General features: G+C 65.5%; 33 protein-coding genes and 2 tRNA genes. 25 read left to right on the plus strand and 10 right to left on the minus strand.

Annotated features, from left to right (window positions below; translation table 11 throughout):
• Nucleotides 1–361: 361 nt before the first annotated feature.
• Nucleotides 362–1879, minus strand: a complete 1518-nt coding sequence (locus E8F11_RS29590) for an AhpA/YtjB family protein (protein ID WP_280292483.1) — start codon at nucleotides 1877–1879, stop codon at nucleotides 362–364.
• A 136-nt stretch (nucleotides 1880–2015) separates the two neighbouring features.
• Here E8F11_RS29590 and serB point away from each other — a divergent pair, with 136 nt between their 5' ends.
• Nucleotides 2016–3230: a phosphoserine phosphatase SerB gene (gene serB, locus E8F11_RS29595; protein WP_280292484.1), complete on the plus strand. Its 1215-nt coding sequence runs from the start codon at nucleotides 2016–2018 to the stop codon at nucleotides 3228–3230.
• Nucleotides 3231–3327: 97 nt separating this feature from the next.
• Here serB and E8F11_RS29600 read toward each other — a convergent pair whose 3' ends face one another.
• From E8F11_RS29600 to E8F11_RS29620, 5 genes are all read right to left on the minus strand, one after another.
• Nucleotides 3328–5397, minus strand: a complete 2070-nt coding sequence (locus E8F11_RS29600; protein ID WP_280292485.1) for an EAL domain-containing protein — start codon at nucleotides 5395–5397, stop codon at nucleotides 3328–3330.
• Nucleotides 5398–5456: 59 nt separating this feature from the next.
• The gene (locus E8F11_RS29605; RefSeq protein ID WP_280292486.1) at nucleotides 5457–7283 is read right to left on the minus strand and encodes a molecular chaperone; all 1827 of its coding nucleotides are present in this window, start codon (nucleotides 7281–7283) and stop codon (nucleotides 5457–5459) included.
• 188 nt (nucleotides 7284–7471) lie between these two features.
• Nucleotides 7472–8335, minus strand: a complete 864-nt coding sequence (gene asd / locus E8F11_RS29610) for an archaetidylserine decarboxylase (RefSeq protein ID WP_280292487.1) — start codon at nucleotides 8333–8335, stop codon at nucleotides 7472–7474.
• 167 nt (nucleotides 8336–8502) lie between these two features.
• Entirely contained in the window at nucleotides 8503–9318 is an 816-nt protein-coding gene (gene rhdA / locus E8F11_RS29615; protein WP_280292488.1) for a thiosulfate sulfurtransferase, read from the minus strand.
• Nucleotides 9319–9516: 198 nt separating this feature from the next.
• The gene (locus E8F11_RS29620) at nucleotides 9517–11022 is read right to left on the minus strand and encodes an HDOD domain-containing protein (protein WP_280292489.1); all 1506 of its coding nucleotides are present in this window, start codon (nucleotides 11020–11022) and stop codon (nucleotides 9517–9519) included.
• Nucleotides 11023–11157: 135 nt separating this feature from the next.
• Here E8F11_RS29620 and motA point away from each other — a divergent pair, with 135 nt between their 5' ends.
• Nucleotides 11158–12009 carry a flagellar motor stator protein MotA gene (gene motA, locus E8F11_RS29625; protein WP_280292490.1) on the plus strand — a complete coding sequence of 284 codons (852 nt, stop codon included), beginning with the start codon at nucleotides 11158–11160 and terminating at the stop codon, nucleotides 12007–12009.
• A 10-nt stretch (nucleotides 12010–12019) separates the two neighbouring features.
• Nucleotides 12020–13063, plus strand: coding sequence for a flagellar motor protein MotB (gene motB / locus E8F11_RS29630; protein ID WP_280292491.1), 1044 nt, complete (start codon nucleotides 12020–12022; stop codon nucleotides 13061–13063).
• Between the two features lie 57 nt (nucleotides 13064–13120).
• On the opposite strand, the gene rsgA is transcribed toward motB, so the two are convergent.
• Nucleotides 13121–14152: a small ribosomal subunit biogenesis GTPase RsgA gene (rsgA, locus tag E8F11_RS29635; protein WP_280292492.1), complete on the minus strand. Its 1032-nt coding sequence runs from the start codon at nucleotides 14150–14152 to the stop codon at nucleotides 13121–13123.
• Nucleotides 14153–14247: 95 nt separating this feature from the next.
• Between rsgA and orn the strand changes: the two genes are divergently transcribed.
• Complete coding sequence (gene orn, locus E8F11_RS29640) at nucleotides 14248–14790, plus strand: oligoribonuclease (RefSeq protein WP_280292493.1); 543 nt, start codon at nucleotides 14248–14250, stop codon at nucleotides 14788–14790.
• A 34-nt stretch (nucleotides 14791–14824) separates the two neighbouring features.
• Here the strand turns inward: orn and queG are convergent, their stop codons facing one another.
• Nucleotides 14825–15895, minus strand: a complete 1071-nt coding sequence (gene queG, locus E8F11_RS29645; RefSeq protein WP_280292494.1) for a tRNA epoxyqueuosine(34) reductase QueG — start codon at nucleotides 15893–15895, stop codon at nucleotides 14825–14827.
• A gap of 68 nt (nucleotides 15896–15963) precedes the next feature.
• Here queG and E8F11_RS29650 point away from each other — a divergent pair, with 68 nt between their 5' ends.
• The 13 genes from E8F11_RS29650 (at nucleotide 15964) to E8F11_RS29710 (ending at nucleotide 31024) form a co-directional block, all read left to right on the plus strand.
• Nucleotides 15964–17463, plus strand: coding sequence for an NAD(P)H-hydrate dehydratase (locus E8F11_RS29650; protein WP_280292495.1), 1500 nt, complete (start codon nucleotides 15964–15966; stop codon nucleotides 17461–17463).
• Nucleotides 17451–17918 carry a tRNA (adenosine(37)-N6)-threonylcarbamoyltransferase complex ATPase subunit type 1 TsaE gene (gene tsaE / locus E8F11_RS29655; protein ID WP_280292496.1) on the plus strand — a complete coding sequence of 156 codons (468 nt, stop codon included), beginning with the start codon at nucleotides 17451–17453 and terminating at the stop codon, nucleotides 17916–17918. The genes E8F11_RS29650 and tsaE overlap by 13 nt, the downstream gene beginning before the upstream one ends.
• A 7-nt stretch (nucleotides 17919–17925) precedes the next feature.
• Nucleotides 17926–19362: an N-acetylmuramoyl-L-alanine amidase gene (locus tag E8F11_RS29660; protein WP_280292497.1), complete on the plus strand. Its 1437-nt coding sequence runs from the start codon at nucleotides 17926–17928 to the stop codon at nucleotides 19360–19362.
• On the plus strand, nucleotides 19359–21245 hold the full coding sequence (mutL, locus tag E8F11_RS29665) for a DNA mismatch repair endonuclease MutL (RefSeq protein WP_280292498.1): 1887 nt from the start codon (nucleotides 19359–19361) through the stop codon (nucleotides 21243–21245). Before E8F11_RS29660 ends, mutL begins: the two co-directional genes overlap by 4 nt.
• Before the next feature lie 2 nt (nucleotides 21246–21247).
• Complete coding sequence (miaA, locus tag E8F11_RS29670; RefSeq protein ID WP_280292499.1) at nucleotides 21248–22222, plus strand: tRNA (adenosine(37)-N6)-dimethylallyltransferase MiaA; 975 nt, start codon at nucleotides 21248–21250, stop codon at nucleotides 22220–22222.
• 101 nt (nucleotides 22223–22323) lie between these two features.
• A complete protein-coding gene (hfq, locus tag E8F11_RS29675) occupies nucleotides 22324–22578 on the plus strand; it encodes an RNA chaperone Hfq (protein WP_003453015.1) in 255 nt (84 codons plus the stop codon).
• A 12-nt stretch (nucleotides 22579–22590) separates the two neighbouring features.
• Nucleotides 22591–23892 (plus strand): ribosome rescue GTPase HflX, encoded by a 1302-nt coding sequence (hflX, locus tag E8F11_RS29680; protein ID WP_280292500.1) that lies wholly within the window; start codon nucleotides 22591–22593, stop codon nucleotides 23890–23892.
• Nucleotides 23893–23988: 96 nt separating this feature from the next.
• Nucleotides 23989–25155 (plus strand): FtsH protease activity modulator HflK, encoded by a 1167-nt coding sequence (hflK, locus tag E8F11_RS29685; protein ID WP_280292501.1) that lies wholly within the window; start codon nucleotides 23989–23991, stop codon nucleotides 25153–25155.
• Nucleotides 25155–26024 carry a protease modulator HflC gene (gene hflC, locus E8F11_RS29690; protein WP_280292502.1) on the plus strand — a complete coding sequence of 290 codons (870 nt, stop codon included), beginning with the start codon at nucleotides 25155–25157 and terminating at the stop codon, nucleotides 26022–26024. Before hflK ends, hflC begins: the two co-directional genes overlap by 1 nt.
• A gap of 106 nt (nucleotides 26025–26130) precedes the next feature.
• On the plus strand, nucleotides 26131–26316 hold the full coding sequence (locus E8F11_RS29695; RefSeq protein ID WP_003453007.1) for a DUF2065 family protein: 186 nt from the start codon (nucleotides 26131–26133) through the stop codon (nucleotides 26314–26316).
• Nucleotides 26317–26350: 34 nt separating this feature from the next.
• Nucleotides 26351–27535: an ATP phosphoribosyltransferase regulatory subunit gene (locus E8F11_RS29700; protein WP_280292503.1), complete on the plus strand. Its 1185-nt coding sequence runs from the start codon at nucleotides 26351–26353 to the stop codon at nucleotides 27533–27535.
• A gap of 103 nt (nucleotides 27536–27638) precedes the next feature.
• On the plus strand, nucleotides 27639–28934 hold the full coding sequence (locus E8F11_RS29705; RefSeq protein ID WP_280292504.1) for an adenylosuccinate synthase: 1296 nt from the start codon (nucleotides 27639–27641) through the stop codon (nucleotides 28932–28934).
• Between the two features lie 155 nt (nucleotides 28935–29089).
• Nucleotides 29090–31024: a methyl-accepting chemotaxis protein gene (locus tag E8F11_RS29710; protein ID WP_280292505.1), complete on the plus strand. Its 1935-nt coding sequence runs from the start codon at nucleotides 29090–29092 to the stop codon at nucleotides 31022–31024.
• A gap of 122 nt (nucleotides 31025–31146) precedes the next feature.
• On the opposite strand, the gene E8F11_RS29715 is transcribed toward E8F11_RS29710, so the two are convergent.
• A tRNA-Leu gene (locus E8F11_RS29715) sits at nucleotides 31147–31233 on the minus strand.
• 110 nt (nucleotides 31234–31343) lie between these two features.
• Nucleotides 31344–31430: transfer RNA gene (locus E8F11_RS29720), tRNA-Leu, on the minus strand.
• Nucleotides 31431–31635: 205 nt separating this feature from the next.
• On the opposite strand from E8F11_RS29720, the gene rnr reads away from it, so the two are divergent.
• The 8 genes from rnr (at nucleotide 31636) to alr (ending at nucleotide 40096) form a co-directional block, all read left to right on the plus strand.
• A complete protein-coding gene (gene rnr / locus E8F11_RS29725; RefSeq protein ID WP_280292506.1) occupies nucleotides 31636–34356 on the plus strand; it encodes a ribonuclease R in 2721 nt (906 codons plus the stop codon).
• Nucleotides 34353–35099: a 23S rRNA (guanosine(2251)-2'-O)-methyltransferase RlmB gene (rlmB, locus tag E8F11_RS29730; RefSeq protein WP_280292507.1), complete on the plus strand. Its 747-nt coding sequence runs from the start codon at nucleotides 34353–34355 to the stop codon at nucleotides 35097–35099. The genes rnr and rlmB overlap by 4 nt, the downstream gene beginning before the upstream one ends.
• A 235-nt stretch (nucleotides 35100–35334) precedes the next feature.
• A complete protein-coding gene (rpsF, locus tag E8F11_RS29735; RefSeq protein WP_280292508.1) occupies nucleotides 35335–35742 on the plus strand; it encodes a 30S ribosomal protein S6 in 408 nt (135 codons plus the stop codon).
• A 28-nt stretch (nucleotides 35743–35770) separates the two neighbouring features.
• The gene (rpsR, locus tag E8F11_RS29740) at nucleotides 35771–36001 is read left to right on the plus strand and encodes a 30S ribosomal protein S18 (protein WP_016495030.1); all 231 of its coding nucleotides are present in this window, start codon (nucleotides 35771–35773) and stop codon (nucleotides 35999–36001) included.
• A 35-nt stretch (nucleotides 36002–36036) separates the two neighbouring features.
• A complete protein-coding gene (locus E8F11_RS29745; RefSeq protein WP_280292509.1) occupies nucleotides 36037–36930 on the plus strand; it encodes a hypothetical protein in 894 nt (297 codons plus the stop codon).
• 21 nt (nucleotides 36931–36951) lie between these two features.
• A complete protein-coding gene (gene rplI, locus E8F11_RS29750; protein ID WP_280292510.1) occupies nucleotides 36952–37398 on the plus strand; it encodes a 50S ribosomal protein L9 in 447 nt (148 codons plus the stop codon).
• Nucleotides 37399–37553: 155 nt separating this feature from the next.
• Nucleotides 37554–38948, plus strand: coding sequence for a replicative DNA helicase (gene dnaB / locus E8F11_RS29755; RefSeq protein WP_280292511.1), 1395 nt, complete (start codon nucleotides 37554–37556; stop codon nucleotides 38946–38948).
• Between the two features lie 71 nt (nucleotides 38949–39019).
• Nucleotides 39020–40096, plus strand: coding sequence for an alanine racemase (gene alr / locus E8F11_RS29760; RefSeq protein WP_280292512.1), 1077 nt, complete (start codon nucleotides 39020–39022; stop codon nucleotides 40094–40096).
• The last annotated feature ends 369 nt before the right edge of the window (nucleotides 40097–40465 follow it).

Raw genomic sequence — 40465 nt, forward strand, 5'->3', positions numbered from 1 at the left:
CACGCCTCTCGCGGCATCCATGCCGCTCGTCCCCCTCTGCAACGCTTCCGCTCGGCCTCCTGACGGGGCAGAGTCGCTGCCCCACCTCTTCTGCTCAGTTTCAGGCCGCTGTTGGCTTCAGGACTGTTCGTTCCTCGCCGGCGCGAGTCACCCCTCTCCTCTTCAGGGAGAGGGGCCGGGGGTGAGGGCTATATTAGGCAGGCGCGGAGGTCTGAAAGAGCCGTACTAGACGCCTCTATTCGGTGCTGCAACAGCTAACGCAGACATAGCCAATTCATTTGCCAAGCAGGTCGGCCCTTGAGGTCTGCAGGGAGCACAAAAAAGCCCGCATCTGCGGGCTTTTTCGTTATCCGTACGCCGATCAGTGCGCTTTTGCCTCGTGCATGCGCGCCAGCTGGCGCTCCAGCAGGGAGGGGTAGGGGTCCAGCAGGCGTTCGACGCAGCAGGCGCCTTCGGGGCTGGTGATCGCGCGGATGCGGGCGCGCTGGCGCACCAGTTCGTCCTCGGCGATGCTGCGCTCCACCAGCAGCAAGTTGCGGCTGTGCTGGCTCAGCGCAAGGGCACTCTGGGTGGTGTCGTTGAGCAGCAGGTCGCCCTGGCCGAGCCCCGAGAGGTCGTCGCCCAGGGTCAGGCCCAGCTGCAGCTGCAGGGTGATGCCGCTGTCGGCGACCTCGATCTGCAGGGCATGGCCCAGGGCGCGCATCAGCTCGCCGCAGCAGATGGCGTGGGTCAGATAGTCCTCGCCGCTGGCCTGGCCGTGGAAGAGCATCAGGCTGCTGCCGTCGTTGAGGGTCAGCAGCTGGCCGTGGTAGAGGCGGGCAGCCTGGTCCAGACAGTCGCGGTACCGCTGCAGCAGGTCCATCAGGCGGGCTCTTGGCAGGCGGCGGAGCTGGTCCTGGGCGCCCAGCTGGATGGCCAGCACGGCGCTGTTCTGCGGCTCTGCCGGGGCCGCTGGCGCAGGCGCCGGGTCCGGTTCGGTCATTTCTTCGCGCAGATCGGCGAAGGGGTCTTCCTCGTCCGGGGTGAACAGCTTGCTTGAGGCGTCGTCGTCGCCGTCGAAGCTGTCGTCACTCAGGTCGCGCACTTCGAAGCCTTGCTGGTCGTCCTGCTCGTCGTCTTCGAGGTAGTCCTCGTCGGGCTCGTCGAACTCCACTTCCGGCTCGGGCTCCGGCTCGGGTTCAGGCTTTTCCGGTACCAGGCGCGCCTGTAGCTGACGCGCCAGATCGCCGATCTCGTCCTGGCGGCCGGCACCGGGAGCCGGGTCGTCCGGATCGCGCAGCCAGACGCGCAGCTGCAGCAGCGGCGTGGAGATGTGCCGGCCGAGGCGCAGGCTCAGGGACAGGGTCAGGGCCAGCAGGATCAGGCTGAGCAGCCCCATGCTCTGCAGGCTGATGGTCATCGGCTGCTGGAACTGCTCCATGTCCAGGCTCAGGCGCAGGTGCCCGGCAATCACCTCCTGGAAGGTGATGGGGGTGGAGTAGAGGCCCTCGGCTTCGCCCAGCAGGCCCTGCTTGGGCCGTGCACCGGCTTCGGCGAGGATGCGGTTGTCGACGCTGTAGATGGCGGCGTGGGCCACCAGGGGGTTCTTCACCAGGTTGCTGAGCAGCACGTTGAGGCTGAGGATGTCGTTGGACACCAGCAACTCGGTGGCCGAGGCAGCGGTCTGCGCGGTCAGGCTCTGGCCCAGCGCGTCGGCCTGCTGGTGCATGGCCTGCTTGAACTGCATGCCCATGACCCAGGCATAGATGACCAGCGCAAGGGCCACCAGCAGCAGGCTGTGGCTGGCGATGCGCAAGGCGATCGGCACCCGCCGCTGGCGCAGCGCGTGGAAGATCAGCAGGAAGAAATTATCGGGTTTGACAGGCGTGGGCCGGTTCACAGAGCGCGGCTCTTCTCGAACGAAATTGTCGCGCAGTATAGCGAGCGCCCCTGGCAGGGCAAAGCGCCGGGCATGCTCCCGGCGGTTCGAAAGTGGGTAGAATGTGCGCCTTTTCATGCGCAGAGGGAGGTGTGCCTTGCGCGAGATTGTCCTGATCAACATCACTGGCGAAGACCGCCCCGGCCTGACCGCGGCCATTACCGGCGTGCTCGCCCAGGGCGGCGTGAACATCCTGGACATCGGCCAGGCGGTGATTCACGACACCCTGTCGTTCGGCATCCTGGTGGAAATCCCGGATAACGCCATGGCCTCGTCCGTACTCAAGGACGTGCTGTTCACGGCCTACAAGCTGGACCAGCAGGTGCGCTTCACCCCGGTGGCCGAGGCCGACTACCAGCAGTGGGTCGGTGGCCAGGGCAAGAGCCGCTACATCGTCACCCTGCTGACCCGCAAGGTGACCGCCGAACAGCTGCAGCGGGTGAGCTCCATTACCGCCAAGTACGGCCTGAACATCGACCACATCGACCGTCTGTCGGGGCGCATGCCGCTGGACATGCCAGTCGACCAGGGCAAGGGCTGCATCGAGTTCTCCGTGCGCGGCGAGCCGGCCGACCCGGTGGCCCTGCGCGCCGAGTTCCTCAGCGTGGCACAGGAGTTGAACGTCGATATCGCCTTCCAGCGTGATTCGGTGTTCCGCCGCAACCGCCGCCTGGCGGTGTTCGACATGGACTCGACGCTGATCGAGGCCGAAGTCATCGACGAACTGGCCAAGGCCGCCGGCGTCGGCGAGCAGGTGGCGGAAATCACCGAGCGCGCCATGCGCGGCGAGCTCGACTTCCGCGCCAGCTTCAAGGAGCGCCTGGCACTGCTCCAGGGGCTCTCCGAGGATGTGCTGGAAGAGATCGGCGCTTCGCTGCGGCTCACCGAAGGGGCGGAAACCCTGTTCGCCGAGCTCAAGCGTCTGGGCTACAAGACCGCCATCCTCTCTGGCGGCTTCAGCTATTTCGCCAAGCAACTGCAGGCCAAGCTGGGCATCGACTACGTGTTCGCCAACGAGTTGCAGATTGTCGACGGCAAGCTGACCGGCGTGGCCGTGGAGCCGATAGTCGACGCCCAGCGCAAGGCCGACCTGCTGCGCGAGCTGGCCGAGAAGGAAGGACTGCGCCTGGAGCAGACCATTGCTGTCGGTGACGGCGCCAACGACCTGCCGATGCTTGGCCTGGCCGGCCTGGGCGTGGCCTTCCGCGCCAAGCCGCTGGTCAAGCAGTCGGCCAAGCAGGCCATCTCCACCCTGGGCTTGGACGGCATTCTTTACCTGCTGGGTTTCCGCGATCGCGACGGACAGGACTGATCGCCGTGCCGGACACGAAAAAGCCGCCTTCGGGCGGCTTTTTCGTGGTTGGACTCCCAGGGCGGACCTGCGGCCCGCTTGGCGAATGAATTCGCCCCTACTCGTCGCCGGAGGAGAAGTCGTAATCCATGGCCTGGCTGGGGCCTTGCAGGTAGTAGCCCTGGATGTAGTTGACGCCGGCCTGCCAGAGGGTCGCCAGCACGCTGGCAGTCTCGACGAAGGGCACTATGGTCAGCTTGGCCTGGGCATGCAGGCTGGCCAGCAAGGTCTTGAGGACTTCCTGGTTCTCCGCCCGGCTCAGGTCCTGGGTGAAGGAGCCATCGACTTTCACGAAGTCGATGGCCAGGTGCTTGAGGGTATTGAAGGGGTTCAGGGCGCAGCCGAACTGGCTCATGGCCACCTGGCAATGCAGCTCCGCCAGTCCCTGGGTCAGCACCTTGGCCTGCTTCAGGTAGGCGATGGCGTCCGGTTCGCTGAACTGGAAGATCAGCGCGTCGGACGGCAGCCGTGCCGCCTTCAGGGCGACGCTGAGCCAGGGCAGCAGAGTCTGGTCCTGCAGGCTGGCGCCGGAGAGGTGGACGAACAACCGGGTGTTGTGACCCTTGGTGCGGTGTTCGGCAAGCAGCTTGATGGAGTTGAGTATCACCCAGCGGTCGATCCTCTCGGCCAGGCCGGCTTCCTTGGCGGCGTCGAGGAAGTCGACGGGCGGCACTTCCTCGCCCTGGGGGCTGAGCAGGCGCAGCAGCACTTCATAGTGCTCGAAGCTGTCGCCGCGCAGGCTGATGATCGGCTGGAACAGCAGGCGGAAGCTGTTGTTCTCCAGTGCCTGCCGGACCATGGCCAACAGATTGCCGCGGTTGGCCGCGGCGGCCAGTTCCTCGGCCGGGTCGTAGAGCTTCAGGCCGTTCTCGTCCCCCAGCTCGTCGGCGCACCGGTGGGCGCGGTCCACCACGTCCTGGGCCTTGGGCGTGGTTTCGCTGAGGCCGGCGACGCCGATGCACAGGCTGACCTGCACGGTCCGGCTGCTGACGTCGAACAGGTGGATATCGATCTTTTTCAGCAGGCTGCGCAAGCCTTCCGCGGCCTGTTCTGGTGTGAGTCCCTGCTGCAGTACGCCAAACACGTCGTCGCCGTAGCGGGCCAATTGGGCGTCCCCGGCGAAGTGGGCGCGCAGCAGGTTGGCCAGGTCGGTGAGCAACAGGTCGACGCCGGCGATTCCGATTTCGGCCAGCAGGCTGGAATAACGGGCAACCCGGATGTAGGCGAGGCTGGCCGGCTGGCCGGCCTTGACCGCACGCTCGGTGGCGACGTCGAGCAACTCGTTGAAGTGGGCGCGATTGAACAGGCCGGTGACCAGGTCCTGGCTGCTGATCTCGCGCAGCTTCTCTTCCAGCTCTGCGCTATCGGACTCGGCGCGGATCACCACCTGGATGCAGGGCTCGCCATCGTAGGTGGCGGGGGAGAAGCCCATGCGCGCCTGGAAGGACTGGCCGTCCACCTTGCAGCCATTGCAGGTGAGTTCGCCGCTGCCTTCGCCGTCGCGGTAGTTCTTCAGGAAGTCCTTGAAGCCGGCCTGGTCGGCGCCGGTGATCAGGTCGATCATCGGCATGCCTTCGAGTTCGTCGCCATCGTCGTAGCCGAACATCTCCACATAGGCGCGGTTGGCATAGATATGCATGCCGTCGTGAACGTAGGCGATGGCGTCCACGGAGCTGTCCAGCAGCAGTTGGCAGCGCTTCTCCGCCTCGCGCAGGCCGACTTCGGCGGCGCGCCGCGCGCGGCGTTGCTCGAGGTTGGCCAGTTCGCGGTTGGCCACCAGCACCAGGCGCTCGTCCTCGCCCTGGGGCAGAGCGTCCTGCGCGCCCAGGGCCAGGGCTTCGGTGATCAGGTCTGAATCGTTGTCCGGCACCAGCTGGATGAAGGGAATGTCCTTGGATTGGCGGCGGATGCTGTTGAGGGCTTCGCTCGGGTTCAGGAGTTCGCTACTGGGCGCGGCGATCAGCAGGTCCCAGCCCTGCTGCAGGGCTTCGCTGAGGTCATCGGCGGAAAGGATGCGGTGCACGCGGGTGGCGTGTCCGGCATTGCGGAACAGGCTGACCAGGCGCTCGGCTTCGTTCTGCGAGTCTTCCAGGATCAGCAGACGGATCGTTTTCTTTTCGATGGCCATGGCCTGTGCTTAGCGCCGAGTGAGCGCGAATAGGCGACGAATGGTGATAAGTCGGGAATCTACAGCGACTTCCATAGCGAGTCAAAATCTTCCTCGCCACCTTGGGGATGGCTTCCCGGAGCTGTGACAGGTTTCCCCTGGGGCGATGCCGGCTGCTCGAAAACGCGGTACTCGAACTGATTGAAACTGCCGGTGCTGGTCAGGCGCCGGGTCAGTACGGCGCGGTGCTCGTCGCCGTGCAGGTTGATCTGCACCTTGTTGCCCTCCTGGAAGGGCAGGCGCGTTGTGATCAGAGTGGCGGGACGGGAAATGGCGCCGATCGCCGGCAGCAGCAAGGCGCGCAGATAGTGGCTGTTTTGCTCGCCTTTGCGCAGCAGGAGCGCGCCGCAGGCCTGTGCCTGGGGGGCCACCAGCTCGATGCCAATCTGCGTGCCGCCGCCGCGTACCTGGCGGATCCAGCGGACCACGGCGATGCTCCAGCCCTGGCCCGGGGCGTCCTGCACGCCCAGCAGTTCGCCGGCCTGCAGTTGGCTGGGGACCTCCCTGGGCCAGCTCAGGCAATAACCGCCGGGGCTGTGATTGACCACTGAGACGCTGAAGGTCGGGTAGCTTTCCGGCGCGGCGCTGGCCTGGCGCGGCGGCGCACTGCTTTCGGCGACGGGCCTGGTGTATTCGATCTCCTCCATGGGCATGCCCGGCTGCCAGCCCTGGTTGGGCTGGGCGTCGAAGGCATTGGCCCAGATGTCTTTCACAGGCTTGTTGCCAGACGTGTCGAACACCGCCTGGCCGACTTCCTGGGGCAGCTTGAGCACATCGCCGAAGGGGCGGCTGCCGGCCAGGAAGAAGTGCAGAGCACTCATGCCGATGCACAGGGTCAGGCGGCCCTGGCCGGGGTTGCGCTGGAAGGTGCGCTCGGAGATGTCGCCCCAGGCCGAACTCAGGTGCTGCAGCAGGTCCAGGGTCAGGCCTTCGGGCATCAGCAGGCGTGACTGCTTGCGCTCCTCGTCCGGCAGCAGCAGGTATTCCTTGATGGCGTCCACCAGCGGCAGCGAGTCGAGGCCCAGCAGGGTGCGCGGGTCGACCTCATGGAACAGCGCCTTGTAGCGCGGCGGGCCGTCCAGTTGGGGCGCCACGGCGAACAGGCTGGAAGGCAGCTCGGCCGATTGCAGGCGCACCAGGGCGCTCCAGGGCTCCAGGGCCTCCGCCAGTCGGGCGATGCCATTCTGGCGCATCTGGTTGCAACGGGCGCAGCCCAGCAACAGTGCTACCAGGTAGCTCTGCTCGGCGCTGAGGGCTTGGGTATGGCGTGCCAGTGGGTCGCGCACGGTGATGCGCTGGAGCTGGCGGCTCTGCGCCAGTTGGTAGATCTGGTGCAGCTCCAGCCAGAGGCCCTCGGGCACCGGGCAGTAGAGCTGGCTGGAACGTATCAGCGGGCCGTTCAGGCTGTGCATCGCCCGTTGCAGGGCGACAGTGAGGAGCTGGGTGCGCTCGCGATCGCGGCTCGAGTGAGGCGACTCCTGCACGATGATCAGCTTGTAGCCAATGGCCAGATGGTTCTGCAGGGCCTGGCAGAGGTTGGCGACCTTGCGCGGGCGCTCGTCCAGGACAATGGACTGGCCGAGGAAATGCCGTTCCAGGTGCTGGCACACGAAATGGACTTCCGGGCGCATCAGCTCCAGCAATTGCAGGCGGTTTTCGCTGGGGGTCACCAGCTGGTTCAACTCCATCAGGGCCTGATAGAGCTGGCGTGCGGTTTCGCCGAGGTTGGCCTTTGGCAGGTGAGAGATCCAGCGTTTCAATTCGCGAGGCGTGGCACTGCAGAAGGACAGGCTCTGTTTGCTCGGCGTGGGAACGCGCAACAGCAGGTGAGGGCTCTGGTGGTCCATCTGGATCCGGTACTCCGACGTCTCGTTTATTGGTTTGGATAGGATTTCAGCACTCTATCAGCATCGGTGTGCAGTGGCAGCCTATCCATGGCTGGGGTGTAGTCGCGGTGGCACTTCGCGGCCTGCGCGTGCCTCCTTCCTGATCCAACCCTGGCCGAACCCTGCGGTTCGGCCGGATCGATCCCGGGTCAGGCGTTCCGGGGCAGCGCGAACAGTTCGCCCATGCGTACCTGGCTGCCGGCCCAGGCGCTCTCGGCCCAGCGCACCTGGCCCGGGCCGAACAGGACGATGGCGGTGGAGCCCAGTTTGAAGCGGCCGATTTCGTCACCTTTTTCCAGGCGGATGGGCGCGCGCGCCGCTTCGTCGTAGCTGAAGGTTTTCAGCTCGCGCTTCGGTGGTGTGACCAGGCCGGCCCAGACGGTCTCGATGGAGGCGACGATCATCGCGCCCACCAGCACCACGGCCATGGGGCCGCGCTCGGTATCGAACAGGCAGACCACCCGCTCGTTACGGGCGAAGAGCTCGGGCACGTTCTCCGCGGTGCTCTGGTTCACCGAGAAGAGTTTGCCGGGGACATAGACCATCTCCCGCAGGGTGCCACCCAGCGGCGCATGCACCCGGTGGTAGTCCTTGGGGGACAGGTAGACGGTGGCGAACTCGCCGCCCATGAAGGGCGCGGCGCGCTCGGCGTCGCCACCCAGTAGTTCCAGCACGCTGAAGCTGTGGCCCTTGGCCTGGAAGCAGCGGCCGTGCTCGATCGGGCCGAGCTGGCTGATCGCGCCGTCGGCCGGGCAGAGGATGGCGCCGGGGGTATCGTCCAGCGGCCGCGCGCCGGGCTTGAGCGCGCGGGTGAAGAAGGCGTTGAAATGTTCGTAGGCGCTGAGGTCCTCCACCAGCGCTTCACTCATGTTCACCTGGTAGCGCTTGGCGAACCACGCGGTGAAGGCGTTCTTGAACCAGCGCACGCGGCACTCGGCGATGCAGCCGGCCAGGCGCGACAGCAGGTTATGCGGCAGCAGGTACTGGCCGATGATGAAAAGGCGTTCTTTCATTGGGTTTCCTTGGCGAATGGGGCCTCAGAGTCTGTTCACGATCTCGCGAGCTAGAGAAGAACAAGGCGAAAATGGCGGAGGAAGCGGAGTTTACGTGTTGTAAATGAGCATTCCGAAGCCATTTTCAACGCAGTTATTCCGACGCGCAGCTGATCGTGGGCAGACTCTCAGAGTTCTACAGGGGTATCCGGATGATTACCCCACTCGGACCAGGAGCCGGCATAGCCTTTCACCCGCGGATAGCCGAGGGCCTTGGCCACCAGGTAGGTGAAGCCCGAGCGGTGGTGGGTATGGCAGTGGGTGACGATTTCCTTGTCCGGGGTGATGCCCAGGGATTGCAGCACCTCGGCCATGTCGGTGCGGATGCGCAGGGCGCGGGCCGGGTCCATGCCGGCGGTCCATTCGAAGTGGACCGCGCCCGGGATGTGCCCGCCCTTGGCGGCCAGGACCTTGGTGCCGTTGTATTCACCGGGGCCGCGGGCGTCCCAGATGGCCAGGTCGCTGGCGCCCAGGCGGCCCTGCAGGTACTCGCGGCTGGCGGTGGGCTCGTCGTGCAGGGTCAGGGCGACCGGGCCGCCCACGGGGGCCGGAACGGCTTCGGTAACTTCCCGGCTTTCAGCCAGCCAGGCGTGCAGGCCGCCATTCAGGTAGTGGTAGCGGTGGTGGCCGATTACATCCAGCAGCCAGATGAAACGGCCTGCCCAGCCGCCGCCTTCGTCGTCATAGACCACGTAGGTAGCATCGCTACGGTGGCCGAGTTCGCCGAACAGCGCCTCGAGGTCGGCCTTGGCCGGCACCAGGCCGGGGGCCGGCGGCTGGCCGAGCTGGGTGCGTTTCGGGTCGACGAAGCGGGCGCCCGGGATATGGCCTGCGGCGTAGCGGGCGGCGCTGGTGAGATCGACCAGGATCAGCTCGTCGGCGTCGAGCAGGGGCACCAGATCGGCCGGTTCGATCACCAGCGGCAGATTGGAGAAGGCGGACATGGAAGCCTCCAGAATTAGACAAAGTGGCGGATTGTAGCGGAAAGCCTAATAGCCTATTCACAATCTGTTGCGCGTCGGAATAACTGCGTTGAAATGGCTTCGGAAAGCGGCCCGCGGCTAACGCGCTTCGGCGCGCGCCTTCGGCTGTTATTCCGCTTCGCCGTGTTCTTCTCTAGCTCGCGAGATTCTGAATGGACTCTACCGGCCGCGGCTGACGAAGTTGGCGAGGGCGCGCTCCACGCACTGCGCGGTTTTGGCGAAGGCGCGCAGGCTGAGGTCGGCGAAGGGGGCGCCGTCCTGGTCGGCCACCACCAGCATCGCCACCCGGCCGTTCACGGCGATCGAGCGCAGCAGCAGGTGGTGTCCCGGGAACAGGCTCTTCAGTTGGCCCGGCAACAGGGCAGAGAATTGCGCCATGTTTTCCGGCCCGAGGCGCAGTTGACCGGGCTGGGTGAGCAGGCGCCGCAACACCTGGCTCTGGCTGGGGTCCAGCTGCAGGCCGCTGGCTTCCCTGGACAGGCCGGCCTGCTGCTGGGCGAGCAAGCGGCTGTGGTTGCGGTCGGCCAGCAGCACCAGGACCCGGCGCATGCCGCCGCTCTCCAGGGCATCACGGGCGCACACGCTGAGTTGCACCACATTGGTGAAGGGGCTGGGGTCGCGGAGCAGCTCGGCGCAGTGGCCGCGCCAGGCTTCCAGGGCGCCGGCGCTGGGAGGCAGTGCGACGGCCGGTTCGGGGCGCAGGCGGTGCTGGCTCCAGGGCCAGAGCAGGGCCTCGGCCGGGTGCCAGAGGTCGCCCCGGGCATGCAGGCGGGCGCTTTGCGCGGCCTGCTGGTGGACCAGTTGCTGCAGTTCGTCCAGCGGCAGCTTCATGAACAGTCCGGCAATACGCTGCCAGCGCAGGCTGTGGTCATCGCCCCAGCCCGCGTGGGCGGAGACCGCCAGCCCGTTGGCCAGAAGCACCGTGTTGCTCGGCTGGGTCAGCCAGCGGCTCAAGGCCGGATCGGCGTCCAGTTGTTGTTGCTGGTGCAGCGGGTGTTCCTTCTCACGGGCAATGTGCAGGGCCTTGACCAGCAGGCGGCGGTCGTCGCTGAGCAGGCGGTAGCCCTGGACTATCCAGTTGGGCAGCTTCCAGTGTTCGGCCAGCGCCTGACAGAGCTGTAGCAGTGGCACGCCGAGCAGCTCGCGCTCGACCTTGGCGGCCGGCTCGCCTTCGCCCAGTACGCGCTTCTCCCAGGTGGCGAAGAGTTCCGGGTGGCTGGCCAGCAGCGGCCAGAGTGGCGAGAGGAAGAGCAGGCTGCACCAGTGGATTTCCTGCCAGAGGCGCGCCAGGCGTGCGGCGAACAGGCCATTGGCCTGCTGCGCAGCATGCTGGCCGATCAGCTGCAACTGGCGCAGGGCCTGGGGAATCTCCTCCTCGGGCACAGCCGGCAATCGATTGAGCAGGGTTTCGGCGCGTTTCAGGCCCAGGCGGCTGAGGGCGATCTCCAGGCTCTCCGCCGGGCTGCTCAGCAGGTTACCGGCGGCATTGGCCTCGCGCAGCAGGCTGAGGGCGAGGGCGGGGCTGTCCTGGGTGAGTTCGGCGATGTCGCGCAGGGAGCGGCGACTGTCGCCAAGAGCGCGGCGGACCTTCTCATGGCTGGCGGCCGGAACGGGCAGGCGCACGCCGTCGAGGTACTTGATCCAGCTGTCGAGGCTGCGTCGCATGGGCTTTGCGGTTGACATAGGGGGGCGCCAATCTGGCTTTTCGCCGGAACAGGCTATAGTCTGGCGCATATTTTCCGATAATTAGAAGGGCTGTTTTTCATAACCCTTTCTACTGACCCTTCAAGCTTCCTTCCTATGGCAAAAATCCTCGGCATCATCGTCGTATTCGCCAGTGTGCTCGGCGGATACGTCCTTTCCCATGGCAAGATCGCCGCGCTGATCCAGCCGTTCGAGATCATGATCATCGGCGGCGCCGCGCTGGGTGCCTTCCTGCAGGCCAACCCGGGCAGCACCACCATGACGGTGTTCAAGAAGTCGCTGAAGATGTTCAGTTCGCGCTTCACCCATGGTTTCTATCTGGAAGTGCTGCGGCTGCTCTACGAAATCCTCAACAAGAGTCGCCGCGAAGGGATGATGGCCATCGAGGCCGATATCGAGGACGCCGCCGCCAGCCCGATCTTCAGCAAGTACCCGGGCATCCTCAAGGATGAGCGGATGACCGCCTATATCTGCGACTATTTGCGCATCATGTCCTCCGGCAACATGGCGCCCCATGAACTGGAGGGCCTGTTCGACATGGAGCTGGCCAGCCTGAAGGAAGAGCTGGAACATCCTTCCCACGCGGTGAACCGCATCGCCGACGGCTTGCCGGGCTTCGGTATCGTCGCGGCGGTACTGGGCATCGTGGTCACCATGGCCATGCTCGGTGAAGCCGAACAGGCGGCCCTCGGCCAGCACGTGGGTGCGGCGCTGGTGGGGACGTTCCTCGGTATTCTCGCGGCCTATGGCTTCTTCGGCCCGCTGTCGGTTTCCCTGGAGCACGATGCCCGCGAGGAACTGAACGTGTTCGAGGCCATCAAGGCCTGCCTGGTGGCTTCGGCATCCGGGATGCCGCCGTCGCTGGCGGTGGAGTTCGGGCGCAAGACGCTGTTCCCGGCGCATCGCCCCAGCTTCAGCGAGCTGGAACAGGCCGTGCGCGGCAGCTGAAGGCTGAGTCATGGAGAACAACCAGCCAATCATCGTCAAGCGCGTCAAGCGCTACGCCGCCGGCCACCACGGCGGCGCCTGGAAGATCGCCTTCGCCGACTTCGCCACGGCGATGATGGCTTTCTTCCTGGTGCTCTGGCTGATGTCCTCGGCCACCCCCGAGCAGAAAAAGGCCATTTCCGGCTACTTCAAGGACCCTATAGGTTTCAGCGAAAGCGCCAGCCCCTACGTCATCGATCTCGGCGGTACGCCGACGCCGGCGCCCGACCGTACCCTCAATCCGGACCTGAAAGACGCTCCCGCCGCCCAGGAGTCGGCGGTGGACGCGGATGACCGGCAGAAGGTGGACGCCAGCCAGGTCGAGACCCTGGCCGAGCAGATCGAGCGCGAGCGCCTCGAACTGCTGCTGCAGGAGCTGCAGAACAAGGTGGAAGAAAACCCCGAGCTGCGTAAGTTCAAGGACCAGATCCTCTTCGAGATTACCCAGGACGGCTTGCGCATCCAGATAATGGACGCCGCCAACCGGCCGATGTTCGACATCGGCAGCGCGAGCTTGCAGCCTTATTTCGAAGACATCCTGCTGATCCTTGCCGAAACCATCAAGACGGTGCCGAACAAGATCAGCATCAGCGGCCATACCGACGCCAAGCCCTATGCCGGTGACGGCGACTTCGGCAACTGGGAGCTGTCCGCCGGTCGCGCCAACGCCGCGCGGCGCACCTTGATCGCCGGCGGTTATCCGGAGCAGCAGGTGGCGCGAGTGGTGGGTTATGCCTCTTCGGCGCTGTTCGACCGCAAGGACCCCTTCAATCCGGTCAACCGCCGCATCGACATCATCGTGCTGACCAAGAAGGCCCAGCGCGCCATCGAGGGCGAACAGGGCGACAGCGACAAGCCTGCCGTGCCGGAGCAGTCCCAGCCGCCCGCCGAAGGGGCGGCTCCGCCGGCGCCCACGGAAGAACGGGCTGCCCCCGTCCAGCCGCGCGAGCTGCGCGAGAAGCTGAATATCTTCGAGGATGGCGTGCTGAACATGGACGAGCCCAAGGGGCAGTGATCCGCACGCAAACGAAAAGGCCACGCAATGCGTGGCCTTTTTGCTCTGGCGCGGTCCTCAGTACTCGTCCTGGGGCAGGCTGGCGAGGATATGCCGGTAACTGGCCATGCGTTGCGGATGCACGCGGCCGTCTTCGAGGGCCTTGAGCAACGCGCAGCCTGGTTCGCGGTCGTGCTTGCAGTCGCGGAAGCGGCAGGTGCCGAGCAAGTCGCTGAATTCGATGAAGCCGGCTTCCACGTCGTTACGGCTGACATGGCCCAGGCCGAACTCGCGGATACCGGGGGAGTCGATCAGCTCGCCGCCGCCGGGGAAGTGGAACAGGCGCGCGGTGGTGGTGGTGTGAGTACCCTTGCCGGTGAGTTCGGAGAGGGCGCCGACGCGGGTGTCCACGCCCGGCAGCAGGCTGTTCACCAAGGACGACTTGCCCACCCCGGACTGGCCGACGAACACGCTGATGTGGCCATCGAGCCGGGCCATCAGGTCTTCCATGCCGCCGCCCTGGCGCGCCGAGACTTCCAGCAGCGGATAGCCCAGGTGGCGGTAGACGCCGAGGAGGTCGTCGAGCATGGCGCTGTTCTGCTCGTCCACCAGGTCGGCCTTGTTCAGCAGCAGCAGTGGGTGGATGCCAGCGTGCTCGGCGGCTATCAGGTAGCGGTCGATCAGGTTGGCGTGGGGATGGGGCAGGGGCGCGAAGACGATGACGATCTGGTCGACGTTGGCCGCCACCGGCTTGAGCACCCCGCGCATGTCCGGGCGGCACAGCTCGGAGCTGCGCGGCAGCTGGGCGACGATCACGCCGCTACCCTGGTTGCCGGAGCGCCAGACCACGCGGTCGCCCGTGACCAGGGTGGGCAGGTTGGCGCGCAGGTGGCAGCGCAGCGTCTGGCCAGCCTGCTCGCCTTCCAGGGCCTCGACCTCGACCTGGACCCCGAAGTGGGCGATTACCAGGCCGGTCTGCTCGGGGCCGAGGTCGCCGCCTTCGAGTTCGTCGAGCGCGCGGGATTCGCGCTTGGCCGCACGGGCGGCGCGCTCTTCCTGGATCTTGTCGATGCGCCAGCTTTGCCGGCGGGTGAGTTGGCGTTTGGCCATGGTCGGTCCGCTTGGAAAAAACCGCGCGAGTTTAGCACGCAGCCCGGAGCAGCAGGCTCTAAGCTAGAATGCGCGCCCCGCCCTGGAGACCGAATATGCAGAATGCCCTGAACCTGATCTGGATCGATCTGGAAATGACCGGACTGAACCCGGACACGGACGTCATCATCGAGATGGCGACCATAGTCACCGACAGCGAGCTCAACGTGCTCGCCGAAGGTCCGACCATCGCGATCCACCAGAGCGACGAGATCCTCGCCGGCATGGACGAGTGGAATACCCGTCAGCACGGCCAGAGCGGTCTGACCCAGCGAGTGCGCGAGAGCGTCATCAGCATGGCCGAAGCCGAGGCGCAGACCCTGACCTTCCTCGAGCAGTGGGTGCCCAAGGGCAAGTCGCCGATCTGCGGCAACAGCATCTGCCAGGACCGCCGCTTCCTCTATCGCCACATGCCGCAGCTGGAAGCCTACTTCCACTACCGCAACCTGGACGTCTCCACCCTTAAGGAGCTGGCGGCACGCTGGGCGCCCAAGGTGCGTGACGGGGTCAAGAAGAGCAGCAGCCACCTGGCCATGGACGACATTCGCGACTCGATCGCCGAGCTGCGGCACTATCGCGAGCACTTCATCAAGGTCTGAGAGGGCGCTCGCGATATCGTGAGCAGGCTCTGATTCAGGCTGCGCTCGCCCCGTGGCGGGCAAGCGCCCACTCCACATGCTCGCGCACCAGTGCCGAGGGGTATTCGCGGCGCAGGCGCAGCGCCTCAAGAACCGGGATACTCGAGGGCGCGTTGCCCAGACCCACCGCCAGGTTGCGCAGCCAGCGCTCGTAACCGGCGCGGCGCAGCGGCGAGCCTTCGGTGCGGCTGAGGAACTCTTCCTCGCTCCAGCGGAACAGCTCCGCCAGCTCGGCGTTGTCCAGGCCGTGGCGTGGCTGGAAGTCGCCCTCACCGGTGGAGCGGGCGAAGCGGTTCCAGGGGCAGACCATCTGGCAGTCATCGCAACCGAACACGCGGTTGCCGATCAGCGGGCGCAGGTCTTCGGGGATGCTGCCCTTGAACTCGATGGTCAGGTAGGAAATGCAGCGCCGCGCGTCCAACTGATAGGGGCCGACGAAGGCGGCGGTAGGGCAGATGTCCAGGCAGGCCGTGCAGCGCCCGCAGTGCTCGCTGCCGTGGGGCGGGTCCACTGGCAGTGGTGCGTCGACGAAGAGTTCGCCGAGGAAGAAGTAGCTGCCGGCCTTGCGGTTGAGCGCCAGGGTGTTCTTGCCGATCCATCCCAGGCCCGCCTGCTCGGCTATGGCTTTTTCCAGCACCGGCGCGCTGTCGACGAAGGCGCGGTAGTTGAACGGGCCTATGGCCTGCTCGATGCGCTCGGCCAAGTGCTGCAGGCGCTTGCGGATCAGCTTGTGGTAGTCGCGACCCAGGGCGTAGCGCGAGACGTAGGCCTTCTCCGGCTCGCCCAGGACCTTGGTCATGCGGGTGTCGCCGGGCAGGTAGTCCATGCGCAGGGAAATCACCCGCAAGGTACCGGGGACCAGCTCATCCGGGTGCGAACGTTTACTGCCGTGGGCGGCCATGTAGTCCATCTCGCCCTGGTAGCCGGCGTCCAGCCAGCGTTGCAGATGGCCTTCGTGCTCGCCGAGCTCGACCCCGGTGATACCCACCTGCTGGAAGCCCAGTTCGCGGCCCCAGTCCTTGATGGATTGGGCGAGCGATGCGAGATCTTGCGTGGAGAGGGACATGATGGAGCAGGAAACCGGGGCCGAGGTGGATATAATTCTGCCAGACCTTGCTGCCGTAACCGAATCCGATGCTGCCTTCTCGCGACGACCTGCCCCTTTCGCTCCATTCCGCCGACCAGGTGCGTGACCTTGACGCCCGCCTGATTGCCGCCGGCACTCCGGGATTCGAGCTGATGCAGCGCGCCGCCCATGCCGCCTGGCGCGCCTTGCGCCGCCGCTGGCCGGAGGCCGGCTGTGTCAGCGTGCTGGCCGGGCGTGGCAACAATGCCGGGGACGGCTACCTGGTGGCCGCGCTGGCCCAGCGCGCCGGCTGGCGGGTGAAGATCCTGGCCGTCGGTGCGGCTGACGCGCTGACGGGCGACGCGGCACTGGCGCGGGACGAGGCGATTGCCGCCGGTATTGTCATCCAGCCCTGGAGCGAGTGCGCGGCCCTCGAAGGCGTGGTGGTGGATGCCCTGCTGGGCACCGGGCTGTCCGGCGCCGTGCGTGAGCCCTATGCCCAGGCCATTCGCCTGCTCAATGCCAGTGGCTTGCCGGTGCTGGCCGTCGACATCCCGTCCGGGCTCTGTGCCGACACGGGCCGCGTACTGGGCGTGGCGGTGCGCGCGGACCTGACGATGACCTTCATCGGCCTGAAGCTGGGCCTGTTCACCGCCGATGCGCCGAACCAGGTGGGTGAGCTGATGTTCGACGATCTCCAGGCCGATCCCGGCCTGGTGGCGGCGACGCCGCGGTTGGCCGAACGCATGGCCGTCGGCAGCTTGCAGCGTCTGGCGCCGCGCCCGCGTACCGCGCACAAGGGCATGTTCGGGCACCTGCTGGTGGTGGGAGGCGACCGTGGCCTGGGCGGTGCGTCGCTGCTGTCGGCGGAAAGCGCGCTGCGCGGCGGCGCCGGCCTGGTGTCCCTGGCGACCCGTCCGGAGCATGTGGCGGCTTCGCTGGCGCGCCTTCCGGAGGTGATGTGCGCCGGGGTGAGTTCCGCCAACCAGCTGCTGGGACTGGCGGAAAAGGCCGATGTTCTAGTGGTGGGGCCCGGGCTCGGCCAGGCCGCCTGGGGCCGCAGCCTGCTCAGCGCCGTGGCTGGCCTGGCGGTGCCGCAGGTCTGGGATGCCGATGCCCTGAACCTGCTGGCCTTTGAGCAGGTCCGGCTTCCCGCTGGCTGTGTGATCACCCCGCATCCGGGCGAAGCCGCACGCCTACTGGGTATCCCGACCGCCGAGGTGCAGGCCGACAGACCGCGGGCCGCCTTGGGCCTGGCGCGCAAATTCAATGCCGTGGTCCTGCTCAAGGGCGCCGGCAGCCTGGTGGCGGCAGCGGACGGCCGCCTTGCCCTCTGTGATCGTGGCCATCCCGTTATGGCGGGGGCCGGGCTCGGCGATGTACTCGCCGGGCTGATAGGCGCCCTGATGGCCCAGGGGATGGACGACTTCGCCGCCACCAGCCTGGCCGTCTGGCTGCATGCGGGCGCCGGCGAAAGCCTGGCCCGGCAGGGCCGTGGGCTGGCAGCCAGTGACCTGATTCCGACCATTCGTCAGTTGCTCGAGGAGTTCTCGCCTTGCCTGAAGTGATCCTGCATGCCGAAGGCGAGGAGGCCATGCTGGCCCTCGGCGCCCGCCTTGCCACCCTGACCGGAGGTCGCGGCATTCTCTACCTGCATGGCGATCTGGGGGCGGGCAAGACCACGCTGTCTCGCGGCATCCTGCGTGGTCTGGGCCATACCGGGTCGGTGAAGAGCCCCACCTTCACCCTGGTCGAACCCTACGAAATTGGTGACAAACGCGCCTTCCATTTCGATCTGTACCGCCTCGCCGACCCGGAGGAATTGGAGTTTCTGGGCATCCGCGACTACTTCGAAGGCGACGCCCTGTGCCTGATCGAGTGGCCCCAGCGGGGCGCAGGCATTTTGCCAAAGGCCGACCTGGACATTAACATTACGCCGCAAGCGGGCGGCCGTTCGCTGCGGTTGTCGCCACACACCGAGCGCGGCGAGGCATGGTGTGCCGCCCTGGCCTTGGGAGCATGAAAAAAAGATGGGGTGGGGTATGCGCTCGCGCGCACTGTTTGCCGGGATTGGGGTTCTGCTTGCGGCGTTCGCCGCTGATGTCCTGGCTGCCGCGGAGGTTCGCGGGGTGCGGCTCTGGCGCGCGCCGGACAATACGCGCCTGGTCTTCGACCTGTCCGGTCCGGTCCAGCACTCCGTGTTCACGCTGACGGCACCCAACCGCATCGTCATCGATATCAACGGCGCCCAGCTCTCGACCAAGCTGGAGCAGCTGTCCCTCAGCAATACGCCAATCACCAGCGTGCGCTCCGCCCAGCGCACACCCACCGACCTGCGCGTGGTGATCGACGTTTCCGCCGCCGTGACGCCCAAGAGCTTCGCCCTGGCGCCCAACCAGCAATATGGCAACCGGCTGGTGGTGGACCTGTTCGACCAGGAAGCGGCCGCCAATGAGGCCAGCGCGCCCAAGGTAGCGACCGCGCCCACCACGCCCCAGGCCCCCGTGACCCCGACCCAGCCCGCGCCCAGCAAGCTGCCGCCGGTGCCGGGTGGCAAGCGCGACATCGTGGTCGCCATCGACGCCGGCCATGGTGGCGAGGACCCGGGTGCCCTCGGGCCGAAGGGCCAGCACGAGAAGAACGTGACCCTGGCGATCGCCAAGGAACTGCAGCGCCAGATCAGCCGGGAGAAGGGCTTCCGCGGTGAGCTGGTGCGTACTGGCGACTACTTCATCCCGCTGCGCAAGCGCACCGAGATCGCCCGCAAGAAGGGCGCCGACCTCTTCGTCTCCATCCATGCCGATGCCGCGCCCAGCCGCAGCGCCTTCGGTGCTTCGGTGTTCGCCCTGTCCGACCGTGGCGCCACCTCGGAAACCGCGCGCTGGTTGGCCGACAACGAGAACCGCTCCGACCTGATCGGCGGTGTCGGCAGCGTCAGCCTGGACGACAAGGACCGCATGCTCGCCGGCGTGCTGCTGGACCTGTCGATGACCGCGACCCTGTCCTCCAGCCTGAACGTCGGGCAGAAGGTACTGAGCAACGTCAGCCGCGTCACCCCGCTGCACAAGCGTCGGGTGGAGCAGGCCGGCTTCATGGTGTTGAAGTCGCCGGACATCCCATCGATCCTGGTGGAAACCGGCTTCATCTCCAACCACAACGAATCCCAGAAACTGGCCTCGCCGAGTCACCAGCAGGCGCTGGCGCGTTCGATCCAGACCGGTATCAAGCAGTTCTTCCAGCAGAATCCGCCGCCCGGTACTTACATCGCCTGGCTGCGTGACCAGGGCAAGATTGCCATCGGCCCGCGCGAGCATGTGGTGACGTCCGGCGAGAGCCTGGCGCTGATCGCCCAGCGCTATGAGGTGAGCATGGCGGCCCTGCGCAGCGCCAACTCGATGAAGGACGACAACATCAAGGTCGGGCAGACCCTGAATATCCCCGCTGCGACCCTGGCGGCCCAGCCATGAGCGAATTGCCGCGCATCCAGCTGCTGAGCCCGCGGCTGGCGAACCAGATCGCCGCCGGTGAAGTGGTCGAGCGTCCCGCCTCGGTCATCAAGGAACTGCTCGAGAACAGCCTGGACGCTGGCGCCCGGCGCATCGACGTCGAGGTGGAACAGGGCGGCATCAAGCTGCTGCGGGTGCGTGACGATGGCGGCGGCATTCCGGCGGACGACCTGCCGCTGGCATTGGCTCGCCATGCCACCAGCAAGATTCGCGACCTCGAAGACCTGGAACGGGTGTTGAGCCTGGGCTTCCGGGGTGAGGCGCTGGCCTCCATCAGCTCGGTGGCGCGCCTGACCATGACCTCACGCACGGCCGATGCCGAGCAGGCCTGGCAGGTGGAGACCGAAGGTCGTGACATGGAAGCCCGGGTGCAACCCGCGGCTCATCCCGTGGGTACCTCGGTGGAAGTGCGTGACCTGTTCTTCAATACGCCGGCGCGGCGCAAGTTCCTGCGTGCGGAGAAGACCGAGTTCGACCACCTGCAGGAAGTCATCAAGCGCCTGGCCCTGGCCCGCTTCGACGTGGCCTTCCACCTGCGCCACAACGGCAAGACCATCTTCGCGCTGAATGAAGCGCGCGATGCCATTTCCCGTGCCCGCCGCGTCGCCACTGTCTGCGGTCCGGCTTTCCTGGAGCAGGCACTGCCCATAGAAGTGGAGCGCAACGGCCTGCACCTCTGGGGCTGGGTCGGTCTGCCGACCTTCTCCCGTAGCCAGGCTGACCTGCAGTACTTCTATGTGAATGGCCGCATGGTGCGCGACAAGTTGGTCGCCCATGCCGTGCGCCAGGCTTATCGGGACGTGCTCTACAACGGCCGGCATCCCACTTTCGTACTGTTTTTCGAGGTCGATCCGGCGGTGGTCGACGTCAACGTGCACCCGACCAAGCACGAAGTACGCTTCCGCGACAGCCGCATGGTTCACGACTTCCTCTATGGCACCCTGCATCGCGCCCTGGGCGAGGTTCGCCCGGAAGACCAGTTGGCCGCGCCCGCCTCCACGGATGCCGTGGTGCGTCCGACCGGTCTCGCGGCTGGCGAGTTCGGTCCCCAGGCGGAGATGAGCCTGGCGGCCAACGCGCTGGAGCAACCCGCAGCCGAACCGGCCTGGCGCCCATCTGTCGGCGGTGGCTACCAGGCACCACGTCCGCAGCCCGGTCCGGGCGTACCGATCGCCGAAGCCCAAGGCGCCTACCGCGAGTTCTTTGCCGCGCTGCCCGCCACTGCTGCGCCCGTGGCCTTGCCCGAGTCCCAGGGCGATGTGCCGCCGTTGGGCTACGCGCTGGCCCAGCTCAAGGGCATCTATATCCTCGCCGAGAATGCCCAGGGGCTGGTGCTGGTGGACATGCATGCCGCCCACGAACGCATCACCTACGAACGCCTGAAGCTTGCCATGGCCAGCGAGGGGCTCAAGGGCCAGCCGCTGCTGGTGCCGGAGTCCATAGCCGTCAGCCAGCGCGAGGCCGACTGCGCCGAAGAACATGGCGAATGGTTCCGCCGCCTGGGCTTCGAGTTGCAGCGCCTGGGGCCGGAAACCCTGGCGATCCGCCAGATCCCGGCCTTGCTGAAGCAGGCCGAGGCTGCGCAACTGGTGCGCGATGTGCTCTCCGACCTGCTGGAATACGGCACCAGCGATCGCATCCAGGCCCACCTGAACGAGTTGCTCGGTACCATGGCCTGCCACGGTGCGGTGCGTGCCAACCGCCGGCTGACCCAGCCGGAGATGAACGCGCTGCTGCGCGATATGGAACACACCGAACGCAGTGGCCAGTGCAACCATGGGCGTCCGACCTGGACGCAGCTGGGTATGGATGACCTGGACAAGCTGTTCCTGCGCGGTCGTTGAGCATGAATAAGCCGCTGCCGCCGGCAATCTTCCTGATGGGCCCCACCGCCGCCGGCAAGACTGACCTGGCCCTGGAGCTGGCGCGAGCCTTGCCTTGCGAGCTGATCAGCGTGGATTCTGCGCTGATCTATCGCGGCATGGACATAGGCACCGCCAAGCCGGACAAGGCCACCCTGGCCGAGTTTCCCCATCGCCTGATCGATATCCGCGACCCGGCCGAGAGCTACTCGGCCGCCGAATTCCGCGCGGACGCCCTGGCTGCCATGGCGGAGATCACCGCCAAAGGGCGGATTCCCCTGCTGGTGGGCGGAACCATGCTTTATTACAAGGCGTTGCTGGAAGGTCTGGCGGACATGCCCAGCGCCGATCCCGAGGTGCGTGCCGAGTTGGAAGCCCGCGCCGCGCGCGAGGGCTGGGACACTCTCCACCGGGAGCTGGCGGCGGTGGACCCGGAATCCGCCGCGCGCATCCATCCCAACGATCCGCAGCGCCTGACCCGGGCGCTGGAGGTCTATCGGGTCAGTGGGCTGACCATGACCGCCCATCGGCAGCGCCAGGCCGCGCAAAATCTGGCCGGGAACGCGCCAGGTAAGGCGCATTTGCCTTATACTGTCGCGCATCTGGCTATTGCACCGGCGCAGCGACAGGTGTTGCACGAAAGAATTGCGCAACGTTTTCGCCTGATGCTGGAACAGGGCTTCATCCAGGAGGTCGAAGCGCTGCGCAGTAGAAGTGACTTGCATGCAGGACTGCCGTCTATAAGGGCGGTCGGTTACCGCCAGGTGTGGGATTACCTGGATGGCGGGCTGACCCGGGCCGAGATGGAGGAACGGGGTATCATTGCCACCCGCCAACTCGCCAAGCGACAGTTCACCTGGTTACGCAGTTGGTCCGACCTGTACTGGTTGGATAGCCTGGCTTGCGACAATCTGCCGCGTACCTTGAAATACCTGAAGTCGGTCTCCATATTGAGCTGAGACCGAGCCGGTTACCGTCTATCCTTGGGGGTAGGGTGGGTACCAGTCTTCTTTCTTCATTTGAAAACTAAAACGATTTTTCCCTTAAAGGAGTGCGGCATATGTCAAAAGGGCATTCGCTACAAGACCCTTACCTCAATACCCTGCGTAAGGAACGCGTACCGGTTTCCATCTATCTGGTCAACGGCATCAAGCTGCAAGGCCAGATCGAATCCTTCGACCAGTTCGTGATCCTGCTGAAGAACACAGTCAGCCAGATGGTCTACAAACACGCCATCTCCACCGTTGTACCGAGTCGTCCGGTACGTCTGCCCAGTGCTTCCGAGCAAGAGCAGCCGGAGCCGGGCAACGCCTGATAGGAGACTGCATTGTTTTTCGAACGCCCTGGTGGTGGTGAACGGGCCATCCTGGTTCATCTGGAAGGCCAAGATCCCGAGGCGCGCGAAGACCCGCAGGAGTTCTTGGAACTTGCACGTTCGGCCGGTGCGGATACGGTGGCATTCGTCTCCGTTTCCCGTCACCAGCCAACGGCCAAGTACCTGATCGGTAGCGGCAAGGTCGACGAGTTGCACGACTTGGTCATGGCCGAAAAGGCCGAACTGGTCATCTTCAATCACACCCTCACACCCAGCCAGGAGCGCAACCTCGAGCGCGCCTTCGAGTGTCGGGTGCTCGACCGTACCGGTCTGATTCTCGACATCTTCGCCCAGCGCGCCCGTACCCATGAAGGCAAGCTGCAGGTCGAACTGGCCCAGCTCAATCACATGAGCACGCGCCTGGTGCGCGGCTGGACCCACCTTGAGCGCCAGAAAGGCGGTATCGGCCTGCGTGGCCCGGGTGAAACCCAGCTGGAAACCGACCGCCGCCTGCTGCGCGTGCGCATTCGCCAGATCAAGCAACGCCTGGAGAAGGTCCGTAGCCAACGCGAGCAGGCGCGCCGCGGGCGCAAGCGCGCGGATATCCCGGTGGTCTCCCTGGTGGGTTACACCAACGCCGGCAAGTCCACCCTGTTCAATGCGCTGACCACGTCCGAGGTCTATGCGGCCGACCAGTTGTTCGCCACGCTCGACCCCACCTTGCGCCGGCTGGATCTGGACGACCTGGGACCGATAGTGCTGGCCGATACCGTGGGCTTCATTCGTCACCTGCCGCACAAGCTGGTCGAGGCCTTCCGGGCTACCCTTGAAGAGTCCGCCAACGCCGATCTCCTGTTGCATGTGATCGATGCCCATGAGCCCGAACGCATGGCGCAGATCGAGCAGGTGCTGGCGGTGCTGGGCGAGATCGGCGCCGAGGGGCTGCCGATGCTGGAGGTCTACAACAAGGTGGACCTGCTGGAAAGCGTCGAGCCGCATATCCAGCGTGACGAAGAGGGCAAGCCCGAGCGGGTCTGGCTCTCGGCGCGCGACGGCGATGGCCTCGAACTGCTGGAGCAGGCCGTGGCCGAGTTGCTGGGCGATGACCTGTTCGTCGGCACCCTGCGCCTGCCGCAGCGTTTCGGCCGGCTGCGGGCGCAGTTTTTTGCCCTGGGTGCGGTACAGACCGAAGAACATGACGAGGCCGGCGATATCCTGCTGGCGGTGCGGCTGCCACGCGTCGAGCTGAATCGACTGGTCAGTCGCGAAGGCTGGCAGCCGAGCGAGTTCCTCGAGCAACACACTTTGCAATAAAGCCCGTTTAGGTGATTTTGCCGCGGGCCGCGGGCTTGGGTAGCATGGGCGGGCGCGCCGTGGGCGCGTCTTTGCTTTATCAGTATGGAGAGCGCTATGGCTTGGAACGAGCCGGGTGGCAACTCGAATAACCAGGACCCCTGGGGTGGACGCCGTGGTGGCGACCGCAAAGGGCCACCGGACCTGGACGAGGCCTTCCGCAAGCTGCAGGACAGCCTGAATGGATTGTTCGGTAGCGGCAAGAAACGTGGCGGCGACGAGGGTGGTGGCAGATCGGGCGGTTTCGGCCTGCTCGGCATCGGCCTGGCCCTGCTTGCCGTGGTCTGGCTTTACAGTGCCGTCTACGTGGTGGACGAGCAGGAGCAGGCCGTGGTGCTGCGCTTCGGCAAGTACTACGAGACCGTAGGCCCGGGCCTGAACATCTACTTCCCGCCGATCGATCGCAAGTTCCAGGAGAACGTCACCCGCGAGCGTGCCTATAGCAAGCAGGGTCAGATGCTCACCGAGGACGAGAACATCGTCGAAGTGCCGCTCACCGTCCAGTACAAGATCAGCAACCTCCAGGACTTCGTGCTGAACGTCGACGAGCCAGAGGTCAGCCTGCAGCACGCCACTGAAAGCGCCCTGCGCCATGTGGTCGGCTCCACCGAGATGGACCAGGTGCTGACCGAGGGCCGTGAGCTGATGGCCAGCGAGATCAAGGAGCGCCTGCAGCGTTTCCTCGACAACTACCGCACCGGTATCACGGTCACCCAGGTCAACGTGCAGAGCGCGGCCGCCCCGCGTGAAGTGCAGGAAGCCTTCGACGACGTGATCCGTGCTCGCGAAGACGAACAGCGCGCCAAGAACCAGGCCGAGGCCTACGCCAACGCCGTGGTGCCCGAGGCACGCGGCCAGGCCCAGCGCATCATCGAGGATGCCAACGGCTACCGCGACGAAGTGATCGCCCGCGCCGAGGGTGAGGCCGACCGCTTCAGCAAGCTGCTTACCGAGTACCACAAGGCGCCCGAGGTCACTCGCCAGCGTTTGTACCTGGAGACAATGCAGGATGTCCTCGGCAATACCAGCAAGGTCCTGGTGACCGGCAAGGAGGGTCAGAACAATCTGCTCTACCTGCCGCTGGACAAGATGATCGACAATCGTGGCGGCAGCCCCGCCCCGGCGGCTCCGGCCGCATCGGCCTCCGCGAGCGGCAGTGACCTTGGCTCGCGGGTCGCCACCGATCTTCAGCAGCGCAATCTGCGTTCCAGGGAGAGTCGCTGATGACCAATAAATCTCTGTTCGCCCTGATCGGCGGCGTGGTGGTGGCCCTGCTCGTCTGGAGCAGCCTGTACATCGTGTCGCAGACCGAGAAGGCGGTCCTGCTGCAGTTCGGCCGCATCGTCGAAGCCGACGTTCAGCCCGGCCTGCATATGAAGATTCCGTACGTCAACCAGGTGCGCAAGTTCGATGCGCGCCTGCTGACCCTGGACTCGCCGACCCAGCGCTTCCTCACGCTGGAGAAGAAAGCGGTGATGGTGGATGCCTTCGCCAAATGGCGTGTGGCTGATGCCGAGCGTTTCTACACCGCGACTTCCGGCATGAAGCAGATCGCCGACGAGCGTCTGTCTCGCCGCTTGGAAGCGGGCCTGCGCGACCAGTTCGGCAAGCGGACCCTCCATGAAGTGGTGTCCGGCGAGCGCGATGCGCTGATGGCGGACATCACGGCTGCGCTGAACCGCATGGCCAACAAGGAACTGGGCATCGAAGTGGTGGATGTGCGGGTGAAGGCCATCGACCTGCCCAAGGAAGTCAACCGCAGCGTCTTCGAGCGGATGAGCACCGAGCGTGAGCGTGAAGCCCGCGAGCACCGCGCCAAAGGTTCGGAACTGGCTGAAGGCATCCGTGCCGACGCTGACCGCCAGCGCCGCGTACTCCTCGCCGAAGCCTATCGTGAAGCCGAGGAAACCCGTGGTGATGGCGATGCCAGGGCGGCTGCCATCTACGCCAAGGCATACGGCCAGGACCAGGAGTTCTACGCCTTCCACCGTAGCCTCCAGGCCTATCGCGAAAGCTTCTCCAACAAGGGCGACGTGATGGTCCTGGATCCGGGCAGCGAGTTCTTCCGCTACCTGGACAAGGCCGCGCGCTGATCAGTCCCTCCGGCGGACGCTCATCGTCCGCCGGGGTGACCGGCAGGGAAAACGTGTTATCATGGGTCAGCCGGGAAGTCCCGGCTTTTTTGCGTCCGCGGGAATCATGTGGCAGGAACTCGGCATTGCCTTTTGTCTGATGCTGGTGCTGGAAGGCATCCTGCCCTTCCTCTATCCGCGCCGTTGGCGCGCCGCGGTGCTTGGGTTGGCGGAGTTCAAAGACCGCCATCTCCGCCTGATGGGCCTGTCCAGCATGTTGCTGGGGACCGGCCTCCTGTATCTGCTTCACTGATGGCTTGCCGCCCGGCTGAGAGGGGATTGGCGAAATGGCAACGGTAGATCGCTGGCTGCTGCCAGATGGTATCGAAGAAGTACTGCCGCCCGAGGCGGCACGCATCGAGGCAGCTCGCCGCCAGGTGCTGGATCTGTTCCAGCGTTGGGGCTACGACTTCGTGGTCACCCCGCACATTGAATATCTCGAATCGCTGCTGACTGGCGCAGGCCAGGATCTCGACCTGCGTACCTTCAAGGTGACCGACCCGCAGTCGGGCCACCTGATGGGGTTCCGCGCCGACATCACGCCGCAAGTGGCGCGCATCGATGCCCACACCCTGCGTCGCGAAGGCCCGAACCGCCTGTGTTATGCCGGCAGCGTGCTGCATGCCAAGCCGCGCGCGCTGTCCACCTCGCGCAGTCCGATCCAGTTGGGTGCCGAGCTCTACGGTGACGCCAGCCCGGCCAGCGACGTGGAAGTCATCAGCCTGATGCTGGAAATGCTCGAGCTCGCCGCTGTGCCCGAGGTGCACATGGATCTCGGCCATGTCGGCATCTACCGAGGCCTGGCCAAGGCGGCGGGGCTCTCCGGCGAAGTCGAGCGCAGCCTGTTCGACGCCTTGCAGCGCAAGGCGGTGGACGAAGTCGCCGAGCTGACCGAAGACCTGCCGCACGAACTGGCCTCCATGCTCCGCGCCCTGGCCGAACTCTGCGGCGGCCGCGAGGTGCTTGACCTGGCCCAGGGCGTGCTGATGGATGCACCCAATGACGTGCATGTCGCGCTGGACGAGCTGATCGCCATCGCCGACGCGCTGGAATTGCGTTACCCCGAGCTGCCGCTCTATTTCGACCTGGGCGAGCTGCGCGGCTATCACTATCACACCGGGGTGGTGTTCGCCGCCTTCGTGCCGGGCGTCGGGCAGTCCATCGCCCAGGGCGGCCGCTACGACGACATCGGTGCCGACTTCGGTCGTGCCCGCCCGGCCACCGGGTTCTCCACCGACCTGAAGACCCTGGTGACCCTGGGCAACATGGCGCTGGACCAGCCGGTCTCCGGCATCTGGGTGCCGGACAGCCACGACCCCTACCTCTGGTACGAGGTCAAGCGTCTGCGCGCCGATGGCCAGCGCGTGGTCCAGGCTCTGCCGGGACAGGAAGTGGCGAACGCGCAGGAGGCCGGTTGCGATCGCCAGTTGGTCCTGCGCGAGGGGCGCTGGCAGGTGGCGGCGCTTTCCTAGGAAGGTGGCTTCATGGTCGGCGCAGATGGCCGGCCACAAACGAGTTTCCGTGTTTTCCGCCGGCGGCTGCCGGCATCGAGCTTCTGCGAAGAGGACAAGTGTTATGGGTAAGAATGTCGTAGTCCTGGGCACCCAGTGGGGTGATGAGGGTAAAGGCAAGATCGTCGATCTGCTGACCGACCAGGCTGCCGCCGTCGTGCGTTATCAGGGCGGCCACAACGCCGGCCACACCCTGGTGATCGACGGCGAGAAGACCGTGCTGCACCTGATCCCGTCCGGCATCCTGCGCGAGAACGTCGAGTGCCTGATCGGCAACGGCGTGGTGGTCGCGCCCGATGCGCTGCTGCGTGAAATCACCAAGCTGGAAGAGAAGGGCGTACCGGTGCGCGAGCGCCTGCGCATCAGCCCGGCTTGCACCCTGATCCTGCCGTACCACGTGGCCCTGGACCAGGCCCGCGAGAAAGCCCGCGGCGATGCCAAGATCGGCACCACCGGTCGCGGCATCGGCCCGGCTTACGAAGACAAGGTCGCCCGTCGCGGCCTGCGCATCGGCGACCTGTTCCACCGCGAACGCTTCGCGGCCAAGCTGGGCGAGCTGCTGGACTACCACAACTTCGTGCTGCAGCACTATTACAAGGAGCCGGCGGTCGACTTCCAGAAAACCCTGGACGAGGCCCTGGGCTACGCCGAGCTGCTCAAGCCGATGATGGTCGACGTCGCCGCGCGCCTGCACCAGCTGCGCAAGCAGGGCGCCTACATCATGTTCGAAGGCGCGCAGGGCTCGCTGCTGGACATCGACCACGGCACCTACCCCTACGTCACCAGCTCGAACACCACTGCCGGCGGTACCGCTACCGGTTCCGGTTTCGGCCCGCTGTACCTGGATTACATCCTCGGCATCACCAAGGCCTACACCACTCGCGTGGGTTCCGGCCCGTTCCCGACCGAGCTGTTCGACGACACAGGTGCCTTCCTGGCCAAGCGTGGCCATGAGTTCGGCTCCACCACCGGTCGTGCCCGTCGCTGCGGCTGGTTCGATGCCGTGATCCTGCGTCGCGCCATCGAGATCAACAGTATCTCCGGCCTCTGCCTGACCAAGCTCGACGTGCTCGATGGTCTGGAGACCATCCGCATCTGCACCGGCTACAAGGACCAGAATGGCGAGGTCCTGGTGGATGCGCCGACCGACGCCGACAGCTATATCGGCCTGCAGCCGGTCTACGAGGAAATGCCGGGCTGGAGCGAATCCACCGTCGGCGCCAAGAGCCTGGAAGAACTGCCGGCCAACGCCCGCGCCTACATCCAGCGCGTCGAAGAGCTGGTGGGTGCGCCTATCGATATCATCTCCACCGGTCCTGACCGTAACGAGACGATCGTCCTGCGTCACCCCTACGCCTGAGTCTCCTGACTCCCCCAAAGGGCCGCCCAGTGCGGCCCTTTGTCGTTTCTGTGGCTGTGAATGTCACGCTGCCGATCGGCACGCGCCTTGCTGGTACTCAATAAATCCCTGTTGTCGCCGTTACAGCGGTAACGGTCGTTAAGGAGCCACAAGTCGTGTCAGCCATCCTCTCCCTGTTGCAAAGTCGTTTGCTGCGTCCGGTCTTCATCGCCCTGGGGCTGGCCCTGCTGGTGCAGGTGGTGGTGGCTGTTGCCCTGACGCGAAGCACGGTGAATTCCCTGGTCGATGAGCTGGGTGTGAGGCTGGGGAGTGATACCCAGCGCCTGGCCGGCGACCTCGAACTGGCCGGGCAGGAAGTGTCCGGTAGCCTGAGCGCGCTCTCCGGCAAGACCCGCGAGCGCCTGGGCGCCTCTCTCAGCGAGCGGCTCCAGCAGGAGCAGGGCCAGCTGCGCCAGACCCTGGAGCAGAACCTCAAGGAATCGGCCAACGACCTGGCGCAGTTGCTCGCTGCCGTGGCGCCGCGAGCCATGTGGGACAACGACGTGCCGACGCTTTCCGAATTCGCCCGCCGCGCCCAGCGCAATCCCAATGTGCTCTTCGTGGTCTACGACGATGCTACCGGTCAACATCTGACGCGTTACCTCAATCGCGAAAATCCCCAGATCAAGGCTCTGCTGGCCAAGGGGCAGGGGGAGCGGGCGCTGGACAAGGTGTTGAATGCGGCCGCCAGCGACCCTTCCGTCTACCTGGTGGACGCCTCCATCAGTCCCAATGGCGTGGAGATCGGCAAGGTGCGCATGGGGGTGTCCACGGCTTCGGTGGAGCAGCAGCTGAAGGTGTTGGACCAGCGTTTCGCCGCACTGATCGCCAGTGGCGGCGAGCTGGTGGGCGAGAGCCTTGCCGGCGCCGCCAGCGAAAGCAGCACGGCGCTGACCGCGCGCCTGCAGTCGGCGCGCGAGGCGGCCGGCAACATGAGCGCCGGTACCCGACAGGCAGTGGAGGCGGCAGCGGGCGAGTTGCGCTGGCGCATCGGCCTTGGGCTGGCGCTGGTCGGTCTGGGTACGTTGCTGGTGCTGGCCCTGGTGCTTGGGCGGCGCGTGGTGGTGCGTCTGCGGCTGCTGATCGATGCCCTGGATGACCTGGCCGCCGGTGAGGGCGACCTGACTCGCCGGGTCAAGCTGGACAGTCGCGACGAGGTGGGTGAGATGGCCACCGCGGTTAACCGCTTCGTCGACAAGTTGCAGCTCATCGTTCGCGAGGCGGGGGAGGTGGCGCAGCGTACCGGGGTCGAGATCGTGGCATTGTCCCAGCGCAGCCAGTCGGCCGAAGCGGCGGCGCAACGCCAGCGCAGCGAAGTGGAGGGCAGCCTGCATGCATTGTCCGGCATGGTGGCAGAGGCTCAGGCCGAGAGCCATGCGATGCAGAGTACCTTGCGCCAGGTCGGCGAGATCCGCCAGGCCGCGCAGGACAATGCGGCCATCGCGCGCAAGGTGGGTGGCCTGATCGAGAACCTGGAAGCGCGGGTTCAGAACGGTTCCGAGGTGATCGAGCGGCTGGCGCGGCAGAGCGAGCAGATCGAGATGGTGCTGTCGGTCATCCATGGCATTGCCGAACAGACCAACCTGCTGGCGCTGAACGCCGCTATCGAGGCGGCCAGGGCAGGGGAGAGCGGTCGCGGTTTCGCTGTGGTGGCGGACGAGGTGCGCGCGCTTGCCAGCAAGACCCAGCAATCCACCGGCGATATCCAGGAACACATCACCGCTCTGCAAACGGGAGCGCGCGAGGCGGTGGCGGCCATTTCCCAGGCGCGGGAGCGCGCGGTCGAGGGACTGGAGGCGCTGCGTGACAGCGAGCGCCTGCAGCAAGGTGTGCAGCAGGCGGTGGAACAGGTGCACGGCGCGGTGCAGGCGGCGGCCCGCGCGGCCGAGCAGCAGGCGGCCGGGGCCGATGGCGTACGTGGCCGGGTGGATGTGATCCATGCCGAGGCCAGCCTGGCGGCCGAAGCGGTGGCTGCGACTGCCGGCAGTGGGCGGGTGCTCGCCGGCCTGGCCGATCAGCTCAAGGCCAGCCTCGGGCAGTTCAGGGCATAGACGGCAGTCGTGGGCGGGGCTGGGCGCAAGCCTGGCCTCTAGGTGGACTCGAGGCGGCGGGGCTGAATGCCGGGATGCAGAAAGCACAAAGCCGAGCAGAGCTCGGCTTTGTGTTTGAAGAGTGGTGCCCAGGAGAAGACTCGAACTTCCACGGTGTTGCCACCGCTAGGACCTGAACCTAGTGCGTCTACCAATTCCGCCACCTGGGCACATTGCGATGATCGCTCATCGACTTATACGGACTTCATCGAGGTAGTCGATACGGATCCGTACAATCCGTTAAACGCGAAACCGAGCTGTGCGGCTCGGCTTCTGAAAATGGTGCCCAGGAGAAGACTCGAACTTCCACGGTGTTGCCACCGCTAGGACCTGAACCTAGTGCGTCTACCAATTCCGCCACCTGGGCACTGGATGCGATGATTGCTCATCTGCTTCCGGTTACAACGTCTCAGCGACGCTGTGGGCGCGAACTATACGAGCCGACTTTTGTGTTGTAAACCCCTGAGCGCGAAAAAAATTATTCTTCAGCCTAAGCTGACCGACAATTGGAATTCGCGCTTCAATAGGCATATGGCAAACCCAACTATGAATGAACAGGTGATCACTCTCTAATGGCCGATTGGCAGAACCTCGACCCCGAGGCCGCTCGCGAGGCGGAAAAATACGAGAACCCCATTCCCAGCCGCGAGCTGATCCTGCAGCGCCTCGACGAGCGCGGTGCGCCTGCCAGCCGGGAACAGCTGGTGGAAGAATTCGGCCTGACCACCGACGAACAGCTGGAGGCCCTGCGTCGCCGCCTCCGCGCCATGGAGCGTGACGGCCAGCTTATCTATACCCGCCGCGGCACCTATGCGCCGGTCGACAAGCTCGACCTGATCTGCGGCCGCATCAGTGGCCACCGCGATGGCTTCGGCTTCCTCATTCCCGATGACGGCAGCGACGATCTGTTCCTCAGCCCGGCGCAGATGCGCCTGGTATTCGACGGTGACCGCGCGCTGGCGCGAGTTGCCGGCCTCGACCGACGTGGTCGTCGCGAAGGGGCGTTGGTGGAAATAATTGCACGCGCCCACGAAACCCTGGTTGGCCGCTTCTTCGAGGAAAGCGGCATTGCCCGGGTGGTCGCGGACAATCCGAAGATCCAGCAGGAAGTGCTGATTGCCGCGGGCAAGCAGGGCGCCGCCAAGCACGGCCAGTTCGTCCAGGTGAAGATCGAGCAGTGGCCAAGCAATTTCCGCCTGGCCCAGGGCGAGGTGGTGGAGGTGCTGGGTGACTACATGGCGCCGGGCATGGAGATCGAAGTCGCCCTGCGCAGCTATGACCTTCCCCACGAGTGGCCCGCCGCCGTGATCAAGGAAGCCGCCAAGCTCAAGCCCGAGGTGGCTGAGAAGGACAAGGAAAAGCGCATCGACCTGCGTGACCTGCCGCTGGTCACCATCGACGGCGAGGACGCCCGCGATTTCGACGACGCGGTCTATGCAGAAGCCCGCAAGGGTGGCGGCTGGCGCCTGATCGTCGCCATCGCCGACGTTTCCCACTATGTAAAGGTGGGCTCGGCGCTGGACGAGGAAGCGACCAATCGCGGCAACTCGGTGTACTTCCCGGAAAAGGTCATCCCGATGCTGCCGGAGGTGCTGTCCAACGGCCTCTGCTCCCTGAACCCGCTGGTGGACCGCCTGGCCATGGTCTGCGACATGACCATCTCCCGCGCCGGCAAGCTCACCGGCTACGAGTTCTATGAAGCGGTCATCCATTCCCATGCACGGCTCACCTACACCAAGGTCAGCCAGTTCCTGGAAACCCCGGAGTCCACCGAGGCCCGGCTGTTCGCCGAACAGCTACCGAACCTGGTCAAACCCCTGGAGCAGCTCTACAAGCTCTACAAGGTGCTGTTGGCGGCTCGCCAGGTGCGTGGCGCCATCGACTTCGAGACCCAGGAGACGCGCATCGTCTTCGGCGCCGACCGCAAGATCTCCGAGATCCTGCCGACCCAGCGCAATGACGCCCACAAGCTGATCGAGGAGTGCATGCTCTGCGCCAACGTGGCCACCGCGCGCCTTCTCTTGCAGCACGAGATTCCGGCGCTCTACCGCATCCACGATGGCCCGCCGAGCGAGCGCCTGGACAAACTGCGGCAGTTCCTCGCCGAGCTGGGGCTTTCCCTCAATCGCGGCAAGGGCGAGCCGACCCCCAGCGATTACCAGGCCCTGCTGGAAAAGGTGCGCGAGCGCCCGGACTTCCACCTGATCCAGACGGTGATGCTGCGTTCCCTCAGCCAGGCGGTGTACAGCCCTGATAACGTCGGGCACTTCGGCCTCAACTACGACGCTTACACCCACTTCACCTCACCCATCCGCCGCTACCCGGACCTGCTGGTGCACCGTGCCATCCGCGGCCTGATCCGCTCCAAGCGGGCCAGCGACCACGTGCAGCGCGCAGGCGCGGCGAGCATGCCCAAGGCGCGCATCTATCCCTACGACGAGGCGCGCCTGGCGCAGCTCGGCGAGCAATGCTCGATGACCGAGCGCCGCGCCGACGAAGCCACCCGCGACGTCACCAACTGGTTGAAGTGCGAGTACATGCGCGACCGCGTGGGCGAGACTTTCCCGGGCGTTATCACCGCAGTGACCGGTTTCGGCATCTTCGTCGAGCTGATCGACATCTATGTGGAAGGCCTGGTGCACGTCACCGCGCTGCCGGGTGACTATTACCACTTCGACCCCATCCACCATCGCCTGTCCGGCGAGCGCAGCGGCCGCAGCTTCCGCCTGGGCGATCCGGTGGAAGTGGTGGTGGCGCGGGTCGACCTGGACGAGCGCAAGATCGACTTCGAGCTGTCCGAGAACGTCCTCAGCGCCCCGGTGGGCCGCAAGAAGCGCGGGCAGGAGAAGCCAGCGCCCAAGGCCGTGGCCGAACCCCGTGTCGGCAAGGGTCGTGGCCGCGGCGCCAAGGCCGCTGCGCGCGCTGCCCAGGAAAAGCCCTGGCATGAACCCCAGGCCGCTGTGGCGCCGCGTCGGCATCGCGCCGGCAAGGTCCAGGCGCTGCCCGAAGTGCCGCCGGAAATGCTCTCCCAGGCCGAGGAGATGCTCGGCAACACCGATGTGAGCAAGAGCCGCGCCCTCAAGCAGGCCCTGCTCAGCGAAGCCAAGCAGGGAGCCAAGGCCAGCAAGGGCAGCCGACCGGCGCAGAAGCCCCTGGATAAGCCGGGCAAGGTCGAGGCCAAGCCGCCGAAGAAGAAGGCCAAGGCAGCGAAGGCCAAGGTCGCCAGCAAACCCTCGAAACACCGTAAAGGGCCGCCCAAGCCCAAGGCGCCCACCAGCAAGGTCAAGAAATGAGTCAGTTGGAAAAGGTCTACGGCGTGCATGCCGTGGAGGCGCTGCTGCGCCATCACCCGAAGCGCGTGAAGCAGCTGTGGCTGGCGGAAAGCCGGCATGACCCGCGTGTCCAGGTCCTGATAGACCTGGCTGGGCAGCACCGCATCGCGGTCGGCCACAAGGACCGCCACGAACTGGACGAGTGGGCTGAAGGCGTGCACCAGGGCGTGGTGGCCGAAGTCAGTCCCAGCCAGGTCTGGGGCGAGAACATGCTCGACGAATTGCTCGAGCGCACACCCGGCGCGCCCCTGCTGCTGGCCCTGGATGGAGTCACCGATCCGCACAACCTCGGCGCCTGCCTGCGCACCGCCGATGCTGCCGGGGTCCTGGCGGTGATTGTGCCCAAGGACAAGTCCGCCACCCTCAATGCCACGGTGCGCAAGGTGGCCTGTGGCGCGGCGGAAGTGATGCCGCTGGTGGCGGTGACCAACCTCTCGCGCACTTTGGAAAAACTGCAGAAGAAGGGGCTCTGGGTGGTCGGTACGGCCGGCGAGGCCGAGCAGGAGGTCTACCAGCAGGACATGACCGGCCCTACCGTGCTGGTCATGGGGGCCGAAGGCAAGGGCATGCGCCGGCTGACCCGCGAGCACTGCGATTACCTGGTCAAGCTGCCCATGGCCGGCAGCGTCAGCAGCCTGAATGTCTCGGTGGCCACCGGCGTCTGCCTGTTCGAAGCCGTGCGCCAGAGGAAGCTGAAGGCCTGAGATTCGGGGTCTTCAGGTGGGGCGGGGCTCTACGCAAGGTCGGGCCCCGCACGCCCGCTTCCAGCTGTTCAAATAATCGACAATCTTCCTTGCGCGGCATCAGGCCCTTCTCTAGAATGTCGCCCCTTGCCGTGAGGGCAGGCTATTGCGCGCCCTCTCCCCGGCAAGCCAAAACGAGATATTCACTCCTTGCCTGACCACTAAGTTGGCAGGCTACAACCCGTAAGGAGCATTTATGCGTCATTACGAAATCATCTTCCTGGTTCACCCGGACCAGAGCGAGCAGGTTGGCGGCATGGTTGAGCGCTACACCAAGCTCATCGAAGAAGACGGTGGCAAGGTTCACCGCCTGGAAGACTGGGGCCGTCGTCAGCTGGCCTACGCCATCAACAACGTTCACAAGGCTCACTACGTGATGCTGAACGTTGAGTGCAGCGGCAAGGCCCTGGCCGAGCTGGAAGACAACTTCCGCTACAACGATGCCGTCATCCGCAACCTGGTCATCCGTCGCGACGAAGCCGTCACTGGCCAGTCCGAGATGCTCAAGGCCGAGGAAAACCGCAGCGAGCGCCGTGAGCGCCGTGAGCGCGTTGAGACTGACGTTGCCGCAGAAGGCGATGACAGCGACAACGCTGACGAGTAATCCACGGATCTATTGAGGAGCCAAGTTCATGGCACGTTTCTTCCGTCGTCGTAAGTTCTGCCGTTTCACCGCTGAAGGCGTGAAAGAGATCGACTTCAAGGATCTCAACACCCTGAAGGCCTACGTCTCCGAAACCGGCAAGATCGTTCCGAGCCGTATCACCGGTACCAAAGCCAAGTATCAGCGTCAGCTGGCTACCGCTATCAAGCGCGCCCGCTACCTGGCCCTGCTGCCCTACACCGACAGCCACGGTCGTTGAGACCGGACCGTCGACTAGGTAAGGGATAGAACCCAATGCGCGCTCTGGCTGAGTTCATCATGCGCGGTCGCAAGCAGGCCATCCTCGTGGTGGCGGGTGCTGCGGCCCTGCCGTTGATGTTCTGGCTGAGCGCAGCCGCGGGCAGCCTGGTGCTGCTGCGGCGTGGTGTGAACGATGCTCTCGGCATTCTTGCCTGGGCTCTGCTACCGGCCCTCGGCTGGTGGTACTTCGGCGAACCGCGCACCCTGATGGTGTTGCTCGGCGCGCTGGGGTTGGCCCTGGTGTTGCGTTCCAGCGTGTCCTGGACGCGGGTGCTGATGATCAGCGTGGCGCTCGGGCTGCTTTACAGCCTGGTGCTGGGCGCGGTGTTCCGCGAGCCCATTACCGCCATGGCGGCGGAGCTGGAAAAGCTCATGCCGCAGGTGATGGGTGGCGTCTATTCGCAATTGGCGGATGACGAGCGAGCGCGCCTGGGAGCCATGATCGCGCCGGTCCTGACCGGCCTGATCGCGTCGCTGCTGCAGCTGGTCAGCGTGCTGAGCCTGATGCTTGGCCGCTACTGGCAGGCAGCCTTGTATAACCCCGGTGGTTTCGGTGGCGAGTTCCGCGCCCTGAAACTGTCGCCGGTGCTGGCCTTCGGGCTGTTGGCCGCCATGCTGCTGGGTCCGAACCTGGGCCTGGAGCTGGCGATGCTGACGCCGATCTGCAGTGTGCCGCTGGCGATCGCCGGGCTGGCCCTGCTGCATGGGCTGGCCAAACAAGGCGGACTGGCCGGTTTCTGGCTGGTGGGGTTGTACGTGTCGCTGCTGCTGTTCATGCAACTGGTCTATCCGTTGCTGGTGGTCCTGGCCATAGTCGACAGTCTGATTGATTTTCGCGGACGCAAGGCGCGCAAGAATGGCGCCGGCCCTGCGAACGGTGAAGGTTAAAAGTTAAGAGGTAAGACTCAAATGGAAGTCATCCTGCTCGAAAAAATCGCCAACCTGGGCAACCTGGGCGACAAGGTGAATGTAAAGGCCGGTTACGGCCGTAACTACCTGCTGCCGCAAGGCAAGGCCACCGCTGCTACCGCCGAGAACGTTGCTGCGTTCGAAGCCCGCCGCGCTGAGCTGGAAAAGCAGGCCGCCGACAAGAAGGCCAACGCCGAAGCTCGCGCTGCCCAGCTGTCCGAACTGGAAGTGACCATCACTGCCAGCGCTGGCGACGAAGGCAAGCTGTTCGGTTCCATCGGCACCCACGACATCGCTGACGCCCTGACCGCCTCCGGCGTTCCGGTTGCCAAGGCTGAAGTCCGCCTGCCGAACGGCACCATCCGTCAAGTTGGCGAGTACGACGTTGCACTGCACCTGCACACCGACGTCGAAGCGACCGTCAAGCTGATCGTGATCGCTGGCTAAGAGCCTTTTCACGATCTCGTAGGAGATCGTGGACAGGTTCGTCGCACGTCGTCGAGTGGACTTGCACTCAGGCGCAAGGCCGCTAACATCGGGCACGTCATCGCGAAAGCGATGACGTGCCCGATGTCTTTCTACCCCAAGATTTTTCCGAGCCCATGAACGATATCTCCGTCCCGGAACAGTTCGACCTGCAAACCTCCGCCCTGAAAGTGCCACCGCACTCCATCGAGGCCGAGCAGGCCGTCCTCGGGGGCCTGATGCTGGACAACAACGCCTGGGAGCGCGTGCTCGACCAGGTGTCCGACGGCGACTTCTATCGCCACGATCATCGGCTGATCTTCCGCGCCATCTACAAGCTGGCCGAGCGCAACATGCCGTTCGATGTGGTCACCCTGTCCGAGCAACTGGACAAGGAAGGGCAGTTGCCCCAGGTCGGTGGCCTGGCCTACCTCGGCGAACTGGCGAAGAACACCCCGTCGGTGGCCAACATCAAGGCCTACGCCCAGATCATTCGCGAGCGCGCCACACTGCGCCAGCTGATCGGCATCAGCACCGACATTGCCGACAGCGCCTATTCGCCCCAGGGGCGGACCGGGGAAGAGATCCTCGACGAAGCCGAGCGGCTGATCTTCCAGATCGCCGAGGCGCGGCCCAAGACCGGCGGTCCGGTGGGCATCAACGACATCCTGGTCAAGGCCATCGACCGCATCGACGAGCTGTTCAACAACGGCGATGCCATCACCGGCCTTTCCACCGGCTTCAACGACCTGGACAACCTGACCAGCGGCCTGCAGCCGGCCGACATGATCATCGTCGCCGGCCGTCCGTCCATGGGTAAGACCACCTTCGCGATGAACCTGGTGGAAAACGCCCTGATGCGCAGTGACAAGGCGATCCTGGTGTATTCCCTGGAGATGCCCTCCGAATCCATCGTGATTCGTATGCTCGCGTCCCTCGGGCGCATCGACCAGACCAAGGTCCGTGCCGGCCGCCTGGACGACGATGATTGGCCGCGCCTGACTTCCGCAGTCAACTTGCTCAATGACCGCAAGTTGTTCATCGATGACACTGCTGGCATCTCGCCCTCCGAGATGCGCGCCCGTACCCGCCGCCTGGCGCGCGAGCACGGCGAGATTGGCCTGATCATGGTCGACTACCTGCAGCTGATGCAGATTCCCGGTTCCAGCGGCGACAGCCGTGTGAACGAGATCTCCGAGATCTCGCGCTCGCTGAAAGCCCTGGCCAAGGAGTTCAACTGCCCGGTGATCGCCTTGTCCCAGCTGAACCGGGGACTCGAACAGCGCCCGAACAAGCGCCCGATCAACTCCGACCTGCGCGAATCCGGGGCGATCGAGCAGGACGCCGACATCATCCTGTTCGTGTACCGCGACGAGGTTTACCACCCCGAGACCGAGTTCAAGGGCGTGGCCGAGATCATCATCGGCAAACAGCGTAACGGTCCACTGGGTACCGCGCGGCTGGCCTTCCTCGGCAAGTACTCGCGCTTCGAGAACCTCGCGCCGGGTGCCTACCAGTTCGACGACGAATAAGCTGCAGATCAATGAATGCGGGCGCCCAGGCGGTATGATGGGCGCCCGTTTTCGTTCATGAGCCCGCCGCAATGCGCCCGCTGATCGCCGCCGTCGACCTTTCCGCCATTCGCCACAATTACGCCGTCGCCAAGCGCTGCGCGCCGGGCCGGCAGGCCTTCGCGGTGGTCAAGGCGAATGCCTATGGCCATGGCGTGCGCGAGGTGGTCAGCAGCTTGCACGGTGAGGCGGACGGCTATGCCGTGGCTTGCCTGGAAGAGGCCGCCGAGGTTCGCGCCCTGGATGACCAGGCCCGGGTACTGCTGCTGGAAGGCTGCTTCGAGCCGGCCGAGTACCAGCTGGCCGCCCAGCTTGGGCTGGACCTGGTGGTGCAGGGACAGGAACAGGCCGAAGCCCTGCTCGCTGCCGGGCTGGCGCGGCCGCTGAACGTCTGGCTCAAGCTGGACTCCGGCATGCACCGCCTGGGTTTCACCGCGGACGATCTGCGCCGCTGGCACGGGCGCCTGCGCGACGCCGCCCAGGTGGCCGAACTCAACCTGATCAGCCACTTCGCCTGCGCCGACCTTCGCGGCCACGAACTCAACGAAGCGCAGCTGGAGGCCTTCCTCGATCTGCTGACCCTGGACTTCGACCAGCGCAGCCTGGCCAACTCGGCGGCGATCCTGACTATCCCCGCCGCCCACATGGACTGGCTACGCCCCGGCATCATGCTCTACGGTGCTTCGCCCTTCGCCGACCTCAGCGCCGCCGAACTGGGCCTGAAGCCCGCCATGAGCCTCAGTGCCCAACTGATCGCCGTGCGTGAGATCGCCGCGGGGGAATGCGTGGGCTACGGCGCCACCTGGGAGGCGGCCCGACCGTCACGCATCGGGACCGTCAGCTGCGGCTATGCCGACGGCTACCCGCGCCACGCGCCCAGCGGCACCCCGGTGGTGGTCAATGGCCGCCGCGTACCCCTGGTTGGCCGCGTTTCCATGGACATGCTGGCGGTGGACCTGAGCGACATGCCGCAAGCCCGGGTAGGCGACCCGGTGGAGCTCTGGGGCGCCCAGCTGCCGGTCGACGAACTGGCCCAGGCCTGCGGCACCATCGGCTACGAGCTGCTGACCAAGGTCACCGCGCGGGTGCCGCGGCGCTATCTGGCCTGAGGCCTTACGAAAACGGGGGCCAGACGTTCTGCGTGCTTAGGCTTCCCTCACCCCAGCTCTCTTCCGGAGGGAGAGGGGGTTAACCGTGCGGTCAGGTGCTTTGCTGTTGGGGCGAATTCATTGGCTATGTCTGCATTAAGTGTTGCTAGAAGGTCATGAGCCAAGCGGCTTTTCGAGCCCGCTTGCAGTTTCTGTTTCGCCTCCCGGCGAGTCTCTTTTTTCAGTCGCCAAAAAAGAAACCAAAAAGGCTTGCCCCTACATCCGGCCCGGCTGCGCCGGGTCCCCTCGCTCCATCGCCGCTCCGGAGGCCCGGCGTGAGGGGCCATCCATGGCCCCGCACGCCTCTCGCGGCATCCATGCCGCTCGTCC

This window comes from Pseudomonas sp. BN417 (assembly GCF_029871205.1).
In the GTDB taxonomy this organism is placed as follows: domain Bacteria; phylum Pseudomonadota; class Gammaproteobacteria; order Pseudomonadales; family Pseudomonadaceae; genus Metapseudomonas.

Excerpts from the sequence above, each read along its gene's own strand:
- rplI (WP_280292510.1), top strand. The coding sequence starts at position 36,952 with ATGGAAGTCATCCTGCTCGAAAAAATCGCCAACCTGGGCAACCTGGGC.
- hflC (WP_280292502.1), top strand. The coding sequence starts at position 25,155 with ATGACCAATAAATCTCTGTTCGCCCTGATCGGCGGCGTGGTGGTGGCC.
- motA (WP_280292490.1), top strand. The coding sequence starts at position 11,158 with ATGGCAAAAATCCTCGGCATCATCGTCGTATTCGCCAGTGTGCTCGGC.
- E8F11_RS29745 (WP_280292509.1), top strand. The coding sequence starts at position 36,037 with ATGCGCGCTCTGGCTGAGTTCATCATGCGCGGTCGCAAGCAGGCCATC.
- E8F11_RS29660 (WP_280292497.1), top strand. The coding sequence starts at position 17,926 with ATGGGGTGGGGTATGCGCTCGCGCGCACTGTTTGCCGGGATTGGGGTT.
- E8F11_RS29605 (WP_280292486.1), bottom strand. The coding sequence starts at position 7,283 with ATGGACCACCAGAGCCCTCACCTGCTGTTGCGCGTTCCCACGCCGAGC.
- alr (WP_280292512.1), top strand. The coding sequence starts at position 39,020 with ATGCGCCCGCTGATCGCCGCCGTCGACCTTTCCGCCATTCGCCACAAT.
- E8F11_RS29700 (WP_280292503.1), top strand. The coding sequence starts at position 26,351 with ATGGCAACGGTAGATCGCTGGCTGCTGCCAGATGGTATCGAAGAAGTA.
- rlmB (WP_280292507.1), top strand. The coding sequence starts at position 34,353 with ATGAGTCAGTTGGAAAAGGTCTACGGCGTGCATGCCGTGGAGGCGCTG.
- E8F11_RS29705 (WP_280292504.1), top strand. The coding sequence starts at position 27,639 with ATGGGTAAGAATGTCGTAGTCCTGGGCACCCAGTGGGGTGATGAGGGT.
- rpsR (WP_016495030.1), top strand. The coding sequence starts at position 35,771 with ATGGCACGTTTCTTCCGTCGTCGTAAGTTCTGCCGTTTCACCGCTGAA.
- rhdA (WP_280292488.1), bottom strand. The coding sequence starts at position 9,318 with ATGTCCGCCTTCTCCAATCTGCCGCTGGTGATCGAACCGGCCGATCTG.
- dnaB (WP_280292511.1), top strand. The coding sequence starts at position 37,554 with ATGAACGATATCTCCGTCCCGGAACAGTTCGACCTGCAAACCTCCGCC.
- mutL (WP_280292498.1), top strand. The coding sequence starts at position 19,359 with ATGAGCGAATTGCCGCGCATCCAGCTGCTGAGCCCGCGGCTGGCGAAC.
- miaA (WP_280292499.1), top strand. The coding sequence starts at position 21,248 with ATGAATAAGCCGCTGCCGCCGGCAATCTTCCTGATGGGCCCCACCGCC.
- rsgA (WP_280292492.1), bottom strand. The coding sequence starts at position 14,152 with ATGGCCAAACGCCAACTCACCCGCCGGCAAAGCTGGCGCATCGACAAG.
- hfq (WP_003453015.1), top strand. The coding sequence starts at position 22,324 with ATGTCAAAAGGGCATTCGCTACAAGACCCTTACCTCAATACCCTGCGT.
- queG (WP_280292494.1), bottom strand. The coding sequence starts at position 15,895 with ATGTCCCTCTCCACGCAAGATCTCGCATCGCTCGCCCAATCCATCAAG.
- rnr (WP_280292506.1), top strand. The coding sequence starts at position 31,636 with ATGGCCGATTGGCAGAACCTCGACCCCGAGGCCGCTCGCGAGGCGGAA.
- E8F11_RS29650 (WP_280292495.1), top strand. The coding sequence starts at position 15,964 with ATGCTGCCTTCTCGCGACGACCTGCCCCTTTCGCTCCATTCCGCCGAC.
- E8F11_RS29600 (WP_280292485.1), bottom strand. The coding sequence starts at position 5,397 with ATGGCCATCGAAAAGAAAACGATCCGTCTGCTGATCCTGGAAGACTCG.
- E8F11_RS29620 (WP_280292489.1), bottom strand. The coding sequence starts at position 11,022 with ATGCGACGCAGCCTCGACAGCTGGATCAAGTACCTCGACGGCGTGCGC.
- E8F11_RS29695 (WP_003453007.1), top strand. The coding sequence starts at position 26,131 with ATGTGGCAGGAACTCGGCATTGCCTTTTGTCTGATGCTGGTGCTGGAA.
- hflK (WP_280292501.1), top strand. The coding sequence starts at position 23,989 with ATGGCTTGGAACGAGCCGGGTGGCAACTCGAATAACCAGGACCCCTGG.
- orn (WP_280292493.1), top strand. The coding sequence starts at position 14,248 with ATGCAGAATGCCCTGAACCTGATCTGGATCGATCTGGAAATGACCGGA.
- rpsF (WP_280292508.1), top strand. The coding sequence starts at position 35,335 with ATGCGTCATTACGAAATCATCTTCCTGGTTCACCCGGACCAGAGCGAG.
- motB (WP_280292491.1), top strand. The coding sequence starts at position 12,020 with ATGGAGAACAACCAGCCAATCATCGTCAAGCGCGTCAAGCGCTACGCC.
- asd (WP_280292487.1), bottom strand. The coding sequence starts at position 8,335 with ATGAAAGAACGCCTTTTCATCATCGGCCAGTACCTGCTGCCGCATAAC.